Source organism: Streptomyces sp. NPDC088354 (assembly GCF_044753585.1).
GTDB lineage: Bacteria > Actinomycetota > Actinomycetes > Streptomycetales > Streptomycetaceae > Actinacidiphila.
Genome location: NZ_JBIVNJ010000005.1, coordinates 319,041 through 375,253, shown reverse-complemented (window position 1 = coordinate 375,253; position 56,213 = coordinate 319,041). Strand labels below are relative to the sequence as shown.

General features: G+C 73.4%; 53 protein-coding genes and 1 pseudogene (1 of these 54 only partly in view). 29 read left to right on the top strand and 25 right to left on the bottom strand.

Going from position 1 to position 56,213, the window contains the following annotated elements:
• Together ACIP98_RS11705 and ACIP98_RS11700 are read left to right on the top strand one after the other, a co-directional pair.
• A protein-coding gene (locus ACIP98_RS11705) for an aldehyde dehydrogenase (protein ID WP_319658927.1) crosses the window boundary here: on the top strand, positions 1–1,448 show its 3' portion. 4 nt of this gene lie to the left of the window's left edge; only the last 1,448 of its 1,452 coding nucleotides appear in the window; its start codon lies beyond the left edge, outside the window; it ends in the stop codon at positions 1,446–1,448.
• Positions 1,449–1,715: 267 nt separating this feature from the next.
• Positions 1,716–2,486, top strand: a complete 771-nt coding sequence (locus ACIP98_RS11700; RefSeq protein ID WP_319658928.1) for a hypothetical protein — start codon at positions 1,716–1,718, stop codon at positions 2,484–2,486.
• Positions 2,487–2,765: 279 nt separating this feature from the next.
• On the opposite strand, the gene ACIP98_RS11695 is transcribed toward ACIP98_RS11700, so the two are convergent.
• Together ACIP98_RS11695 and ACIP98_RS11690 are read right to left on the bottom strand one after the other, a co-directional pair.
• Entirely contained in the window at positions 2,766–3,707 is a 942-nt protein-coding gene (locus ACIP98_RS11695) for a polysaccharide deacetylase family protein (protein ID WP_401975217.1), read from the bottom strand.
• Positions 3,708–3,958: 251 nt separating this feature from the next.
• Entirely contained in the window at positions 3,959–4,777 is an 819-nt protein-coding gene (locus tag ACIP98_RS11690; RefSeq protein WP_319658930.1) for a GntR family transcriptional regulator, read from the bottom strand.
• 421 nt (positions 4,778–5,198) lie between these two features.
• Here ACIP98_RS11690 and ACIP98_RS11685 point away from each other — a divergent pair, with 421 nt between their 5' ends.
• Positions 5,199–6,236 (top strand): DUF2637 domain-containing protein, encoded by a 1,038-nt coding sequence (locus ACIP98_RS11685; protein ID WP_319658931.1) that lies wholly within the window; start codon positions 5,199–5,201, stop codon positions 6,234–6,236.
• A 93-nt stretch (positions 6,237–6,329) separates the two neighbouring features.
• Here the strand turns inward: ACIP98_RS11685 and ACIP98_RS11680 are convergent, their stop codons facing one another.
• On the bottom strand, positions 6,330–6,782 hold the full coding sequence (locus ACIP98_RS11680; protein ID WP_319658932.1) for an ATP-binding protein: 453 nt from the start codon (positions 6,780–6,782) through the stop codon (positions 6,330–6,332).
• A gap of 138 nt (positions 6,783–6,920) precedes the next feature.
• Between ACIP98_RS11680 and ACIP98_RS11675 the strand changes: the two genes are divergently transcribed.
• A complete protein-coding gene (locus ACIP98_RS11675; protein ID WP_401975215.1) occupies positions 6,921–7,604 on the top strand; it encodes a GntR family transcriptional regulator in 684 nt (227 codons plus the stop codon).
• A gap of 2 nt (positions 7,605–7,606) precedes the next feature.
• Positions 7,607–8,095: an OsmC family protein gene (locus tag ACIP98_RS11670; RefSeq protein ID WP_401975214.1), complete on the top strand. Its 489-nt coding sequence runs from the start codon at positions 7,607–7,609 to the stop codon at positions 8,093–8,095.
• Between the two features lie 36 nt (positions 8,096–8,131).
• On the opposite strand, the gene ACIP98_RS11665 is transcribed toward ACIP98_RS11670, so the two are convergent.
• Complete coding sequence (locus ACIP98_RS11665; RefSeq protein WP_319658934.1) at positions 8,132–9,550, bottom strand: glycoside hydrolase family 47 protein; 1,419 nt, start codon at positions 9,548–9,550, stop codon at positions 8,132–8,134.
• Positions 9,551–9,641: 91 nt separating this feature from the next.
• Between ACIP98_RS11665 and ACIP98_RS11660 the strand changes: the two genes are divergently transcribed.
• On the top strand, positions 9,642–12,812 hold the full coding sequence (locus ACIP98_RS11660; protein ID WP_401975211.1) for an alpha-mannosidase: 3,171 nt from the start codon (positions 9,642–9,644) through the stop codon (positions 12,810–12,812).
• Here ACIP98_RS11660 and ACIP98_RS11655 read toward each other — a convergent pair.
• Positions 12,770–14,182: a protein phosphatase 2C domain-containing protein gene (locus ACIP98_RS11655; RefSeq protein ID WP_401975209.1), complete on the bottom strand. Its 1,413-nt coding sequence runs from the start codon at positions 14,180–14,182 to the stop codon at positions 12,770–12,772. The genes ACIP98_RS11660 and ACIP98_RS11655 overlap by 43 nt on opposite strands.
• Positions 14,183–14,439: 257 nt before the next feature.
• Here ACIP98_RS11655 and ACIP98_RS11650 point away from each other — a divergent pair, with 257 nt between their 5' ends.
• Positions 14,440–15,429 (top strand): helix-turn-helix domain-containing protein, encoded by a 990-nt coding sequence (locus tag ACIP98_RS11650; protein ID WP_319658937.1) that lies wholly within the window; start codon positions 14,440–14,442, stop codon positions 15,427–15,429.
• A 180-nt stretch (positions 15,430–15,609) separates the two neighbouring features.
• Here ACIP98_RS11650 and ACIP98_RS11645 read toward each other — a convergent pair whose 3' ends face one another.
• On the bottom strand, positions 15,610–15,834 hold the full coding sequence (locus tag ACIP98_RS11645) for a hypothetical protein (RefSeq protein WP_401975206.1): 225 nt from the start codon (positions 15,832–15,834) through the stop codon (positions 15,610–15,612).
• Between the two features lie 479 nt (positions 15,835–16,313).
• Between ACIP98_RS11645 and ACIP98_RS11640 the strand changes: the two genes are divergently transcribed.
• On the top strand, positions 16,314–17,156 hold the full coding sequence (locus tag ACIP98_RS11640; RefSeq protein WP_319658938.1) for a polysaccharide deacetylase family protein: 843 nt from the start codon (positions 16,314–16,316) through the stop codon (positions 17,154–17,156).
• Positions 17,157–17,226: 70 nt separating this feature from the next.
• Entirely contained in the window at positions 17,227–18,276 is a 1,050-nt protein-coding gene (locus tag ACIP98_RS11635; RefSeq protein ID WP_319658939.1) for a LacI family DNA-binding transcriptional regulator, read from the top strand.
• A 23-nt stretch (positions 18,277–18,299) separates the two neighbouring features.
• Here ACIP98_RS11635 and ACIP98_RS11630 read toward each other — a convergent pair whose 3' ends face one another.
• The 3 genes from ACIP98_RS11630 to ACIP98_RS11620 all read right to left on the bottom strand — a co-directional run bounded on the left by ACIP98_RS11630 (position 18,300) and on the right by ACIP98_RS11620 (position 20,313).
• Positions 18,300–18,689 carry a hypothetical protein gene (locus tag ACIP98_RS11630; protein ID WP_319659239.1) on the bottom strand — a complete coding sequence of 130 codons (390 nt, stop codon included), beginning with the start codon at positions 18,687–18,689 and terminating at the stop codon, positions 18,300–18,302.
• 67 nt (positions 18,690–18,756) lie between these two features.
• Positions 18,757–19,185, bottom strand: a complete 429-nt coding sequence (locus ACIP98_RS11625) for a roadblock/LC7 domain-containing protein (protein WP_319658940.1) — start codon at positions 19,183–19,185, stop codon at positions 18,757–18,759.
• A 66-nt stretch (positions 19,186–19,251) separates the two neighbouring features.
• Positions 19,252–20,313, bottom strand: coding sequence for a MarR family transcriptional regulator (locus tag ACIP98_RS11620; RefSeq protein WP_401975204.1), 1,062 nt, complete (start codon positions 20,311–20,313; stop codon positions 19,252–19,254).
• A 358-nt stretch (positions 20,314–20,671) separates the two neighbouring features.
• Here ACIP98_RS11620 and ACIP98_RS11615 point away from each other — a divergent pair, with 358 nt between their 5' ends.
• Complete coding sequence (locus ACIP98_RS11615; protein ID WP_319658942.1) at positions 20,672–20,800, top strand: hypothetical protein; 129 nt, start codon at positions 20,672–20,674, stop codon at positions 20,798–20,800.
• A gap of 71 nt (positions 20,801–20,871) precedes the next feature.
• Here ACIP98_RS11615 and rsgA read toward each other — a convergent pair whose 3' ends face one another.
• Positions 20,872–22,002, bottom strand: a complete 1,131-nt coding sequence (rsgA, locus tag ACIP98_RS11610; RefSeq protein WP_319658943.1) for a ribosome small subunit-dependent GTPase A — start codon at positions 22,000–22,002, stop codon at positions 20,872–20,874.
• A gap of 243 nt (positions 22,003–22,245) precedes the next feature.
• A complete protein-coding gene (locus ACIP98_RS11605; protein WP_401975201.1) occupies positions 22,246–23,322 on the bottom strand; it encodes a hypothetical protein in 1,077 nt (358 codons plus the stop codon).
• A 330-nt stretch (positions 23,323–23,652) separates the two neighbouring features.
• On the opposite strand from ACIP98_RS11605, the gene ACIP98_RS11600 reads away from it, so the two are divergent.
• The gene (locus ACIP98_RS11600; protein WP_319658945.1) at positions 23,653–24,048 is read left to right on the top strand and encodes a VOC family protein; all 396 of its coding nucleotides are present in this window, start codon (positions 23,653–23,655) and stop codon (positions 24,046–24,048) included.
• A 77-nt stretch (positions 24,049–24,125) separates the two neighbouring features.
• Here ACIP98_RS11600 and ACIP98_RS11595 read toward each other — a convergent pair whose 3' ends face one another.
• Both ACIP98_RS11595 and ACIP98_RS11590 read right to left on the bottom strand, forming a co-directional pair.
• Complete coding sequence (locus ACIP98_RS11595; RefSeq protein WP_401975198.1) at positions 24,126–24,806, bottom strand: helix-turn-helix domain-containing protein; 681 nt, start codon at positions 24,804–24,806, stop codon at positions 24,126–24,128.
• Positions 24,807–24,840: 34 nt separating this feature from the next.
• On the bottom strand, positions 24,841–25,998 hold the full coding sequence (locus ACIP98_RS11590) for a YihY/virulence factor BrkB family protein (RefSeq protein ID WP_401975196.1): 1,158 nt from the start codon (positions 25,996–25,998) through the stop codon (positions 24,841–24,843).
• Between the two features lie 18 nt (positions 25,999–26,016).
• Between ACIP98_RS11590 and ACIP98_RS11585 the strand changes: the two genes are divergently transcribed.
• The 15 genes from ACIP98_RS11585 to ACIP98_RS11515 all read left to right on the top strand — a co-directional run bounded on the left by ACIP98_RS11585 (position 26,017) and on the right by ACIP98_RS11515 (position 41,175).
• Positions 26,017–27,666, top strand: coding sequence for an acyl-CoA dehydrogenase family protein (locus tag ACIP98_RS11585; RefSeq protein WP_401975194.1), 1,650 nt, complete (start codon positions 26,017–26,019; stop codon positions 27,664–27,666).
• 357 nt (positions 27,667–28,023) lie between these two features.
• Positions 28,024–29,319, top strand: coding sequence for a GAF domain-containing protein (locus ACIP98_RS11580; protein WP_401975192.1), 1,296 nt, complete (start codon positions 28,024–28,026; stop codon positions 29,317–29,319).
• Between the two features lie 327 nt (positions 29,320–29,646).
• Positions 29,647–30,231 carry a GNAT family N-acetyltransferase gene (locus ACIP98_RS11575; RefSeq protein ID WP_319658950.1) on the top strand — a complete coding sequence of 195 codons (585 nt, stop codon included), beginning with the start codon at positions 29,647–29,649 and terminating at the stop codon, positions 30,229–30,231.
• A gap of 60 nt (positions 30,232–30,291) precedes the next feature.
• The gene (locus ACIP98_RS11570) at positions 30,292–31,329 is read left to right on the top strand and encodes a PfkB family carbohydrate kinase (RefSeq protein ID WP_401975189.1); all 1,038 of its coding nucleotides are present in this window, start codon (positions 30,292–30,294) and stop codon (positions 31,327–31,329) included.
• A gap of 114 nt (positions 31,330–31,443) precedes the next feature.
• Positions 31,444–31,527: a putative leader peptide gene (locus ACIP98_RS11565; RefSeq protein WP_384281964.1), complete on the top strand. Its 84-nt coding sequence runs from the start codon at positions 31,444–31,446 to the stop codon at positions 31,525–31,527.
• Between the two features lie 178 nt (positions 31,528–31,705).
• The gene (locus ACIP98_RS11560; protein WP_319658952.1) at positions 31,706–33,400 is read left to right on the top strand and encodes a nitrite/sulfite reductase; all 1,695 of its coding nucleotides are present in this window, start codon (positions 31,706–31,708) and stop codon (positions 33,398–33,400) included.
• On the top strand, positions 33,397–33,576 hold the full coding sequence (locus ACIP98_RS11555; RefSeq protein WP_319658953.1) for a hypothetical protein: 180 nt from the start codon (positions 33,397–33,399) through the stop codon (positions 33,574–33,576). Before ACIP98_RS11560 ends, ACIP98_RS11555 begins: the two co-directional genes overlap by 4 nt.
• Positions 33,573–34,280, top strand: a complete 708-nt coding sequence (locus ACIP98_RS11550; RefSeq protein ID WP_319658954.1) for a phosphoadenylyl-sulfate reductase — start codon at positions 33,573–33,575, stop codon at positions 34,278–34,280. Before ACIP98_RS11555 ends, ACIP98_RS11550 begins: the two co-directional genes overlap by 4 nt.
• Positions 34,281–34,315: 35 nt before the next feature.
• Entirely contained in the window at positions 34,316–34,861 is a 546-nt protein-coding gene (gene cysC, locus ACIP98_RS11545) for an adenylyl-sulfate kinase (RefSeq protein WP_319659240.1), read from the top strand.
• A gap of 115 nt (positions 34,862–34,976) precedes the next feature.
• Positions 34,977–35,912 (top strand): sulfate adenylyltransferase subunit CysD, encoded by a 936-nt coding sequence (cysD, locus tag ACIP98_RS11540; protein WP_319658955.1) that lies wholly within the window; start codon positions 34,977–34,979, stop codon positions 35,910–35,912.
• 2 nt (positions 35,913–35,914) lie between these two features.
• Positions 35,915–37,264, top strand: a complete 1,350-nt coding sequence (locus tag ACIP98_RS11535; RefSeq protein ID WP_319658956.1) for a GTP-binding protein — start codon at positions 35,915–35,917, stop codon at positions 37,262–37,264.
• A 233-nt stretch (positions 37,265–37,497) separates the two neighbouring features.
• Positions 37,498–38,640 (top strand): aliphatic sulfonate ABC transporter substrate-binding protein, encoded by a 1,143-nt coding sequence (locus ACIP98_RS11530; RefSeq protein WP_319658957.1) that lies wholly within the window; start codon positions 37,498–37,500, stop codon positions 38,638–38,640.
• A 37-nt stretch (positions 38,641–38,677) separates the two neighbouring features.
• Positions 38,678–39,472, top strand: coding sequence for an ABC transporter ATP-binding protein (locus ACIP98_RS11525; RefSeq protein ID WP_401975184.1), 795 nt, complete (start codon positions 38,678–38,680; stop codon positions 39,470–39,472).
• Positions 39,459–40,379 (top strand): ABC transporter permease, encoded by a 921-nt coding sequence (locus ACIP98_RS11520; RefSeq protein ID WP_401975182.1) that lies wholly within the window; start codon positions 39,459–39,461, stop codon positions 40,377–40,379. The genes ACIP98_RS11525 and ACIP98_RS11520 overlap by 14 nt, the downstream gene beginning before the upstream one ends.
• A 4-nt stretch (positions 40,380–40,383) precedes the next feature.
• Positions 40,384–41,175 carry a sirohydrochlorin chelatase gene (locus ACIP98_RS11515; RefSeq protein WP_401975179.1) on the top strand — a complete coding sequence of 264 codons (792 nt, stop codon included), beginning with the start codon at positions 40,384–40,386 and terminating at the stop codon, positions 41,173–41,175.
• Between the two features lie 635 nt (positions 41,176–41,810).
• Here ACIP98_RS11515 and ACIP98_RS11510 read toward each other — a convergent pair.
• The 3 genes from ACIP98_RS11510 to ACIP98_RS11500 are packed head-to-tail and all read right to left on the bottom strand — an operon-like array spanning position 41,811 to position 44,643.
• Positions 41,811–43,157 (bottom strand): glycosyltransferase family 39 protein, encoded by a 1,347-nt coding sequence (locus tag ACIP98_RS11510; RefSeq protein WP_401975176.1) that lies wholly within the window; start codon positions 43,155–43,157, stop codon positions 41,811–41,813.
• A 57-nt stretch (positions 43,158–43,214) separates the two neighbouring features.
• Positions 43,215–44,003 (bottom strand): class I SAM-dependent methyltransferase, encoded by a 789-nt coding sequence (locus ACIP98_RS11505; protein WP_319658962.1) that lies wholly within the window; start codon positions 44,001–44,003, stop codon positions 43,215–43,217.
• Positions 44,004–44,025: 22 nt separating this feature from the next.
• Positions 44,026–44,643, bottom strand: a complete 618-nt coding sequence (locus ACIP98_RS11500) for a helix-turn-helix domain-containing protein (protein WP_319659241.1) — start codon at positions 44,641–44,643, stop codon at positions 44,026–44,028.
• Between the two features lie 106 nt (positions 44,644–44,749).
• Here ACIP98_RS11500 and ACIP98_RS11495 point away from each other — a divergent pair, with 106 nt between their 5' ends.
• The 3 genes and pseudogenes from ACIP98_RS11495 (at position 44,750) to ACIP98_RS11485 (ending at position 48,993) form a co-directional block, all read left to right on the top strand.
• On the top strand, positions 44,750–45,961 hold the full coding sequence (locus ACIP98_RS11495) for a pyridoxal phosphate-dependent aminotransferase (RefSeq protein ID WP_401975174.1): 1,212 nt from the start codon (positions 44,750–44,752) through the stop codon (positions 45,959–45,961).
• Between the two features lie 323 nt (positions 45,962–46,284).
• Positions 46,285–48,515: pseudogene (locus ACIP98_RS11490) on the top strand (MMPL family transporter).
• 148 nt (positions 48,516–48,663) lie between these two features.
• A complete protein-coding gene (locus ACIP98_RS11485; RefSeq protein WP_401975171.1) occupies positions 48,664–48,993 on the top strand; it encodes a hypothetical protein in 330 nt (109 codons plus the stop codon).
• A 21-nt stretch (positions 48,994–49,014) separates the two neighbouring features.
• Here ACIP98_RS11485 and ACIP98_RS11480 read toward each other — a convergent pair whose 3' ends face one another.
• The 9 genes from ACIP98_RS11480 to ACIP98_RS11440 all read right to left on the bottom strand — a co-directional run bounded on the left by ACIP98_RS11480 (position 49,015) and on the right by ACIP98_RS11440 (position 56,055).
• Positions 49,015–49,200 carry a hypothetical protein gene (locus tag ACIP98_RS11480; protein ID WP_319658965.1) on the bottom strand — a complete coding sequence of 62 codons (186 nt, stop codon included), beginning with the start codon at positions 49,198–49,200 and terminating at the stop codon, positions 49,015–49,017.
• A 50-nt stretch (positions 49,201–49,250) separates the two neighbouring features.
• Positions 49,251–50,681: a carboxylesterase family protein gene (locus ACIP98_RS11475; RefSeq protein ID WP_319658966.1), complete on the bottom strand. Its 1,431-nt coding sequence runs from the start codon at positions 50,679–50,681 to the stop codon at positions 49,251–49,253.
• Positions 50,682–50,795: 114 nt separating this feature from the next.
• Positions 50,796–51,509, bottom strand: a complete 714-nt coding sequence (locus ACIP98_RS11470) for a VC0807 family protein (protein ID WP_401975168.1) — start codon at positions 51,507–51,509, stop codon at positions 50,796–50,798.
• A gap of 112 nt (positions 51,510–51,621) precedes the next feature.
• Entirely contained in the window at positions 51,622–52,005 is a 384-nt protein-coding gene (locus ACIP98_RS11465) for a tetratricopeptide repeat protein (RefSeq protein ID WP_319658968.1), read from the bottom strand.
• Positions 52,002–52,991 (bottom strand): pirin family protein, encoded by a 990-nt coding sequence (locus ACIP98_RS11460; RefSeq protein ID WP_401975165.1) that lies wholly within the window; start codon positions 52,989–52,991, stop codon positions 52,002–52,004. Before ACIP98_RS11460 ends, ACIP98_RS11465 begins: the two co-directional genes overlap by 4 nt.
• Before the next feature lie 144 nt (positions 52,992–53,135).
• A complete protein-coding gene (locus tag ACIP98_RS11455) occupies positions 53,136–53,459 on the bottom strand; it encodes a GNAT family N-acetyltransferase (protein ID WP_319658970.1) in 324 nt (107 codons plus the stop codon).
• A gap of 16 nt (positions 53,460–53,475) precedes the next feature.
• Entirely contained in the window at positions 53,476–54,108 is a 633-nt protein-coding gene (locus ACIP98_RS11450) for an FMN reductase (protein ID WP_401975162.1), read from the bottom strand.
• Complete coding sequence (locus ACIP98_RS11445; RefSeq protein WP_401975160.1) at positions 54,105–55,202, bottom strand: LLM class flavin-dependent oxidoreductase; 1,098 nt, start codon at positions 55,200–55,202, stop codon at positions 54,105–54,107. The genes ACIP98_RS11450 and ACIP98_RS11445 overlap by 4 nt, the downstream gene beginning before the upstream one ends.
• A 130-nt stretch (positions 55,203–55,332) precedes the next feature.
• Positions 55,333–56,055 (bottom strand): phosphate ABC transporter ATP-binding protein, encoded by a 723-nt coding sequence (locus ACIP98_RS11440; RefSeq protein ID WP_319659243.1) that lies wholly within the window; start codon positions 56,053–56,055, stop codon positions 55,333–55,335.
• Positions 56,056–56,213: the final 158 nt, after the last annotated feature.

The following is a 56,213-nucleotide window of genomic DNA, read 5'->3' as shown; positions in this document are numbered from 1 at the left end:
CCGTCCGAGACAAGCTCTACATCGGTGGTTCCTGGGTCGCGCCCAGCGACCCGGACCTGCTGCTCGACATCCTCTCCCCGCACGACCGGTCCCTGCTGGGCAGCGTGGCGCAGGCCGCGCCCGCCGATGTGGACGCGGCCGTCGCCGCGGCCCGGCAGGCCTTCGACCACGGACCCTGGCCGCACAGCACGCCCGAGGAACGGCAGGAGATCGTCCGGCGCTACGACGCCCTGCGCGCGGCGCGTGCCGACGAGGTCGCCGCGGCGATATCCGCCGAGAACGGCTCGGCGGGCTGGTTCACCAAGGCCGGCCAGCCGTTCCTGACCCGGCAGGTGGAGGCCTATCTGAAGGCGGCCGAGGAGTTCGGCTGGGAGGAGGTCGTCGAGCCGTCCGATCCGTCGGTGGCCTTCGACACCATCGTGCGGCGCGAGGCGATCGGCGTGGTCGCCGCCGTCATCCCGTGGAACTCGCCGTTCTCCGCCGCCACCGCCAAGCTGGTGCCTGCCCTGCTGGCCGGCAACACCGTCGTGCTGAAGGTCTCCCCGGAGAACTCGCTGAGCATGATGCTGCTGGCGGACCTGTGGCACGAGGCGGGGCTTCCCGAGGGCGTGCTCAGCGTCCTGCCCGCGGACCGCGCGACCAGCGAGTACCTCGTCTCGCACCCGGGCGTGGACAAGATCTCCTTCACCGGCTCGACGCGCGCCGGACGGCGTATCGCCTCGATCGCGGGTGAGCACCTCAAGCGGGTCGGCCTGGAACTGGGCGGCAAGTCGGCCGCGCTCGTCCTGGAGGACGCCGACCTGGCGGCCGCGGTGCGGGGCCTGCGTTTCGGTGCGATGGCCAACAACGGCGAGGCCTGCATCCTGCAGACCCGCATCCTGGCGCCGCGCAGCCGGTACGAGGAGGTCGTCGCCGCGGTGAAGGAGATGGTGGAGTCGCTGAAGGTCGGCGACCCGTCCGCCCCCGACACGTTCATCGGCCCGATGATCCGCCGCGACCAGCAGGAGCGGGTCATCGACTACATCAACGTCGGCATCGAGGAGGGCGCCCGCCTGGTCACCGGTGGCCCGCGGGTCCCCGAGGGCCTGGAGAAGGGCCACTACGTCACCCCGACCGTGTTCGCCGACGTCGACAACTCCATGCGCATCGCCCAGGAGGAGATCTTCGGCCCGGTCCTGTCCGTGATCGCCTACGACGACGAGGACGACGCCGTCCGGATCGCCAACGACTCCGAGTACGGCCTGTCCGGCGGCGTCTGGTCGGCGGACCCGGAGCGGGCCCTGGCCGTCGCCCGCCGGCTGCGGACCGGAACGGTCACCCTGAACGGCTCGCCGATGAGCTTCGACGGCCCGTTCGGCGGTTACAAGGCGAGTGGCGTGGGCCGCGAGTACGGCAAGGTCGGCCTGACCGGCTACGTCGAGCACAAATCGATCACCCGCAACCGTTAGGCGCACTCCCCCGCCCGGCGGGCCGGGGAGCCGGCCCGGACTGGCGGTGAACTCGCCTCCACTGCTGGTCAGTTGCGGACCGTGAGTCGCTGGGCGGCACCCGGCGGGCGATCCGGCCCGGTCCGCAGGGGCCGCAGGGAGCGCGTGCGGCGGGGCGCGCCGCGATCAAGCCGTGTCCGCCCTCTTGGCGCGGCACCCCGTGCCGTGCTGGACTTCGCCCAACGGGCTCGATGACGCGCTTCGGGAGGGCAAGTGGCGGACACCGCCATGTCGGACGCAGAGGTGGGACCGACGGCCGAAGGCGGCGGTGCGCCACCGGACGTGGCACGGCTGCGCGGCCGGGGCTGCTGGACGGAGGCCGCGGCGCTGCTGGCGCCGTACGCGGCCGAACGGCCGGAGGTCGCCACGCGGCGGGCGGCGCTGCTGATCGAGCGGTGCATGTACACCCTCGACGGCTGGGCGGAGGCCGAGGACGCGCTGCGCACGGCGGAGGCCCTGGCCCGGACGGACAACGAGCGCGGTGAGGCCTCCTGCGAACGGGGGAATCTGGCGTACCTGGTGACCCTCTTCGGCCCGCGGGACCGGGCCGACGAGGCGCGGGCCGCCCTGATGCGCAGTGCCGCGCTGCTGGAGCCCGGTGCGCCCGGACGGCCGCTGCTGGACTTCCGCCGGGGCCTGGTGGCCGAGAAGCTGGGCGACGACGCGACGGCGGCCCGGGCCTCCTACCTGCGCGCGCACGCCGGGGCCGAGGCGCACGGCGACGCGCTGCTGACCTCCTTCACCCGTGGCCACCTGGCGGGGCTGGCGGCCCGCGACGGCGACGTCACCGCTGCCCGGCACGGTTTCGCGGAGTCGTTGCGGCTGCGCGTCGAGACGGGGTACCTCATCGGGACGGCCCCGGCCCTCGCCGCCCTGGCGACCGTCGAGCCCGAGCCGGAGGCGGCCCGGCTGCGGGCCGAGGCCGCGCGGCTGTTCCGGCTGCTCGGCGGCGTACCCGTGTGGCTCGCGGAGACCCTGGACGCCGAAGGGGCCGCTTAGGAGCGGCGGCCCTGGCAGGGAGGACGGCCCGGGGGAGGTGTGCGCGGCGCTCGTCGCGCGCAGCCGCTCACCCCATCGGGTGATGAGCGATCACATCGCCGCAGGCGACGGCGCCGGCGGTCGGAAGAGAACGCCCGCGACCCCCGTGCCGGGGGTCGCGGGCGTCCGGCGGCCGGGCTCCAGGCTTCCATGCCGGCCGCGGCGCCTCGATTCAGCCGCGGCGGGCGCCGGCACGCGGGCCGCGGACCGCGCTTCGGGCTCGCGCGACGGGGCGGGCGCTCACTGCCCGGCGGGCGGAGCCTGGATGTAGTCCTCCAAGCGGGCCACGGTGAAACCCTGTTCGCGGATGTGGCGGAGCATGTTGGCGAACATGTGCGTCATGGTGACGCCCTTGAGTTCCGCGGGGCCGCGGAAATGCGCGAGGATGATGTCCCCAGGGCGCAGACGCTTGTCCGCGGTCTGATACTGCATTTGCTTGATCTGCATGGATTCACGCCACAGCACTATCGCCCCCGGACCGCACTGCCGCACCGCCGCGTTGAGGGAGTCCCCATACGCGCCGGCACCGTACGGCGGGCGGAACAGGAGGGGGGCCGAGCCGTACCGCTGAGCGAGGATCTCCTGGTTCCCGCATATCTCGGCGCGCTGCCGGGCGGGCGACAGCCGATTCATCTCCGGGTGGTGCAGGGTGTGGTTCTGGATATGGTTTCCCAGCCCCTGGAGCTGTGTGAAATACCCGTAGTCGCTCTTGATCGCGTCATTCGTGAGGAACATGGTGACGGGGACCTTCAGATCCTTCAGCATCCGCACGAACGCGGGACTCTTCTCCTGGCCGTCGTCGATCGTTATGAAGACGATCTTCTCCTTGGTCGGCACGTCGGAGATCACCGGGACCGGACCGTGCGCGGTGAGTCGGACCGGCTTGACGGCCGGCGGCCCCGGGGCCGGTGCCAGCGGTTTCAGCCCCCACTTCGCCCAGGCGTCCACCGCCGGCGCCGACGGGCTCGGGGAGAGGGGCGGCAGGGACCCGCTCATCGGCGAACCGGCCGCGTCGGGCCCGGAGGCGGGCGCTCGTACCCCCTGTCCGGCCGCCGCACCGCTGTCCTTCGCGCATCCGGTCAGGGCAGTGGTGATGACGAGTGCGCCGAGAGCCGCGCCGAGCAGCGAATTCCGTCGGCGCAGCACCCGCCCGCGCAATGGCCGGAGATATCCATGATTCATGCACGAACCGTATACGCACGCTATTTCCGCGGAACGGCGGGGGCGGCCCGTTCCCCGGGACCGCCCGAAAGCGGCGAAACGGGCGCCCAATGCGGTCCATTGGGCGGGCGTGAAAAGTTTATCGCGTTCCGGCCGGCCCGCCGAGAATTCCGCGCGGGACCACGGGAACAGGAACGGTTCCCGACAGGTTCCCCACATTCACCCGCCGTATGTGACGGGAACCACACGCCCCGAACGGGCGGGAGGCCTCTTCAGCCGCCGTAGTGGCCGCGGGCGAGGGCCTCGACCTCGGAGATGTCCCCACCGACGAGGGCCTCCAGGAGCGCGGCGTGTTCACCGGCGTCCGCGACGAGTTCGGCGCGGATGCCGCGAGGGCCGCCGCCGGCGCGTGCGTGGTCCTCGGCGACGGGCCACTGGGCACGGCGGTGCAGTTCCTCCGCCACGGCGACGAGCTGCCGGTTGCCGGAGACCTCCAGGAGCGCGCGGTGGAAGGCCCGGTCGGCCTCGGCGTAGGCGACGCGGTCGCCGAGCGCGGCGGCAGCGACGGTGGCCTCGGCCAGGGGCCGCAACTGCTCCCAGCGGGAGGGCGGCACGGTGCGGGCCAGCCGCAGCACGACGGGGACCTCCAGGAGCGCGCGCACCTCGGCGAGTTCGGCGCGGTCCCGGCGGCTGCGCTCGGCGACCCGGAAGCCCTTGTTGGGCAGGGCCTCGACGGCGCCTTCCCGGGCCAGCAGCTGCATGGCCTCGCGGACGGGTGTGGCCGAGACCCCGAATCGCTCGGCGAGCGCCGGGGCGGAGTACACGGCGCCCGGCCGCAGCTCGCCGGTCACCAGGGCGCCGCGCAGCGCCCGCAGGACCTGGTCGCGCACGGAGTGCCGCTCGGGCATCCGGCGCGGCCGGGGCAGCGCCTCGGCCCGGCCCGGTGCGGCGTCCCGACGGGACCCCGTCTCCTGGCGGGGCTCGGCATGCGGATGGGCACCCCGGACGAGTTCGTCGTGGCCGGGCGGCAGCCCTGGGGCCGCTGCGGCGGCCGCCTCGGGGCGCCGCGCGGCTCGGGGGGCGTACTCCACGGGGGGCTCCTTCGGACGGATCGGTGTGCGCCTGGCGCACTCCTACGTTCGGTGCGCGCCGCCCTCTATTGCACCACTCTCCACGACCTGCTTCGAGAAGGTACCTCCCGCCGTGCCCCCGGAAGCGAGGCAAGGCCGGTACCACCTCGTGTGGATCTTTTGTCCGGGCCGCCCGGCACGGCTTCCCGGACTCCGCCGCCGAGGGGCCCGGCGCCAGGTCGGCCCGGAACTTCGCTAGGTCAACTGCGCTAAGAACGCTCCTCAGTTCGAGTATTCTGTCGGTCTCTCCCCACGCCACCACTCCGTTGGCGTTCTCTTGTCCCGAAACCGCTTCACGCGCCCGAGGCGTTCGCCAGGATGTCGCGCGAACGCCGTCTCGCGGCCCGAGCGCGACGGTACTGCGACGCAAGGAATCGCACGTATGAGATTTACGGACATAACGCTTGACTGGACGCTCTCGGGCGCCGTGTGCGTGGCGGTCCTCGCCGCCGCGGCGGTGTTCCTGCGCAACCGCAAGGCCCGCAAGGAGGAGGCCGCCCAGGGCGACTCCTGGGAGCGTTCGGAGGAGCGGCGCCGCAAGAAGGAGGCCATGTACGGCACGGCCTCCTACGTCCTGCTCTTCGGCTGTGCCTCGGTTGCGGCGGCCCTGTCCTTCCACGGCCTGGTCGGCTTCGGCCAGCAGAATCTGGGCCTGTCCGGGGGCTGGGAGTACCTGGTGCCCTTCGGTCTCGACGGCGCCGCGATGTTCTGCTCCGTGCTCGCCGTCCGCGAGGCCAGCCACGGCGACGCGGCCCTCGGCTCGCGCATCCTGGTCTGGCTGTTCGCGGGCGCCGCGGCCTGGTTCAACTGGGTGCACGCCCCGCGCGGCGGCGGCCACGCCGGCGCCCCGGAGTTCTTCGCGGGCATGTCGCTCTCCGCGGCGGTGCTCTTCGACCGGGCCCTGAAGCAGACCCGTCGCGCGGCCCTGCGCGAGCAGGGCCTCATCCCGCGCCCGCTGCCGCAGATCCGCATGGTCCGCTGGCTGCGCGCCCCGCGCGAGACCTACGGCGCCTGGTCCCTGATGCTGCTCGAGAACGTCCGCACGCTGGACGAGGCCGTCGAGGAGGTCCGCGACGAGCGGGTCCGCAAGGACCAGGAGGCGATGCGCCGCCGCGAGCACGAACGGCTGGAGCGCGCGCGCATCAAGGCCATCAACCGGCAGCACCGCGTCTGGAACCGCGGCGGCAGCAAGTACGAACTGCCCGGCTCCAACCCCGCCGGCACCCAGGCCTCCGCGGAGCCTGCCATAGAACCGGAGAAGGCCGAACTGCCCTCGCGCTCCCGTCCCGCGCTGTCGCCCGTCCGTGAAGAGGCGCTGCGCACCACCATCGACCTCACCGCCGAGGACGACACCATGGCGCTGCCCAAGCTCGACTCCCTCGAGCGCAAGCTGGCGGATCTGGAGCGCCAGTACGGCTGATTCCCCCCGCACCTCCTCGCGTCACATCGCTGCCCCGGCCGGGTCTTCCCGGCCGGGGCAGCGGCGTTGCGGGGCGAGTGGATCGACGTTCCGTCAGGACGGCGAGGCCGCGTCCAGTTCGAACCACACGACCTTCCCGGAACCGTCCCCCTCGGCGTGAACGCCCCAGGCGTCGGCGAGGGACTGCACGAGCTGCAGGCCGCGTCCGGAGGTGCCGCGTGTCGAGGGCGCGCGCAGCCGGGGATGGCGGGAGGTGAAGTCGCGTACCTCCACGCGCAGTCGGTGCGCCGGGGCCGGTGCGAAGGTCGCGGTGAGGACGGCGCCCCGGTCGGTGTGCCGCAGGGCGTTGGTGACGAGTTCGGTGGTGAGCAGGACGGCGGTGTCGGCAAGGGCGGGGACGCCCCAGTCCCGTAAGGACTCGCGCAGCAGCCTGCGGACGTCCGCCACCGCCGGCAGGTCGGCGTGCTGGAGCGGACGGTGCAGGTGGTGCGCTTCGGTGGTGTCCCCGGCCTCCCGGTCGCTCGCCTGCGCAGGCTGACGTTCCATCGGCTCCGCTCCGGCAGCTCGCGCCCTTCCGGGGTCGAACATCTACGCGCAATGCATGCCCCGGCGCGGCCACTTCCAGTCATGGGCCGTGGACACTGCGCTCTTGTATCCATTGCATGCAATGGATACAGTGGCCGGGTGCAGCAGACGGACGCCGCCCATCGGCGGCTGCGGGAACTGATCCTGGACGGGGTGTACGCCCCCGGCCAGCGCCTGACCGAGCTGGAGACGGCCGCGGCGCTGGCGATGAGCCGTACACCGGTGCGCGAGGCGTTCCGCGCGCTGGTGGCGGACGGCCTGGTGCGTTCGGCGGGGCGCGGGGTGAGCGTGGTCGAACTGGGCCCGGAGGCGCTGCGCCACACCTACCAGGTACGCGGCGCCCTGGAGGCGCTCACCGCCGAACTGGCCGCCGGGCGGCAGCGGCGCGGGGAGGTGGCACCCGCCGAACTGACCGCGCTGGAACGCGTGGCGGCGCAGGCCGAGGAGGCCACGGCGGCAGGGCGCCTGGAGGAAGCGGTCCGGCACAACCGGCGCTTCCACAGCGGCATCGCCGCCCTGTCGGCGAACCCGGTGGCGGCCGGCACGCTGGACCGGCTGTGGGACCAGATCCAGGTCTCCACCCGTCTGTCCCTCGCCGCACCGGAGCGACCCGACCAGGTCGCCGACCAGCACCGCCGGCTGCTCGCCGCCGTCGTCGCGGGCCGCGAGGCGGAGGCGCACGCGGCCGCCCGTGAGCATGTGGCCGACACCTGCGCCGCCTCCGAGCGGGCCGGGGCGCCGGCGGACGACCGCACCGACGACCCACACGAGAGGACGCGTTAGCCGTGCCGGACATCAGCAAGCAGCACACCTACGCCATCGAGGTCGCCTGGAGCGGCAACCGCGGCTCGGGGACGAGCGCGTACCGCGCCTACGGCAGGGAGCACGAGGTCTCCGCGCCCGGCCTGCCGGTGCCGGTGATCCCCGGCAGCTCCGACCCCGCCTTCCGCGGCGACCCGGCCCGCTGGAACCCCGAACAGCTCCAGCTGGCCGCCCTGTCGCAGTGCCACATGCTCTCCTACCTGCATGTGTGCACGGTCGCGGGAGTGGTCGTCACCGCCTACACCGACCGCGCCGAGGCCACCTTGCGGGAAACCGGCGACGGCGGCGGCCACTTCACCGAGGCCGTGCTCCGGCCCCGCGTGGAGGTCGCCTCGGCCGCCATGGTGGACGCCGCCGTCGCGCTGCACGAGGACGCCCACCGGCTCTGCTTCATCGCCAGTTCCGTCAACTTCCCGGTCCGGCACGAGGCGGACGTGGCCGTCGCCGGCTGAGCCGGCCGGTCGGCACCGCCGGCGTCACGGGCACGGTCAGCGCAGCCCGCGCAGGACGTTGCCCTCCGTGGTGAGGTAGTTGGAGGCGTAGTCGAAGCGGCGCGCCCGGGCGAAGAGCAGGTAGTAGTACTTGGCGTTCTCGCTGAACCAGTACGCCGGGGTGAGGTCCGCCTGTTTCATCGGACGGGTCGTCACATCGGCGATGGCCGTGTACCCGTTGCGGACCTTGCAGTACTTCTTCTGCCGCTGGAACATGTCCGCCGCCCGGGCGCGGTAGCGCTCCTTCTTCGTGATGAGCCAGAGGAAGAGGCAGGAGTCGACGTACTCGGGACGCAGGGGGTAGGAGGCGTCGACGGCGCGCAGGGTGGTGTAGTCGATCATCTCCGGGGGCAGGCGGTGGGCGGCGATCACGGCCGCCCAGCTGTCGTGGTAGGCCTCCCCGTCGGCGATCCGGCCGCTCTGGGCGAGCAGTCCGGCGTAGAAGGCGGTGAGCTCCGACTGGTAGTGGCCGGTGGTGCGGCCGGTGGTCATGTCGGCCTGGCGGAACCAGAGCCGGCCGTCGCGCCGCTCGGCCAGGTGGCGGAAGACGCCGGCGGTGAGCGTGGTGTACCAGGTCCTCAGGTCCTGGTCGCGGTACAGCTGCCAGCCGTCCCACAGGTATTCGAAGAAGGAGTCGACAGGCGGGTCGAGGGTGGCGGTGGTGCCGGTCCACGCGCCGGTCTCGACGTTCAGCGCCGTGCCCACCAGGTCGATCCGCGAGCGGCGGTCGTAGACGGCGCGCAACGCCTTCTTGGCCGCGTCGTAGTAGCGCCGGTCGCCGGTGAGCCGGGACAGCTCGCCGAACTCGGTGATGCAGGTGCCGATCTCGGCGAGGTTGTTCTCCTTGCCGCGCACGGCGCCGGTGGAGAGGTTGACGTAGCGGTACGGGGCCCCGGTGGGCGACCGGGTGAAGGCGGGCAGCAGGCGGTCGGCGAGGTCCCGCGCCCGGTCGAGCAGGACCGGGTCCTTGGTGGCCAGGTGACCGGAGAGCAGGCCGCCCACCAGCCGGATGATCGTCTCGAAGACCTGGACAGGGGCGTCCTGGTCGAGCACGAGGTCGTTCTTGACCCAGGCGACGCCCGCGGCCAGGTCGTCGTCCAGTTCCATCAGGTAGAGCGTGTCCAGCGCCTCGATGATCGTCAGGCCGAGGGTGCTGCCGGGGATGAAGAAGTCCGAGCCGGTGCCGCTGATCGGGCGCAGCTCGTCCCGTCCCCAGGCGAGGCGCCGGTAGGCGTCCCAGGCGCTGCGGAACGCGGTGACGGCCTCCTGGGCGAGCCCCGCGTAGGGGTCGGGGGCGGCGGCAGCGGCCGTACCGGACAGGGGCAGCGACGAGGCCATGGTGACAGGGGCGAGAGCGGCGGCTGCTCCGAGCAGCCTGCGCCGAGAGAGTCCGCCGGGACGCGCGAGTTTTCTCATGCCCCGAAAACCCCGTCCGTCTTGCGGGCGTTACGGGACACCGCCGCATTGACGGGGAATCCATCCGGTGAGCCGACCCCGAGGAGTTGAGATGCACGACGACCGACTGCTGGTCGAGGGACGTCTGACCAGGGCGATGGGCCAGTTCATCCGGCCCGCGACCTATGCCGACCGGGTGCCGCTCGCCCTGACGGCGTGGCATGTGGACGGCGAGCCGGTGCCCGTCGGGGAGGCGCTCAAGGCGCTCTCGGACGGCGCCTTCGAGCCGTTCTCCCCGGGTACGCCCTGGGGGCCGCCCTGGTCGACCAGCTGGTTCCGGCTGGAGGGCGCCGTCCCGGCCGGGTGGGCGGGCCGCCGGGTGGAGGCGGTGATCGACCCCGGCTTCGGCGGCGACGGACCGGGCTTCGTGGCCGAGGGACTGGTGTACGACGCCGAGGGCGCGCCCGTGAAGGGTGTCCATCCGCTCAACCGCCATGTCCCGGTCGCCGCTCCCGCCAGGGGCGGCGAGCAGGTGCGGCTGCTGCTGGAGGCCGCCGCAAACCCGGCGGTGCTGCGCGACTGGCGGCCGACCCGGCTCGGCGACGTGCGCACGGCCGGCCGCGAGCCGCTGTACCGCTTCGACACCGCGGAGCTCGCCGTCCTGGACGAGGACGTCTGGCACCTGGTGCTGGACATCGAGGTCCTCGAGGGACTCATGCACGAACTGGACTTCCACGACCCCCGCAGGCACGAGATCCTGCGCTCCTTGGAGGACGCGCTCGACGCCCTCGACCTGCACGACGTCCCGGGCACCGCGGCCGCCGCCCGCGGGGAGCTGGCCGAGGCCCTCGCCCGGCCCGCGCACGCCAGCGCGCACCGGGTCTCCGCGACCGGCCACGCCCACATCGACTCGGCCTGGCTGTGGCCGCTGCGCGAGACCGTGCGCAAGGCGTCGCGCACCTTCGCCAACGTCACCGCGCTCGCGCGCGACTATCCCGAGCTGGTCTTCTCCTGCTCTCAGGCCCAGCAGTACGCATGGGTCAAGGAGCACCAGCCGGTGGTGTGGCAGCGCATCCAGCAGGCGGTGCGGGCGGGCAACTGGGCGCCGGTCGGCTCCATGTGGGTGGAGTCCGACGCCAACATGCCCGGCGGTGAGGCGCTGGCCCGGCAGCTCGTCCACGGCAAGCGCTTCTTCCTGGACGAACTGGGCGTGGAGACCGAGGAGATCTGGCTGCCCGACTCCTTCGGCTACACCGCCGCCTTCCCCCAGCTGGCACGGCTGGCAGGGGTGCGGTGGTTCCTCACCCAGAAGCTGTCCTGGAACCAGACGAACAAGATGCCGCACCACACCTTCTGGTGGGAGGGCATCGACGGCACCCGCGTGTTCACCCACTTCCCGCCCGTCGACACCTACAACTCGCAGCTCGACGGCCGCGAACTCGCCCACGCGGTACGCAATTTCGCGGAGAAGGGCCGGGCCACCCGGTCACTGGTGCCGTTCGGCTGGGGCGACGGCGGGGGCGGCCCCACCCGCGAGATGCTGGAGCGGGCACGCCGGCTGCGCTCCCTGGAGGGCTCGCCGCGAGTGGAGATCGAGAAGCCCGCCGCCTTCTTCGCCGCCGCCGAGGCCGAGTACGGGGACCGGGCGCCGGTCTGGTCCGGCGAGATGTACCTGGAGCTGCACCGCGCCACGTACACCACGCAGGCGAAGACCAAGCAGGGCAACCGGCGCAGCGAGCACCTGCTGCGGGAGGCCGAACTGTGGTGCACGGCGGCGGCCCTGCGCGACCCGGAGGGGTACGCGTATCCGTACGAGGACCTGGACCGGCTGTGGAAGACGGTGCTGCTCCACCAGTTCCACGACATCCTGCCGGGCAGCTCGATCGCCTGGGTGCACCGCGAGGCCCGGGACACCTACGCCGAGGTCCGCGAGGAACTGGAGTGGATCGTCGCGGGGGCGGTGGCCTCCCTCACCGGCGACCACGCGGAGGACGACCGCGGGCCGGGTGTCCTCAACGCCTCGCCGTACGCGCGCCGCGAGGTCGTGGCGCTCGCGGCGGAGGCGCTGGCGGCACTGCCGCCGGACACGCCCGCGCAGCCGCTGCCGGACGGCGGGGCGGCCGTGGCGGTCGCGGCACCCGCGCTCGGGGGCGCCGCCGTCGACGGACCCTCGATCGGCGAACCGGTCACCGCGGCGCGGGAGGACGGCCTGATCGTCCTGGACAACGGGCTGCTCCGCGTGCACGTCGACCGCGACGGATTGCTGTCCTCGGTGCACGACCTGACCGCGGGCCGCGAGGTGCTGGCCCCGGGCGCCCACGGCAACCTGCTGCAGCTGCATCCCGACCACCCCAACAAGTGGGACGCCTGGGACATCGACCGCCACTACCGCCGCAAGGTCACCGACCTGACGGACGCGGAGTCCGTCGACCTCGTCGAGCGGGGCCCGCTGCGCGCCGTGGTCCGGGTCGTACGGGCCTTCGGCGCCAGCCGGATCACCCAGGAGCTGCGCCTGACGGCCGGCAGCCGGCGGCTGGACGTCGTCACGGACGCCGACTGGCACGAGTCCGAGAAGGTGCTCAAGGCCGCCTTCCCGCTGGACGTGCTCGCCGACCGCTCCACCGCCGAGATCCAGTTCGGCCATGTGCACCGCCCCACCCACGCCAACACCGGCTGGGACGCGGCCCGTTTCGAGATCTGCGCCCACCGATGGCTGCACGTCGGCGAGCCCGGCTACGGGGTCGCGCTGCTCAACGACTCCACATACGGCCACGACGCGTCCCGCTCCGGCACGGACACGACGGTACGGCTGACGCTGCTGCGCGCCCCGCACAGCCCCGACCCGGAGACGGATCAGGGCTCCCACCGCTTCACCTACGCGCTGCTTCCCGGGGCGGCCGTCGGCGACGCGGTCGCCGAGGGGCTCGCCCTCAACCTGCCGCTGCGCCCCGCCGCGCAGGCGGAACCCGTCCGGCCGCCGCTGCGCGTCGGCCACCCCGGGATCACGGTGGAGTCGGTCAAGCTCGCCGACGACCGCTCGGGGGACGTGGTGGTGCGCCTGTACGAGTCCCGCGGCGGCCGGGCCTCGGGCACGCTCGTGCCCGGTTTCGCGCTCGCCGGGGCGCGCGTCACGGATCTGCTGGAGCGGCCGGAGCGGGACGCCCCGCGTGACGGGGACGGCGTCGCGGTGAGCCTGCGCCCCTTCCAGATCCTGACGCTGCGCCTGACGCCCGCGGCGCCTCAGGCGTCCCAGACGGCCACCACGGTGCGGTCGTCGGCGTAGCCCTTGACGCGGGTCCGGGCGTCGCCGAGGAAGGCCGGCAGCCCCGGCGGCTCGGCGGCGCCCCAGCGCTCCGCGAGGTGCGCGGCGAGCGCCGGCTCGCCGCGCAGCGGGTCGGCGAGGCCGCTGCTGCACAGCAGCAGCGTGTCGCCGGGGCGGGCGATCGAGGCCCGGAAGCGGAAGTCCACGGCCGGGCCGTCCTCGGGTTCGGCGGGCTCCCCCGACCGGAGCGGTTCCAGGTCCTGCCACTCACCGCCCCGGATGCGGAACAGCCCGCCGTCGCCGACGCCGAAGAACAGCCGGATGCGGCAGTCCGGGTCGACGGGCAGCAGCAGGCAGCGCAGGCCGGCGTCGTACTCGCCCGGGTCCAGGCCCAGTTCCTCGCCCTTGGCGCGCAGCCGGCCGCAGCAGCGGTCGGTCAGGCGCTGCAGCCCCGACTTGAGGGAGCCGCGCCGCGAGCCCCGGATGTCCTCCGCGAGGCGGGCGTGGCTGCGGCCCACGGCGGAGGCGATCCCGTGGCAGGCGTCGCGGGCGGCGCGGTGGGCGACGGCGGAGACGCGCGGGCCGGTGGCGACGGCGAACAGCAGCAGCGCGTCGTCCCCCGCCCCGAAGCGGGCGGTCAGCAGGGCGTCGCGGCGCGGCTCGCCCCGGTAGCGGGCGGAGTCGCCGCGCGTGACGGCCGTACGGACCGTCAGCACGCCGTACCGGGCGCCGTCCAGGACGGTGTCGGGGACCAGGTCGTCGAGAGCTCCGGGGTCCGCGAGCGGCCACGCGGTCGGCTCTGGCGCGTAGGTGGGCGGGCCGTCACCGAGGAACGCGGTGTCGGGGACCGTGACCGCACTGGTCGCGGACCCGCCGTCGCCCGGCGGGCCGGACGGGCCGGGTATGCGGACACCGGGTGCGGTACGGGCCTGCGGGACCCGGGCGTCGGGGGTCACGGGGGCGGTGGCCGCGGTCCTCCCGGTCTGCCCTGTCTGCCCTGTCTCCCCGGTCTCCCCGGTCGAGGGTTCGGCGGGCACCCAGCCAGGGGGCAGTCCCGGGGGCTCCGCCGCGCTCGGCTCCGGCGGGCTCTGGTACTGCCAGGGGCGCGGGACGTCACCCGCGGGCGGCGGCTCCTGGCGGCGCAGCCGCAGGGTGTCCGGCGGCCCGGGCTCGGGCTCCGTCCGGTCCCCGTCCGGACGGTCGGCTCCCGTGCCCGGCGGTCCCGGGTCCAGGTGCGGCTCACCGCCCAGCGCGCTGACCGCCGACGTGTAGCGGTCGTCGAGCGTGTCGTCCTGCTCACCGGCTCCGCCGGCCCCGGGATCGGTCCTGCCGTACAACTGCCGCCACCACTCGTCCTCTTGGCGGCGGCCGGTCTCCCCCTGCTGGCTCATGCCCCTATTGTCCACCGGGACGCGCACGGCGAAACAGACTTCGGGCACGCCGGCGGTCCGACGGGCGGCCGGCCCCCTCCTCGGGCCGCACGTCGGACGTTCCAGTGGGGACACCTTGCCAGGACAGGGGTTCGAGCAGGGATGATGTCCGGAGGCGGAATTACGCCATGGCTCATTCCCGCCATGCCCGCGTGTTGTCCGCGGCCGTTCCGGGATCCCCCCGCGAAGCTCCCGGAAGTCCGGGGAAAGGAGTGCCCGTGCTCGGTGCCATAGGGCTGGACGATGCCCAGGAGGCGGCCTACCGCGCCCTCGTGGGCCTGGGGGCCGCCGAGGTCGTCGACCTGTCGCACCGGCTCGGACGGCCCGACGAGGAGACCGTCGCACTTCTGAGGCGCCTGGAGCGGCACGGGCTGGTCGCGCAGTCCTCCGCCGGCTCCGGCCGCTGGGTGGCCGCACCGCCCAACGTCGCGCTCGGCGCCCTGCTGACCCAGCAACGGCACGGCCTGGAGCAGGCCGAGTTGGCCGCCGCCGTGCTCGCGCAGGAGTACCGGGCGGAGGCGGCCGAGCCGTCCGTGCACGATCTGGTGGAGGTCGTCACCGGCGCGAGCGCCGTGACGCACCGCTTCGCGCAGCTCCAACTGGGCGCGGAGAAGGAGGTGTGCGCCCTGGTCACGGGCAGCCCGATGGTCGTCAGCGGCATGGAGAACACCGCCGAGGAACGCGCCGTCGCACGCGGCGTCCGCTTCCGCGTGGTCGTCGAGCGGGAGGTCATCAGCGGCCCCAACGGCATCGTCGAGATCACCGCCGCCCTCAGCCGCGAGGAGGAGGTCCGCGTCGTGGACCGGGTCCCGACCAAACTCGTCGTCGCGGACCGCTCCCTGGCGATGGTCCCGCTCGGCCGCAACTCCGCGGGACCGGCCGTGCTGGTCGTGCACGGCAGCGGCCTCCTGGACTCGCTGATGGGCCTCTTCGAGAGCGTGTGGCGCGAGGCGCTGCCGATCCGCCTCGACCCCGACGGCGTGCCGGAAGAGGATTCGCCCGACGGTCCGGACGCGGTGGACCTGCGGATCCTCTCGCTCCTGCTCGCCGGGCTCACCGACGCCAGCGCGGCCAAGCAGCTCGACCTCGGCCTGCGCACGGTCCAGCGCCGCGTCAAGCGCCTGATGGAACTGGCCGACGTCACCACCCGCCTCCAACTGGGCTGGCACGCCTACGAACGCGGCTGGGTCGCCCGCACCCTCGACTGACGCGCCCCCGCGCGGCGACCGCACCTGCGACGCGCTGCCACCCGGCGGCCGGTTCGCCGCCTGCCCGCTCGACGCCGACGGCGAGCCGTACGGTCCGTCCCCTCCGGCCCCGCCCGAAGCCCCGGCTCCGGACCCGGACCCGGACCCGGACCACGCCGCCGGCCGGCGCCCCGTGCGGATTCAGGTGCCCGTGGCCCCCGCGGCCGACTGCACGTCGGCGGCGGACGAAAAGAGCAGGCGCCGACCGGCGCAACCCGAGATGTCGTCCCCTGCCCCGAACCACGCCACCCCGCCCGGCACGACGCGGCGCCGCCTGGCGGTCGCGTCGGCCACACCGCCGCCGGGCCGCGAGATCAGTCCCACCCAGCCCCGCTCCAGGACGGCTCCGCCCCGGACGCGCACCACACCGCGCCTCCGGACCCGCCTCCAGTCGAGACGGCGTCAGTGGTGCCGGAGGGCCGACGCCAACCGCCGTGCCCGCGGGGGACTCCTCAGCGGCAGGGCCCCGGACGGCACGCCGCGAGGCCGCATCCGACGGCCCTGGCCGCCCACGGCGACACGGGCCCCGGAGCCGGCTGACCCCGGCGGCCGGGTTCGCCGTCGCGCCTGCGACGTTGCGGTGCCCCGGAGGCATGCCCCTGCCCCAGGCCGGCCGGCCCCGGCCGGCCGCGGCATCCGCCCACCCCTCCGGCCGCCCGAGGCCCACTTCCCACCGCGGGCCCTGCAGACGGCGGCGTCCGCGCCGCGGGATGCGCGGCCCCGCGCTGAGCGTTGCCGTCTCCCGGCGGAATCGTCCGGGATCCGTAACAGAGGGATCCCGGAGCGCCCGCGCTCCGTCCTCCTTTGTGCACAGCGGTACGGAGAACTCAGGGAGCGGGGCGGACATGGTGTGGAGCGGTATACGGGGGACGAACGGGCGTCTGCTGGGGGCGGCCGTCGGCCTCGCGGCCGTGACGGCGGCGGTGTCGGCGTGGACCGCCCAGGCGGGGTCCACCGGTGACCGGGCGGCGGCGGCCGTGCCCCATGCGTCCACGAAGCCCTCCGCGACGGCCACGGCCACGCCCACACCCCGCCCCATACCGGGGCAGACCTCCGTGCCGGACGCGCAACTCCCGGCCCCGCTGGTCAACATGGACATCGCGCACGCCTCGGACAAGGGCCCCCGGGGCGTGAACATCACCATCGACGACGGCCCCGACCCCGCCTGGACCCCGCAGGTTCTCCAGGTGCTCGAGGACAACGGCGTGAAGGCGACCTTCTGCATGGTCGGCACGCAGGCGCAGGCGCACCCCGATCTGGTGAAGGCCGTGGTCGCCGCCGGGCACCGGCTGTGCGACCACTCCGTCACCCACGACACGACGATGAACACCAAGTCGCGGGCCTACCAGGCCAAGGAGATCCTGGACGCCGAGCGCATGATCACCGAGGCGTCGGGGGGCGTCAAGCCGCTCTACTACCGCGCCCCCGGCGGCGCCTTCACCCCGTACAGCCGTCAGCTCGCCGCGTCGCGCGGTATGCGTCCGCTGGGCTGGAACGTGGACTCCGAGGACTTCAAGCAGCCGGGCACGGCCGCCGTGGTGGGCACCGTCAAGAACGAGATCGCCAACGGCCCGACCGTGCTCTTCCACGACGCGGGCGGCGACCGCGGGCAGACCGTGGAGGCGCTGCGCCAGATCCTGCCGTGGCTGAAGCAGCAGGGGTACACCTTCGGCTTCCCCGTGCGCTGACGGTTCGTCAGCACGACCGTCACCCGCGCGGGCCGGGACTACGCTGTTGCCGTCCCGAGAGGAGCTCCCGTTGCCCGACCAGATCTCCACGCCCCGCCCCACACTGGAAGCCGTCGCCGAGCGGGCCGGTGTCTCCCGGGCCACGGTCTCACGGGTGGTGAACGGCGGGGACGGGGTGCGCGAGGTCCTGGTCGAGAAGGTCCGACGGGCCGTCGAGGAACTGGGGTACGTGCCCAACCAGGCCGCGCGTTCCCTGGTCACCCGGCGGACGGGGGCGGTCGCCGTGATCGTGGCCGAACCGGAGACCCGGGTCTTCGCGGACCCCTTCTTCGCCGAGCAGTTGCTCGGCATCAGCCGCGAGCTGGCCGTCCACGACTCGCAGCTCGTCCTGCTGCTGGTGGAGGGGACGGCCGACTACGACCGAGTCGGCCGCTATCTCTCGGGCGGTCACGTCGACGGCGCCCTGGTCTTCTCCCTGCACGCCGAGGACCCGCTGCCGGGGATCATCCGGCGGATCGGCCTGCCCACCGTCTTCGGCGGCCGTCCCGGCTGGCCCGGGGCGGACGGCGACCACGGGATCCTCTACGTCGACTCCGACAACCGGGGCGGCGCACGGGAGGCCGTGCGCCATCTGGTCTCCCTGGGACGCGAGCGCATCGCGACCATCACCGGACCGCTCGACCAGACCGCGTCCGTCGACCGGCTCGACGGTTACCGCGACGTCCTGCCGGACGCCGACCCGCGACTGGTCGCCGTGGGTGACTTCTCCGCGGGCGGCGGCGGACGGGCCATGGCCGAACTCCTGGAGCGCGCACCCGATCTGGACGCCGTGTTCGTCGCCTCCGACCTCATGGCCACCGGCGCGCTGCGCGTGCTGCGCGACCACGGCCGCCGGGTGCCGGAGGACGTGGCGGTCGTCGGCTTCGACGACATGGCCTCGGTGGCCGGGCCCGCCGATCCGCCGCTGACGACGGTCCGTCAGGAGATCGAGGAGATGGGGCGGCTGATGGTACGGCTGCTGCTGCGCGGTCTGGCCCGGCGTTCGGAGGAGGGCAGCGGCGGCCGTCCGCTGTCCTCGGTCGTCACGCCGACCCGGCTGGTACGGCGGGCCACCGCCTGACCCGCCGTACCCACCGGGCCTGGTCAGTACTCCCCCTGCTCCTTCATCACCCGGCGGGCCTGGGCGAAGAGCATGCCGACATTGACCGAGCGGCGGCAGACGACGACCGCGACGATGTCCTCGTGCGTGGTGTTGCGCAGGAACAGGTGGGTGAGGTTCTCGCTGTTGACGAGGATCTCCTGGAAGTAGTGCTGGTCGGTGGTGACTCCGCGACGCTCCTTGAAGACGTCCTCGATCATCACCACCGTGCGGCCCTGGAACAGGTCGAGGGTCGCGGCGGCCAGCAGGTCCAGTACCTCCGGGGGATGGCTGTCGACGGTGTCGACGGACAGCAGCATGCCGGTCGCCATGTCGACCACGCCGGCGGCGAGGCAATCGGGGACCTCCTGCCGCAGGTTCTTCACCAGCATCATGATCTGGTCGGCCATGTTCGCACTCGGGCGCTTTCCGGTGGTGCTCACAGCACTCCTTCTTCGGGGGTCATCCGAGGACTCCTTCGTGGTCGGGCACGGGCTCGACCACCGATGCGGGGCCCGGTTCGGGCTGGAGGAGGATCGACGCGATCCGCTCGATCGCGGTGCGGGCCTCCACGTGGAGCTGGGGGACGTTCATCCCCTCGTCGCCCACGACGATCAACAGGGCGGTGTCGTCGACCGCGTACACGGCGGTGTAGCCGCCGCTGCTGCAGGTCACGGTCCTGCGCAGGGAGCCGCGCAGGGCCGCGGACGCGATCCGCTGGGACAGGCCGAGGCTGGCGGCGGCCAGCGCGGCCAGGCCGTTGGGATCGATGGCGTCCTCGGTGTCCGCGGCGATCAGCAGACCGTCGACCGCCGCCACGACGGTGTCGGTGATACCGACCACCTGGTCCCGCAGAGCACGCATCTCGGCGACCAGGGCGTCATGATTCATGCACGTGCACCTCCTTGAATTCATTGCGGAATGGATGATGTGCCGTCACTGCCCCGTGAATCGACGTCAGGGGGAATCCGGCCGGCCCCGTCCCCGGGGCCGGAGAAATCCCTTCCAGCCCGAAGGCGGGCGGGAGGCCTCCAGTGCCTCGTGGATGCCGCTGGCCCCTGGAAGGCGACGCGGCAGCCCTTCCTCGGTGACGGTCATCGGCCCCGGAGCGGGACCGCGCGCGGCCGGGGGCCCCGGCGAGTACGGCGGCCGGGGCGGGTCGGGGTCGAGGTCGGGGTCGGGGTCGGAATCGGGGTCGGAATCGGGTTCAGGGGCAGGGCCGGGGAGCGGCACCGCTTCCGGGTCCGGGGCGGGCGCGGAGGACCTGGGGGCGGGCGCGGAGGGAGGCGCGGGCGCGGGCACGGTCTCCACCAGGCCCTCGGCGAGCATCCGGGAGACCTCGACGGTGACGGTCCAGACCCCGCGGCCCAGGTGGAAGGCGATGTCCCGGGGACTGCGGCGGCCGTTGGCGCACTCCAGGATGTCCCGCCGGGTGGCGGGCAGCGTCTCGTCGTCCCCGGAACCGGCCAGGGCGATCACCCGGTCGCGGTCCGGGGAGACCGGGCGGGGCAGGGAGGCCAGCGCCGCGATCCGCCGGCCCGCCTCGACCAGCAGTTCCTCGGGCTCGACGCCGCGTCCGACGGCCGGCGCGAGGGCGGGCACCGGATCGTCGGGCCGCGCCGGGTCGAGGACGCAGTTCTCCAGCCGGCCGGCCAGGACGGCGAAGACCGCGTCCTGCGCCGCCATCAGGTGGATCACCTGGAACTCCGCGTTGCCGAGCCGTCCGGCACCGGCGAACGCGACCCCGGGCCACGCTCCGGTGGCGGCCGCGTCGTGCGCGGCGCCCCACTCGGCCTCGTCGATGCGCCCGGAACGCAGCAGCAGCGTGCCCACCCCCGGGGAGCCGGGGCTCTCCACGGCGACGACCGCGCCGCCGAGCAGATGGAAGGCGCCGCCGGGGCTGCCCTGCACTCTCAGCACGCCGCTGGCCCTCTCGTCCCGGCACCTGGCCAGCGCGCGGCCGAGCAGATCGTGGGCGGCATTCCGGGTGGGCACGGAACCGGTCGGTGCCGAGGTCATCGCTCCCCTTGCTGCGCGCATACGGGCATTCCAACAGGCGCCGAAATGCCGTACGTGTGCACGATCAATCGCGCCTGGGGGTAATTCCTACCAGCGCCCGGCGGGACCCCTCGGGGATTCCCAGGAGATGGCCGCGGAAGAGTATTTGAGTATGTTCACTGCCCCTATCGTGCCCATCCGCGACCGTTCCTGTGGCATGTGCGCGAAGCGGCCCACCTCCGGACCCAAAGGTCAAGAGGCCCACGTCTTCTGTGAGTTGACCCGCATCGCGTGTGGGAGGGACCGGTCACGGGAAGGTCACGGGCAGACAGCGAAGGCAAAGGCGCGGTAAACGCGTCCCGAACGGGCTGGAGGAGCCATGGTCTACTCGATCGTCCTCGGCGTCGTGATCGTCGCGCTCGGCCTCGGCAGCATCGTCTACACCTTCTGGCACGAGGGCAGTCCGCTGACCCTGCGCCGCCGGCAGCGGCACAACGGCGCCGGATGACCACCGGCCCGGCCCCCAGGGGGAGCCGGGCCGGCACGTCGGCGCACCGCGCTCGGCGCGGCGCGGCGCGCTCAGTACACCTTGCGGTGCCCGCCGCCTCGCTTGCGTTCGTACATCTCCCGTCCCGCCGCGGAGCGCTGCTTCCATTCACGGCGCATCTCCGCGCGCATCCGGGCGTCGGTGCGGGAGGCGATCCACGCGTTCTCGCGCAGCAACTTGCGGTAGCTGTCCAGCCGTCGGTGCGCCAGGGAGCCGTCCTCCAGCGCGGCGAGGACCGCGCAGCCGGGCTCGGCGGTGTGCGAGCAGTCCTGGAAACGGCACCGCGCCGCCAGGTCCTCGATGTCGGAGAAGGCCTGGGTGAGCCCGGCGTCGGCGTCCCACAGCCCGACCCCGCGCAGCCCCGGGGTGTCGATGACCACCCCGCCGCCGGGCAGCGGCAGCAGGTCGCGGGTGGTCGTGGTGTGCCGCCCCTTGCCGTCGCTGTCACGGATGGCCTGCACTTCCTGGACCTCACGGCCCAGCAGCGCGTTGGTCAGCGTGGACTTGCCGGCGCCCGACTGCCCGAGCAGCACGGACGTGGCCCCGGCCAGCGCCTCGGCCATCTCCGCCACGCCGTCGCCGGTCGCGGCGCTCACAACGCGCACGTCCACGCCCGGCGCGGCGGACTTCGCGTCGGCCAGCAGATAGGTGGTGTCGGGGACCAGGTCGGCCTTGGTGAGGACGACCATCGGCTGGGCGCCGCTGGTCCACGCCAGCGACACGAAGCGCTCCAGCCGGCCGAGGTCCAGTTCCGCGGCGATGGACACCGCGATGACCGCGAAGTCGACGTTCGCGGCCAGGACCTGCCCCTCGGAACGCTTGGAGGAGGTGGAGCGGACGAAGGTGGTGCGGCGCGGCAGCAGGGCGCGTACCGCGGGCCCGGTGGCCGGCGTGAGGTCGACGGCGGCCCAGTCGCCGGTGCACGCGACCCGCATCGGGTCACGGGTGAAGACGTCCTCGGTGTCGGCGCGTACCGTCACGGTGCCGTGGGTACCGCCGGGGCCGTCGGGGACGACGACGTCGCACAGTCCGCGGTCGACGCGGACCACGCGGCCGGGGACGAGGCCCCGCTCCGCGTGGGACGCGAAGGCGGAGTCGAGCAGGGAGTCCCAGCCGTAGGCGACGAGCGCGGTGGACGGCTGCGGGACGGTTCCGTTCTTCAACGGGGAGAGCCCTTCGGGAGGGCGGTCGCGCGCGGCTGCGCCGTCAGGGCGTACGAGACGTCGGGACGGACGCGGTCAGCCGAGGACCGCCGAGGTGGGGTTGATGGTCTTCTGGATGCGGGCAGCGCCCGGCACAGTGACAGTCATCGCTCCAACACCTCCTCGATCGCTCGCGGTCCGACGGCGAAACCATAGCCCGGCCCCCCGAGGGGCGCGCAACTCGTTTTCCGCGGCTCCCGCTTCTCAGGCCGTCTCGGCGTAGCGCTCCCCCGCGTACGCCCGGAGGACCGGTACGACCGCCTCCGCGCCGCCGGGCAGACGGTCCAGCCGGACCAGGGCGTAGGCCTTGTGGCCGTCGACCAGGTAGCTGGGGTTGGAGCCCGGCCTCGTGCCCGGCAGCGGCCACACCACGAGCCAGGGCCGCTTGTCGGTGGTCGCCTCCGACGTGCCGACCGTGACAGCCGCGATCTCCGCCCAGGCGAAGTGCTGTTCGTCCTCGGTGACCTCGCGCATGCTGATCCCGGTGGGGCCGATCCGCAGCCGCAGCGGCTTGCGCCAGCGCCGGTACGAGCGGGCGGTGAGGAACCAGCAGCCGATGGCGCCCAGCGGCCCGAAAGCGCTGAAGGGCTCCGGGCCCACGGTGCGGCCGTGGACCAGTTCCCAGAACGAGTAGCTGAAGACGACGGCCGCCGCCGCCCAGACCAGGGCCCAGGTACCGGCCTGCCGCCCGTCGGCGAAGACCTGTTCCCCGCCCGGCACGCTCCGTTCGGGCCCCGACACGGTCACCGGGATCGGCGGGCGCACGGCGCGCGGCGCCGTCTCGAAGCGCGCACCGGCGTTCCCGGCGAGGGCGGTCGTCACCTCGGTGACACTCTGGTCCAGGTCCTCGCAGTCCACGAGGGTGTAGCGGATCCGGTTGTCCCATGTGCGGTCCGCCTTCCGGGGCAGCGTCACGCCCGGCGCGGTCCACAGCGTCAGCCGCGGCTTGGGGGGCGTCGTCTCCTCGCTGTGCTCGCCGGTGTTCGGGACGTGCCACAGGGCGACCGCCTCGATCTGCTCCCAGGCGAGCTCGGCGTCGTGCAGCGTGATCCCGAACCCGTCGATCCGCAGCCGGAACGGCCGCGCCGCCTTGCGCAGGTCCTGCCGGCCCCTGAAGACCGCCAGCAGCGACAGGAACATCAGGATCAGCGGTGCCGAAGCACCGCCGGCGCCGCCCAACGCGGCGACCAGCCAGGCCAGGGTGCCCGCCGTCACGACGGCCCCTCCCGCGACCCACCGCCGGCCGCGTCGTCGCAGCGTCCGCTCGACCGTGAATTCCACCGCTCCGTCCCCCCCTTGTCCTCTCCGCCCAGCACTCATGATGCGGCCCCGCCGACCCGGCTCCCAGCCCCTCGGACCCGCTGGTTGCCCAACCGTGACGCCCACGGGACACCGCCGCCCGCGGGCCGTACGTCCGCCTCCGGGCGTTCACCCGGGCGTCCCCGCCCGGTGGGTTTCCCGCCGGGGCCGGCCGTGCGGGCGCCTTCCCGGCGCATCGGCGCGCGCGCCGAGGATGCCGTGCGGCGGGTCCCCGGGGCCGTGGGGTACCCGGTGGCGTAGGCGTCCGATTCGTTCAAGACGAGGCGCTGGAGGGCTGCGTACGGTGGCGGCATGACCGTGCGAATGGGACTGATCGAGATCGTGGTGGCCGACATGGGGGCGTCGCTGGCGTTCTACCGGCGCCTGGGGCTGGAGATCGCCGAGGGGGTGGAGGGCGAACCGCACGTGGAGGCGGAGGTGCCCGGAGGCCTGCGGATCGCCTGGGACACCCAGGAGACGATCCGCTCCTTCGACCCGGAGTGGACGGCGCCTGGTGGCGGCGGGCACGGCATGGCGCTGGCGTTCGCGTGCGACGGCCCGGCGGAGGTGGACACGGTGTTCGCGGAGCTGACGGCCGCCGGGTACGAGGGGCACCTCAAGCCGTTCGACGCCGTGTGGGGGATGCGGTACGCGACCGTGCGCGACCCGGACGGCAACGCGGTGGACCTCTACGCGCCGCTGGCCTAGGGCTGGGCCCTGTCGTCACGTCGGCCCCCCCGGCTTTCGGCCCGGGGGAGCCGACGTGACGACAGAACACCTGAGGACTACCGCGTGAGCAGCCGGCCGAGCGGGACGCCGGTGAGGGCGCGGACGTCCCGGGCGAGGTGCGCCTGGTCCGCGTAGCCGGCGCGGCCGGCGAGCTCGGCGAACGGGAAGCCGTGGCGGGCCAGGCGCAGGGCGCGCTGGAGGCGCAGGATGCGGGCGAGGGTCTTGGGGCCGTAACCGAAGGCGTCCAGGCAGCGGCGGTGCAGTTGCCGCTCGCTGACGCCGAGGGCCGCGGCGACGTCGAGCACCCTGGCGCCGGCGGCGAGGCCCGCGGCCGTCTCGGGCGCGTAGGGGACCGGGGGCCGCGACGGACGGCCCAGCACCACCGCCTCCAGAGCCGTGCCGGGGTCGGTGGCCGCCGCCACGCGCTCGGTCAGGCGCCGCGCCTCCGCGCCCGGCCAGAGCGCGTCCAGCGGCACACGCCGGTCCCGCAGTTCGTGCGCCGGCGCGCCGAGTACGGCGGGCCCGACCCCGGGGGCGAAGCGCAGCCCGGCGTAGCGGGTGCCGGGCGGGCTCGCGGAGAGATGGGCGCGGGTGTCGGGCCCGGCGGCGAAGAGCCCGGCGTCCTCCCCCCAGATGAGGTCGATGCAGCCGTCGGGCAGCACCCGGGCCGCCCCGGCGTCCGCTGTCCTGGTCCACAGCACGGCGCCGGGGACGGCGGAGGCACGTTCCCGGTACATGCCACCAGGATGGCACCGCCCTGTGACAGCGTGCTCACTCCGCGGTCGGCGGCCCGCCCTTCCCGTGCGGGCGCCGGCCGCGCAGCCGGCCGCGGACGTCCTCGGGCGGCAGGAAGCCCGCCCAGCGTTCGGGGAATTCGGCGGGCGGGTCCACGGGGCCCACCTCGTCGTCGGGGCCGTCGTCGAAGGCGGCCCGGCGGGCGGCGGCCTCGGCGAGCCGGTCGGCGGCCTGGCGCTGGCGCACCCGGGCGTTCTTCTCCCGTGCCGCGGCGGTCTCGATGGACGGCCAGACCCGGTCGATCGCGGCGTTGACGGCCGCGCCGACCAGGACCGCGAAGGCCGAAACGAAGATCCACAGCAGGACGGCGACGGGCGCGGCCAGTGATCCGTAGATGGTCGGGCCCTCGACCGTGTGGGTGAGGTAGATGCGCAGCACGAAGCTGCCGAGGACCCACATCAGCAGGGCGACGGCGGCCCCGGGCATGTCCTCGTACCAGGGCGACCGCACCGGCACGGACACGTGGTAGAGCGTGGTGAGGAAGGTGATGGACAGCAGCAGCACCACGGGCCAGTACAGGATGCGGATGACCCACTCGCTCCACGGCAGGAACGCCACGACCGCGTCCGGGCCGACGACCATCAGCGGCATCACGACGGCGCCGATGACCAGGGCGACGACGTAGAGCAGCAGGGCCAGCAGGCGGGTCTTGACGATGCCCCGTATGCCCTCCAGCCCGTACATGATCGTGATGGTGTCCACGAAGACGTTCAGGGCCCGCGAGCCCGACCACAGAGCGATGACGAAGCCGATGGAGATCACGTCGGGCCGGCCGCCGCCGAACACGTCGTCGACCAGGGGGCGCATCAGCTGGTCGACGCCCTTGTCCGACAGGACGGTGGCCGCCGCGGTGAGGATGTTGCGCCGGATGTTGTCGATGGTGTCGGTGCCGATCACCTCGTCCACGTACCCGATGGCGCCGACGAGGCCGAGCAGAAGGGGCGGCAGGGACAGCAGCACGAAGAAGGCGGCCTCGGCGGCCAGGCCCGTGACGCGGTACTCCAAGCAGGAGTTGACCGTGTCCTTGAGCAGCAGCCAGCCGACCTTGCGCTTGGAGACGTTCCGGTAGAGGGACCGCGCCTGGAGAAGCCGGCCCTTCCGGGGCCGCTCGGGTGTTTCATCTGCTGCCTGCACGCGCCTACGGTAGCTGTCATGAGCGCCCCTACACACACCGTGACCAACCAGCCCCCGCCGCTGGTCGGGTATGACGTGTACGCCGCCGACGACGCCCTCGTGGAGGGGGTGGCCCGGCACGCCGCGCCCGAGCGCCGGCCGGAGATCGACCAGGAGCTGGGCGAGATCGGCCGGTCGGCCGGCTCGGTCCAGGCACAGTCGTGGGCGCAGGAGGCGAACACGCACTCCCCCGTGCTGCGCACCCACGACCGCTACGGCAACCGCCTCGACGAGGTGGACTTCCATCCCTCCTACCACCGGCTGCTGGGCCGGGCGGTCTCCTCGGGGCTGACCGACGCCTGGTCCCGCCCGGACGGCCACCTGCGGCGCGCGGCGGGCTTCCTCGTGTGGTCCCAGGTCGAGCAGGGCCACGGCTGCCCGGTCTCGATGACGCACGCGGCGGTGCCCGCCCTGCGGGCCGATCCGGCCCTGGCGGCGGAGTGGGAGCCGCGGCTGGGGTCGCGGGTCTACGATCCGCAGCTGGTGGCAGCGGGGCGGAAGCCGGGCGCGCTGTTCGGGATGGGCATGACCGAGAAGCAGGGCGGCTCGGACGTGCGCGCGAACACCACGCGGGCGGAGCCGCTCGCCGAGGAGGGCGCCTACCTGCTCACCGGGCACAAGTGGTTCTGCTCGGCGCCGATGTCGGACGGCTTCCTGGTGCTCGCCCAGGTGACCGGGTCCGCCGGCGACGGCGGCCTGACCTGCTTCCTGCTGCCCCGCGTCCTGCCGGACGGCACCCGCAACGTGTTCCGCATCCAGCGGCTGAAGGACAAGCTGGGCAACCGCTCCAACGCCTCGTCGGAGGTCGAGTTCGACGGCACCTGGGCGCGCCGGGTCGGCGAGGAGGGGCGGGGGGTGGCGACCATCATCGAGATGGTGGCGGCCACCCGGCTGGACTGCGCGATCGGCTCGGCGGCGGTGATGCGGCAGGCGGTGGCCCAGGCGGTCCACCACACCGCCCACCGCAGCGCCTTCGGCGGTCCGCTGATCGACAAGCCGCTGATGCGCAACGTCCTGGCGGACCTGGCGCTGGAGTCGGAGGCGGCGACGACGACCGTGCTGCGGCTGGCGGCCGCGTACGACGCGGACACCGAGCAGGAGCGGCACTTCCGGCGGCTGGCGGTGGCCGTGTCCAAGTTCTGGATCACCAAGCGCTGCCCCGTGGTGGCGGCCGAGGCGCTGGAGTGCCTGGGCGGCAACGGCTACGTGGAGGAGTCCGGCATGCCGCGGCTGTTCCGCGAGTCGCCGCTGAACTCGGTGTGGGAGGGCTCCGGCAACGTCCAGGCGCTGGACGTGCTGCGGGCGCTGCAGAGGGAGCCGCAGGCGCTCAACGCGTTCCTCGGGGAACTCGGGCTGGCGCGGGGCGCGGACCACCGGCTGGACGGGGCGATCAAGTCGCTGCTGACCGAACTCGCCGACCTGGAGGGCATCGAGGGGCGCGCGCGACGGGTCGTGGAGCGGATGGCGCTGGTGCTGCAGGGCTCCCTGCTGGTGCGTTTCGCGCCGGCGGAGGTCTCGGACGCCTTCTGCGCCTCCCGGCTCGGCGGCGACTGGGGGGCGACCTTCGGAACGCTTCCGCGCGGGCTGGACCTGGAGGCCGTGGTGGAGCGGGCGCGCCCGGTGGCGTGAAGCGCGGGCGCGGCGGCGGTCCCCCTGTTCCCGGTGGAAGGTCCGGGATCACGGGAGAAACGATCCGCCGCCGCGCCGCGCGGAAGGTGGTGCCGCGCCGACTCGGCACCACCCCCGGTCTCCAACCTCACCGTCGCACGGATGGTGTTCCGTACGAGTAGCGTGATGCGCCGTCACTGTCCGTCGGGGGCGTGCATATTCGCAACCGTTGCAGACCGTTGCAAGCTATTGGCCGGATATGCCGCCGGAACACCACCGACGGCGGCACCATATGCACAGGGTGTGGTCGCCGATGCACCGTCGCGATCACTGCCGGGCGCACAGCGCAGACCAGCGCACACGCACGCGGGGAGCACCATGAGCCAGGTTCCGTTCGACTCCCGGTCGTTGTCGGCACAGTCGGCCCAGGAGACGCGCCGGTCGGCGCGGATGCTGGGCGGGATGCGGGAGGCCGCACTGGGTGGTGGCGGGAAGGCCGCCGCGACGGTCCCCCGGCAGATCATCCAGGACTCCTGGCGGCGTGCCCTGGACCTCGGCGTCGACCCCGACAACGGCAGCCACAACGGGATGCTGACGGCGGACGAGATCGAGCAGCGCCGGCGCCGCACCCCGCTGGTCGAGGTGATGCCCGCGCTGCGCGACGGGCTGGTCTCGGTGGCCGACGAGGCCCGGCACATCATGGTCGTCACCGATCCCGAGGGCCGGGTGCTGTGGCGCGACGGCAGTGTCGCCGTCCGCAAGAGCGCGGACCGGCTGGGCTTCGCCGAGGGCGCCTCGTGGGCCGAGGACACGGTGGGCACCAACGCGATCGGCACCGCGCTGGTGGCCGGGCGCCCGGTGCAGGTGCACCAGGCCGAGCACTTCGTGCGGGAGCTGCACCAGTGGACCTGCGCGGCGGCGCCGCTGCACGACCCCCGCGACGGACGGCTGCTCGGCGCCGTCGACGTCAGCGGCCCGGCGGCCACCGTGCACCCGGCGATGCTGTCGCTGGTCACGGCGGTGACCAAGGTCGCCGAGGGCGAACTGCGCTCCCGGCACTGGGCGGCGGTCGACCGGCTGCGCTCGGTCGCGGCCCCGCTGCTGGCCCGGATGTCCGGCCGGGCGGCGGTCGTCGACCCCAACGGCTGGACGGCCGCCGTCACCGGCATGCCGGCGGTCGAGCGGATCACCCTGCCCGCCTCCCCGAGCGCCGGGCCCACCTGGGTGCCCTCGCTCGGCCTGTGCACCCTGGAACCGCTGCCCGGCGGCTGGCTGGTGCGGGTCCGCGACGAGGCGGAGGACCGGACACCGGCGGGCCGGGTGGTGCTGGACGTGAGCCGCCCGCGGACCTGGAGCATCACGGTCTCCGGCGGCGCGGGCGGCTGGTCGCAGGAGCTCAGCCCGCGCCATGCGGAGCTGCTGTTCGTCCTCGCCCTGCACCGGGCCGGGCGCAGCGCCGCCGAACTGGCGGGCGACCTGTTCGGCGACACCACCCGCACGGTCACCGTCCGCGCCGAGCTGTCCCGGCTGCGCCGTACGCTCTCCGGCGTCCTGGACCACCGGCCGTACCGTTTCGCCGACGGTGTCGAGGTCGAACTCCTGCGCCCGGCACACCCCGCCGACCTGCTGCCGCACTCGGCGGCCCCGGCGGTCCGCGCGGCGCGTTTCTCGTGACCGCGGGCGACCCGCCCACCCGGTGTGCCCCGGCACCACGGCTCGGCCCCCTGCGAACGCAGGCTCCGCTGCCCGCGGCCGCCGCGGGGTCGCGGCCCCGCGTACACGCCCCGGCGCCAAGGCCTCCAGGACCGCCGGCCCCGCCAGGTCACCGTCGGCCGGCCCCCTCGACCCCGCGGGTTCCCACGGCACGCTCCGCGTGAGCGCGAGGACTCGCGGCCCCGCTTCACCGGTCGTCCCTCCAGGAGTACGTACTCCTCCGCCCATGGTCCGCGTGACCGCGGGGCACCCCGCCGCCGGGGCCGCCGGCGTGGTTGGCTGGGCCCCATGAGCAACACCGTCACCGTGACCACCTGGTCGCTGGAACAGACCTCACCGGCCGATATGCGGCCGTCGGTGCCGGCCATGGAGCCCGATCCCGCGACCGCGGGGGTCAGGATCGTCCGGGCCGAGGTGCCGTCCCCGGAGTTCAGCCGCTTCCTCTACACCTCGGTCGGCGCCGACTGCGCGTGGACCGACCGGCTGCCCTGGACGTACGAGCAGTGGCGCGCCTGTCTGGACCGCCCCGGCGTGGAGACCTGGGTCGCCTGGGACCACGGAACGCCCGCCGGCTACATCGAGTTGGACGCGCAGGACGAGGCCCAGGTCGAGATCGCGTACTTCGGGCTGCTGCCCGCCTTCCGGGGGCGCCGGATCGGCGCGCAGCTGCTGTCGTTCGGCATCGCGCGGGCCTGGGATCTGGCCGAGCGGTGGCCGGACCGGACGCCGACCAAGCGGGTGTGGGTGCACACCTGCAGCCTGGACGGCCCGCACGCGCTGGCCAACTACGAGAAGCGCGGCTTCCGCATCTTCCGTACCGAGACGGGGGAAGAGGAGAAGAGGCCGATCGACGGTCCCTGGCCCGGGGCCTGACGGCGACCGCACCGCGCGGGCCGGGCGGTGCGGGGCGAGAACGCCGTGGAAGGGGAGGGCATGGACGTCGTCGGGGTCGGGGCGCTCAACCTGGACCTGATCACGGGAGCGTCCGCCGTGGGCGGAAGCCCGGTGCTGGCCCGGCTCGACGCGCACATGGGACTGCGTCCCCCGCTGGAGAGCGGTTCCGAGCGGCTGGTGGAGGAGCCCGCCGTCCGCGCCGCCCTGGAGTGCCTGCGCACGGAAGGGGTGCCGCTCACGCCCGAGCTCGGCGGCTCGGCCTTCAACGCGCTGCACGCCCTGGCCCGGCTGGGCCGTGGGCTGCGGCTGGGGTACGTGGGCGTCGCCGGCCGCAGCCCGCTGGACGCGGTCGATCCGCTCGCCCTCCTCGACCGGCTCGGCATCGACCGCTCCCTGGTGCTGGCGGACCCCGAGCGGCTGTGCGGCATCTGCCTGTCGGTGTACGACGAGGGAGAGCGCACGCTGCTCACCCACACCGGCGCCAACACGGGCATCGCCGGGCATGTGCGGCGGCACTTCGAGGAGATCGCCGGCACCCTGGCGCGGGCCCGGGTGGTGCACGTGACGTCCTTCCTGGACCCCGACGGAGGGGCGGCGCTGCGCGGGCTGCTGGCGGCGGTCCGGGAGCGCTCGCCGCGCACGGTCGTCACCTTCGACCCGGGCCACGCGTGGTCCACCGCGCCGAGCGACGACGTGCTGGCGATGGCCGCGGCGAGCGACTATCTGCTGCTCAACGGGCGCGAGTTCACCGATCTGGCGCCGCTGCTGCCCGGACTGCGCGGCACGGCGGTGGTGAAGTACCCGGACCGTGTGGAGGTGCGCCGGCCGGGTTCGGTGGAGCGCTACGCCCACCGTCCGCTGCCGGACGGCGAGATCGAGGACGCGACGGGAGCGGGCGACGTCTTCGCGGCCGGGGTGCTCGCGGCACTCGCCGCCGACCGCGCGCTGCTGGGCGCCGGGGTGCGGCTCGGCTCCGCACTGGCGGCCCACAAGCTGCGGCACATCGGCACCCGGGGGCACGACGGGTTCCGGGCGATCACGGGCGATTTCCTGCGGCATCCGAGCAGGGTGCGGTGATCTGTCCGGTCCGTCCGGTCGCGGACACCGCAGCCGTATCAGGATGTGGGATGATCGGGTCCAGATAGCGGATAACGGTGGACTCGCCCGAGATCCGCGTGACACGCTTTCGACATGTCTCGCACTGGAATCGCCTTGGTAGGTCGGCTGCACGTCGACCTCGGACGCATGTCCAGCGCCATCTGTCGGGCGTACTGAGCCCGCACGCCGTCCCGCCCCGGACTGACCCGGCCGTCCCCGACGTCGCGGACGTGCACCGGCCCCCGCACCTCGGACCGCCGCTGAGCGCGCCGTGTTTCCGCAGGCCGCAGGGGCCCTTCGCCGTACGATCCCATCCTGCCGAGCCTCCTCAGCCTGCCAGAAGGACTGCATCGCCATGGCTTCCACCCCCGACCAGCAGGGCGCCGCCGCACGCCGCAAGGTGAGCCGTCACCGTGGTGAGGGCCAGTGGGCGGTCGGCCACATGACACCGCTCAACGCCAACGAGCAGTTCAAGCGCGACGACGACGGTCTCAATGTGCGGACGCGCATTGAGACGATCTACCAGTACCGCGGTTTCGACGCGATCGACGGGGCCGACCTGCGCGGCCGCATGCGCTGGTGGGGGCTGTACACCCAGCGCAAGCCCGGGATCGACGGCGGCAAGACCGCGATCCTGGAGCCGGAGGAGCTGGACGACAAGTACTTCATGCTGCGGGTCCGCATCGACGGCGGCCGGCTCACCACCGAGCAGCTGCGCGTGATCGGCGAGGTCTCCCAGGAGTTCGCCCGCGGCACCGCCGACATCACCGACCGGCAGAACATCCAGCTGCACTGGATCCGCATCGAGGACGTGCCGGAGATCTGGCGCCGCCTGGAGGGTGTCGGGCTGTCCACCACCGAGGCCTGCGGCGACACCCCGCGCGTCATCCTCGGCTCGCCGGTGGCCGGCATCGCCGAGGACGAGATCATCGACGGCACCTGGGCCGTGGACGAGGCCCACCGCCGGATCATCGGCAACAAGGAGTTCTCGAACCTCCCCCGCAAGTTCAAGTCGGCGATCTCCGGCTCCCCGCTGCTGGACGTGGCCCACGAGATCAACGACGTCGCCTTCGTCGGCGTCGTCCACCCCGAGCACGGCCCGGGCTTCGACGTGTGGGTCGGCGGCGGCCTGTCGACCAACCCCAAGATCGGTGTCCGGCTGGGCGCGTGGGTGCCGCTGGAGGAGGTGCCGGACGTCTTCGAGGGGGTCATCTCGGTCTTCCGCGACTACGGGTACCGGCGGCTGCGCACCCGCGCCCGGCTGAAGTTCCTGGTCGCCGACTGGGGAGTGGAGAAGTTCCGGCAGGTGCTGGAGGACGAGTACCTGCTGCGCAAGCTGGTCGACGGCCCCGCCCCCGACCAGCCGGTCCAGCAGTGGCGCGACCACGTCGGGGTGCACCGTCAGCGGGACGGCCGCTTCTACGTCGGCTTCGCGCCCCGCGTCGGGCGGGTGGACGGCACCACGCTCAGCAAGATCGCGGAACTGGCGGAGGCGCACGGCTCGGGCCGGCTGCGGACCACCGTCGAGCAGAAGATGATCGTGCTCGACGTCGAGCAGGACCGCGTCGACTCCCTCGTCGCGGGCCTGGAGGCGCTGGACCTCCAGGTGAAGCCCTCGACTTTCCGGCGCGGCACGATGGCCTGCACCGGCATCGAGTTCTGCAAGCTGGCCATCGTCGAGACGAAGGCGCGCGGCGCCTCCCTCATCGACGAACTGGAGCGCAGGCTGCCGGACTTCGCCGAACCGATCACCATCAACGTCAACGGCTGCCCCAACGCCTGCGCCCGCATCCAGGTCGCCGACATCGGCCTGAAGGGCCAGCTGGTCCTGGACGGCGACGGCAACCAGGTCGAGGGCTTCCAGGTGCACCTGGGCGGCGCGCTGGGCCTGGAGGCCGGTTTCGGCCGCAAGGTCCGCGGCCTGAAGGTGACCTCGGACGAGCTGCCGGACTACGTGGAGCGGGTCCTGCGGCGCTTCCAGGCCGGACGCGAGGACGGCGAGCGGTTCGCCCAGTGGGTCACGCGCGCGTCGGAGGAGGACCTGTCGTGAGCGAGCGTGCCGCACCGTTCTACTGCCCGTACTGCGGCGACGAGGACCTGCACCCCGCGGAGCAGGGCCACGGTGCCTGGGAGTGCCGCGCCTGCAACCGCGCCTTCCAGCTGAAGTTCCTGGGTCTGCTGGCCCGCGGCCTGCAGACCGGACCCTCCGAAGGAGGCAGTTCGTGACCACCGCGCAGCAGCACTCCGCGGACGAGTACCGGCTCCTGGCCGAACGGGCGGGACGCGACCTGGAGGACGCCCCGGCCGCGGACATCCTGGGCTGGGCCGTCGACACCTTCGGGCCGCGCTTCTGCGTGACCTCCTCCATGGAGGACGCCGTCGTGGCGCACCTGGCCTCGCGGGTGGCGCCGGGTGTCGACGTGGTCTTCCTGGACACCGGCTACCACTTCCCGGAGACCATCGGCACCCGCGACGCCGTCGCCGCCGTGATGGACGTCAACGTGATCACCCTGACGCCCCGCCGGACCGTCGCCGAGCAGGACGCCGAGTACGGGCCGCGGCTGCACGACCGCGACCCCGACCTGTGCTGCGCGCTGCGGAAGGTCCAGCCGCTGGAGGAGGGGCTGACCGCGTACGACGCCTGGGCGACCGGACTGCGCCGCGACGAGTCCCCGACCCGGGCGAACACCCCCGTCGTCGGCTGGGACGCCCGGCGCGCGAAGGTCAAGGTCTCCCCCATCGCCCGGTGGACCCAGGCCGACGTGGACGCCTACGTCAGCGAGCAGGGCGTGCTCACCAATCCGCTGCTCATGGACGGCTACGCCTCGGTCGGCTGCGCCCCCTGCACCCGGCGGGTGCTGGAGGGCGAGGACGCGCGGGCCGGCCGCTGGGCAGGCCGCGGCAAGACCGAGTGCGGGCTGCACGGCTGATGACGACGACGGAACGGACCGACCGGGAGGGGCGGATGGGCGTCACGGACGCGGGGGCCACGGTGTGGCTCACGGGCCTGCCGAGCGCGGGCAAGACGACGATCGCCCGCGCGCTGGCGGACCGGCTGCGCGGCGACGGACACCGGGTGGAGGTGCTCGACGGCGACGAGATCCGCGCGTTCCTCTCCGCGGGGCTCGGCTTCAGCCGCGAGGACCGGCACACCAATGTGCAGCGCATCGGCTTCGTCGCCGAACTCCTGGCCTCCCAGGGGGTCAAGGTCCTGGTCCCGGTCATCGCGCCGTACGCCGACAGCCGCGAGGCGGTCCGCAAGCGGCACGACGCCCGGGGCACCACGTACCTGGAGGTGCACGTGGCCACGCCGCTGGACGTCTGCTCGGCGCGCGACGTGAAGGGCCTGTACGCCCGCCAGGCCGCGGGCGAGATATCGGGCCTGACCGGTGTCGACGACCCGTACGAGGCGCCCGCGACCCCCGACCTGCGCATCGAGACCCAGGACCACACCGTGGACGACTCGGCGGCGCTGCTCGTGGCGCTGCTGGTGGAGAGGGGACTGGCGTGAGTCCGGGGCACCGCCCAGCGGTGGCTGGGGAAGTACGCGCGGCCACCGGGCCGCAGCCGACCCACGACCCGCGCGTTCGCCGCGCGGGCGGAGAAGCTCACAAGGGGGACGCAGCGTGACAACCGTCGTCGCGATCGACGAGAGCACCGAGAACCCCTTCGCCCTGTCGCACCTGGACGCGCTGGAGTCGGAGGCGGTGCACATCTTCCGTGAGGTGGCGGGGGAGTTCGAGCGCCCGGTGATCCTCTTCTCGGGCGGCAAGGACTCGATCGTCATGCTCCACCTGGCGCTGAAGGCGTTCGCCCCCGCGGCGGTGCCCTTCTCGCTGCTGCACGTCGACACCGGGCACAACTTCCCCGAGGTGCTGGAGTACCGGGACCGCACGGTCGCCCGGCACGGGCTGCGGCTGCACGTCGCGTCCGTACAGGACTACATCGACGACGGGCGGCTGCGCGAGCGCCCCGACGGCACGCGCAACCCGCTGCAGACCGTGCCGTTGACCGAGGCCATCCAGGAGCACCGCTTCGACGCGGTCTTCGGCGGCGGGCGCCGGGACGAGGAGAAGGCCCGCGCCAAGGAGCGCGTCTTCTCGCTGCGCGACGAGTTCTCGCAGTGGGACCCGCGCCGCCAGCGCCCCGAACTGTGGCAGCTGTACAACGGCCGGCACGCCCCCGGCGAGCACGTGCGGGTCTTCCCGCTGTCCAACTGGACCGAGCTGGACGTCTGGCAGTACATCGCCCGCGAGGGCATCGAGCTGCCGGGGATCTACTACGCCCACGAGCGCGAGGTGTTCCGCCGCGCGGGGATGTGGCTGACCGCGGGCGGCTGGGGCGGGCCCAAGGACGGCGAGACGGTCGAGACGCGGCTGATCCGCTACCGCACGGTGGGCGACATGTCCTGCACCGGCGCGGTGGACTCCGACGCCGCCACCATCGACGCGGTGATCACCGAGATCGCCGCCTCCCGGCTCACCGAACGCGGGGCCACCCGGGCCGACGACAAGCTCTCCGAGGCCGCGATGGAAGACCGCAAGCGCGAGGGGTACTTCTAACGATGACCGCCGGCATCACCGCCGCCGAGCACCTCGCGGCCACCTCCCTGCTGCGCTTCGCCACCGCGGGTTCCGTGGACGACGGCAAGTCCACCCTGGTCGGACGGCTGCTGCACGACTCCAAATCGGTCCTCGCCGACCAGTTGGAGGCCGTGGAGCTCGCCTCCGCCCGCCGCGGCCAGGACGCGCCGGACCTGGCGCTGCTGACCGACGGCCTGCGCGCCGAACGCGAGCAGGGCATCACGATCGACGTGGCGTACCGCTACTTCGCCACGCCCCGGCGCCGGTTCATCCTGGCCGACACCCCCGGGCACGTGCAGTACACCCGCAACATGGTCACCGGCGCCTCGACCGCCGAACTGACCGTGGTCCTGGTGGACGCGCGCAACGGCGTGGTCGAGCAGACCCGCCGGCACGCGGCCGTCGCGGCCCTGCTGCGCGTCCCGCACGTCGTGCTGGCGGTCAACAAGATGGACCTGGTGGACTGGTCGGAACCCGTCTTCGCGGCCATCGCCGAGGAGTTCACCGCGTACGCCGCCTCGATCGGCGTGCCGGAGGTCACCGCCATCCCGATCTCGGCGCTGACCGGGGACAACGTGGTGACCGCCTCGGCCGCCATGGACTGGTACGGCGGCCCGACGGTGCTGGAGCACCTGGAGACCGTCCCGGTCGGCACCGACCCGAGCGCGCACCCGGCGCGCTTCCCGGTCCAGTACGTCATCCGGCCGCAGAGCGCCGAGCACCCCGACTACCGCGGCTACGCCGGGCAGATCTCCTCCGGTGTGCTGCGCGTCGGTGACCATGTCACGGTGCTGCCGTCCGGTCTGACCAGCACGATCACCGGCATCGACGCGCTGGGCACGGCGGTCGGCGTGGCGTGGGCGCCGCAGTCGGTGACGCTGCTGCTCGGCGACGACCTGGACATCTCCCGCGGCGACCTGATCGCGCCGAGCGCGGCCGCCCCGGCCACCACGCAGGACGTCGAGGCGACGGTGTGCCATCTGCACGAGCGCCCGCTGACCGTCGGGGCCCGCGTGCTGCTGAAGCACACCACGCGCACGGTGAAGGCGATCGTCAAGCGCCTCCCGTACAAGATCGACCTGACGCACGGACTGGAGCACCGCGACGAGCCCGCCGAGTTCGGAGTCAACGACATCGGCACCGTCGTCCTGCGCACCTCCGAGCCGCTGCCGCTGGACGCCTACGCGGACTCCCGGCTCACCGGCTCCTTCCTGCTGATCGACCCGGCGGACGGCATCACGCTGACCGCCGGCATGGCGGGCGAGGCCTTCGCCGCCCGCAACGCCACGGCCGCGAGTGACGCGGCCGGTGACGAGGGGTGGGACTTCTGATGACAGGCAAGAGCGGCTTCGACGCCTTCGCCGGATTCGCCAAGGAGGGCGGCCGTGTCGGCAGCGGCTGTCTGGGCAGCGGCACGGGCGGTGTGACGCGATGTGCGCGCTGACACCGACCGAGCACCGCACCACGGCCGCGCACGCGGCATGGCACCACCTGGAACCAGACAGCCACCACTCCGGCGCGCCCTAGAGAGCGCGACCCGGGGCCTTCGAGAGGACCACCTCCCGTGACTGCCGATCGCACCACCGCCCCGAGAACGGCCACCCGCCGCCGTGTCATCGCCGGCGCCGCCCTTGCGCCGCTGCTGGCCCTGGCCGCCTGCGGCTACGGCTCCGACAAGAAGGACGACACCTCCGACGCGGCCGCGAGCAGCGGCGCCAGCAGCAGCGTCGCCAGCAAGAAGCTCTCCGCGTCCACGGTGAAGATCGGCTACTTCGCGAACCTGACGCACGCCACGCCGCTGGTGGGGCTGAAGGAGGGCTTCTTCGCCCAGGAGCTCGGCTCCGGCACCACGATCAAGGAGTCGGTCTTCAACGCGGGCCCCGCCGAGATCGAGGCCCTCAACGCGGGTTCCATCGACATCGGCTGGATCGGCCCCTCCCCCGCCGTCAACGGCTGGACCAAGTCGGGCGGCAAGAGCCTGAAGATCATCTCGGGCTCGGCCTCCGGCGGCGTGAAGCTGGTCGTCAACCCCAAGAAGATCAAGAGCCTGAAGGACGTCAAGGGCAAGCGGATCGCCACCCCGCAGCTCGGCAACACCCAGGACGTCGCGCTGCTCAACTGGATATCCGAGCAGGGCTGGAAGGTCGACGCGACCAGCGGCAAGGGCGATGTCTCCGTCATCCGCACGGACAACAAGATCACCCCGGACGCCTACAAGTCCGGCTCCATCGACGGCGCCTGGGTCCCCGAGCCCACCGCGTCCAAGCTGGTCGCCGAGGGCGCCAAGGTGCTGCTGGACGAGAGCAGCCTGTGGAAGGACGGCAAGTTCGTCATCACAAACGTGATCGTCTCCCAGAAGTTCCTCACCGAGCACCCCGACGTCGTCGAGGCCGTGCTGCGCGGCTCGGTGAAGACCAACGCGTGGATCACCGCCAACCCCGACAAGGCCAAGGCCGACGCCAACGCCCAGTTGGAGAAGCTGTCCGGCAAGCCGCTGCCCGACGACGTCATCGACCCGGCGTGGAAGAGCATCCAGGTCACCGACGACCCGCTGGCGTCCACGCTGCAGACCGAGGCCGACCACGCCGTCACCGCCGGACTCCTGGAGAAGCCCGAGCTGAAGGGCATCTACGACCTCACGATCCTCAACAAGATCCTCACCGCCGAAGGAAAGACCGAGCTCGGCAACGCCGGTCTCGGCAGCTGACCCGTCCGCACGCCCAGCCCCCAGGAGGTGACGTTCCATGACCACCGCACTCAGCACCCAGCCCGCCGTGACGGACGAGGCGGCGCCCTACGCCGCCCGGCTCGCGCACGTCTCGAAGTCCTTCGGCCGCCCCGGCGCGCAGGCGCAGGTGCTGGACGACATCAGCATCGATGTCGCTCCCGGTGAGTTCGTCTGCCTCCTGGGGGCCTCCGGCTGCGGCAAGTCCACCCTGCTCAACCTGGTCGCCGGGCTCGACCTGCCGTCCGCCGGGGGCATCGAGACCCCCGGCGGGCGCCCCGCCCTGATGTTCCAGGAGCACGCGCTGTTCCCGTGGCTGACCGCGGGCAAGAACATCGAACTCGCCCTGCGCATGCGCGGCGTGCCGCGCGCCGGGCGGCGCCCGGAGGCCGAGCGGCTGCTGGAGCTGGTCCGTCTCGAGGGCGCCTACGGTAAGCGGGTGCACGAACTGTCCGGCGGCATGCGGCAGCGCGTCGCGCTCGCCCGCGCGCTGGCGCAGGACAGCCAACTGCTGCTGATGGACGAGCCGTTCGCGGCACTCGACGCCATCACCCGGGACGTCCTGCACGAGGAGCTCACCCGCATCTGGACGGAGACCTCGCTGTCCGTGCTCTTCGTGACCCACAACGTGCGGGAGGCGGTACGGCTCGCGCAGCGCGTCGTGCTGATGTCGTCGCGCCCCGGACGGATCGCCCGCGAGTGGCGGATCGACATCCCGCAGCCGCGGCGCATCGAGGACGCCGCCGTCGCCGAACTGTCCGTCGAGATCACCGAGCACCTGCGTGGGGAGATTCGCCGTCATGGCCAGCACTGAGACCAAGGCAGACAGCGGTCCCGCCGGTTCCGCGGGCTCCGCCGGTTCCGCGGCGGACCTGGCGGGCCTCGGGGCGGGCCTGGACGCACTGGAGACGCCCTCGGAGCCCCGGGTCCCGCTCGGCCGCCTGCTGCGCGAGAAGGCCCTGCCACCCGTGCTGGCCGTGGCCCTGGTACTGGTGGTCTGGCAGCTCGCCTACCACTTCGAGGTCAAGCCGCACTACCAGCTGCCCAGCCCGGCGGACGTCGGCCGCGCCCTGCGGGACAAGTGGCTGGACGGCACACTGCTCGGCTACGTGTGGACCAGCCTGTCGCGCGGCGCCCTCGGCTTCCTCGCCTCGGTCGTCATCGGCACGCCGCTGGGCCTGCTCGTGGCGCGGGTCCGGCCCGTGCGCGCGGCGATCGGACCGATCCTGTCCGGGCTCCAGTCGCTGCCGTCGGTGGCCTGGGTGCCCGCGGCCATCATCTGGTTCGGGCTGACCGACGCCACCATCTACTGCGTGGTGCTGCTCGGCGCGGTGCCCTCGATCGCCAACGGCCTGGTGGCGGGCGTCGACCAGATCCCGCCGCTGTTCCTGCGGGCGGGACGGACGATGGGCGCCAGCGGGCTGCACTCCGTACGGCACGTCCTGCTGCCCGCGGCCCTGCCCGGCTACCTCGCCGGCCTGAAGCAGGGCTGGGCCTTCTCCTGGCGCTCCCTGATGGCCGCCGAGCTCATCGCCACCTCGCCCGATCTCGGCATCGGCCTCGGCCAGTTGCTCGAACAGGGCCGCGAGCTGTCCGACATGCCCACCGTCCTGGCCGCGATCCTGCTCATCCTCGTCGTGGGCATCGGCATCGAACTGCTCGTGTTCGCCCCGCTGGAGCGGTCGGTACTGCGCAGCCGCGGCCTGTTCGCGCGGGGGTGACGCGATGAGCCCGTCCCCGGCAGCCCCCGTCCTGCTCGTCATCGCCCACGGCAGCCGCGACCCGCGGCACGCGGCGACCGTCCACGCGCTCACCGGACGGGTCCGAGCGGCCCGTCCGGGCCTGCGCGTCGAGACCGCCTTCCTCGACCACTGCGCACCCGGCGTGCCGCAGGTCCTGGAACGCCTCGCCGCGGACGGCGTGCGCGACGTGGTGGCACTGCCGCTGCTGCTGACCCGCGCCTTCCACGCCAAGGCCGACATCCCGGCCGCGTTGCGCGAGGCGACCGCCCGGCACCCGCGGCTGCGGGTGCACCAGGCCGGGGTGCTCGGGCCCTCGCCGCTGCTCGTCGGCGCGCTGGAGCGGCGGCTGTCCGAGGCCGGGGTCGGCCCCACCGACGCCGGCGACCCGGGCGACCGCGGCCGGACCGGGATCGTGCTGGCCTCTGCGGGCTCCTCGGACCCGGAGGCGATCGCGGTGATCGCGCGCATCGCGCGGGAGTGGCGGCGCACCGGCTGGCTGGCCGTGCGTCCCGCCTACGCCGCGACGCTGTCCGGGTCCCTGCCCAGCACCGCCGACGCGGTGCGCGCCCTGCGCGCCGAGGGCGTGCGGCACATCGCGGTCGCCCCCTACGTCATCGCCCCCGGCTTCCTCCCCGACCGCATCGCGCGCGGTGCGCGGGAAGCCGGCCCCGACGTCCTCGCCGACGTCCTGGGCGACGCCCCGGAGATGGCACGGCTCCTGCTGCGCCGCTTCGACGAGGCCCTGATGCCCCGCCTGGCGCTGGCGCTGGCCTGAGGGCACGCCGTGCCCCGCACCCCGGGGCCGGGCCGGGCCGCCGGGCCCGCCGCGCAGAGTCCCGGCCCATGCCGACGGAGTTCAGCGACGCCTTCCTCCACGAAGCCGAACGGCGCGCCGCCTGGGGTGCCGGACAACCCGAGGCGGCCCTGGGCGCCTTCCTGCCCGAGGGGCCGTGCACGGCGGACGTGCCCTCCTCCACCGGCATGGGCACCAGGAACCGCGCGTCGCGGTACCGGGCACGCACGACGCGCGGGAGCGCTCCTGGATGCGGGGCCGGCCCGGCCCGGGGCTGGGCGGTACCCCGGTGGTCTCCCTGCCGGGTCCCCCGATACCGGCGAGGCGGCGTGGGTTCCGGTGAACACGCCGGACGGCCCCGGTGTGCCGGTGCGGTCCGACTCGGACTGCGTCCCCGCGGGCCGCCGAACCCGGGAAGGCCACGGCGCGGCTGCCCACCGCTCCGACCGGCCGTCGCGTCGAAGGCCGGTGGCCCGGCACCCGTGGCCGCGTGGCAGGCCCGGTTGCCGGCCGAGTGGGTCACGGCGTGGAGAACGGCCGCGGCCGTTCGGCCGCTTCGGGTCTCTCCCTCCCCTGCCGAACGACCGCAGCGTCCGCGGGGATGAGCGGGCGCCGGCCTAGTAGAAGTGCCGCAGCGACGGCCAGAGGGTCGACCAGGGGGCGGCGGGGCCCGCGCACAGGACGATGGCGGCCTGCTGTTCCTCGTTGTCGAGGCCGTGGCCGTTGTCGACGGTGCCGACCCGGCGGCAGCCGGTGAAGTGGGCCTCGATGCCGTCGGCCTCCCGCTGGCGGACCAGCAGGATGGGCCCGTCGGCGGAGTCCGGGGGCGGGCCCCAGTCGTAGAAGCTCATGTGGCCGGAGTAGGGGGCGGGCAGGCCGCGGGAGGGGCCGTAGTGGGCGAGGGCGCCGGCCTCGCCGTAGTTCTGGGCCAGGAGGACCGCGCGGCCCCGGTCGCCCTCGGGGATGCGGGACCACGCCGCGGCGGTGGCGTCGGCCAGCCGGGGCCAGCCGATCTGCTCGCCCTGCTCGGGGTTGACGGCGTTCACGACGGAGACCGCGCCCGGCGGCAGCACGGGCAGCGACAGCAGGGCGGTCAGCGCGGCCGTCAGCGCGACCGGGACGATCGTGTCGCGGGGTCTGGCGGCGTAGCGCTCGCAGCCCGCGGCGAGCAGGACGACGAGCAGTGGAAGCGCGTAGTACGGCTTGCCGCCGCTCGCGAGCACGAGGACGCACAGGATCAGGTAGGCCGGGGCGAAGGCGCGGGCCCAGCGCAGTTCCGGGTCGCGCCACAGCCGCAGACCACCGGCGATCCAGACCGGGACGAACACCGGCGAGAGGTAGAGGAGTTGCTCCGGCACGAACAGCAGCCGGTTCTCGACGCCGTCGTCGGCGCTGATGCCGCCCGCGACGGTGAACTGCGGCCACCCGTGCCGGGCCTGCCACCACAGGTTGGGCAGGGCCAGCGCGAGCGCGGCGCCGACGCCGAGCCACCAGCGGCCGTCCCCGGTGCGCAGCAGCCGCAGGACGAACCAGCAGACGGCGAGCCAGGCGAGCACGTCGAAGGTGGCGGTGGAGACCATGTGGCCCACGGCGAGGACGAATCCGGAAACGGCCGTGAAGACCGCGGCGAGCACCTGCGCCCGCCGGCTCCCGCCCAGTTCGCGGCAGACTGCGGCGGCCAGGACGACGATCGCCGCGCACGCGGCGGTCGCCACCGCGCGCAGACCGGCCGGGCTGTCGCCGAAGACGGCGGTGGACAGCCGCGCGGCGAGCGGGGTCAGCGGCGGCTGGTCCACATAGCCCCAGGCGGGGTGGTCGCCGGCGACCAGGAAGTACAACTCGTCGCGGTGGAAGCCGTACCGCCCCGACAGGGCGGTCAGGACCGCCGCGAGCGCCACGGCCACCACCGCGACGGGTCGCGTGGCGAAGGCCGCCACCGCGGGCCGCTCGATCGTCAAGGTCATCCCCCACCCCCGGGACGACGATACCGGCGTGCCACGCCGGGATCCATGGGCCGCGCGTCAGCCGACGTCGAACCGGCTGAAGCGTGAACCACCCTTTACTGAAAGGCGGTTGAGGAATCCGGTGAGCACCCGGCGCCCCGGGGTGAGGCGGGCGCGGGCCTCGGGCGGCAGCTCCCACAGGGCCCGCGAGTCGCGCACCCGCACGCCCCAGTCGGCGAGCGCGCGCGGGTCGTCGCAGCTCCAGGCCACGTTGACGGAGCGCTCGCGGCGGGCGACGGCGGCGGAGACGGTGTCCATGAGCAGGACGGAACCGGGGAAACGCCTCGCGATCAGCCCGATCGCCGTTTGGACCTCCGCCTCGGTGAGGTAGACGAGCACGGCCTCGGAGACGAAGAGGTACGGGCCCGGGGCGGCCTCGACGGCTGCGGTCCAGCCCGGCTCGGTGACCGAGCCGGCCACCATGTGCCGTCGCCGGTTCTCCTCCAGCAACGCGCGGCGGAGCGCGATGACGTCGGGCAGGTCGATGTCGACCCACGTCGCGGTGCCGTTGTCCAGCCGCTCGTACCGGGTGCCGAGGCCGGCGCCGAGTTCGACGACCGTCCCCGCGGGATGCGCGTCGAGGAACTCGCGCACCCAGGCGTCGAGGATGACGCCGCGCAGCACCGCGCCGAGGAGCCCGGGGCCGCCCCCGATGCGGGAGAAGTCGTAGTCCAGGGCCTCCACCAGCTCCACGGCCTTGGGGTCGCGGGTCAGCGGCCGCCTCCTGGCCGTCTCGACCGCGCGGGCGTGCAGCGGGATGAGCAGGGTCTCCTGGACACGGCCGAGTTCCACGCGCTGACGTCCCATGCGGTCACCGTATCCCGCCGCGTCAGGCTCCGGCCCCCCGCAGGGCGTCCGCGAGGGGGCCCTCCCCGGTCACCTCGGCGGCACCGTCCCCCAGCGCGTCGGGCAGGGCGCGGGCGCCTGCCGGCAGGGCGAGGACCGCGTCGGGGCTCTTGGCGGGGCCGTCCGCGTACGACGGGGCCGGGCCACCCAGTTCGATGTGGAAGGCGCCCTCGTCGAGGCGGACCTCGACCACACCGCCGGGCAGGCCGGGCAGCGCGGCCAGCCGCCGCATCAGGGGCACGGCTGCCCAGTGCGCGCGGACGGCGTCGGTGGGGCGGGGCTCGCCCAGGTCGGCGGTGCCCCAGGCGGCGAGCGCGCCGAGCACGGACAGCAGATCCCGGCCGCGGGGGGTGAGTTCGTAGACGTACGCGGCGCCGGGGGGCGGCAGGCGGCGGCGGGTGACCAGCTGGTCGCGCTCCATCTCCTTCAGCCGGGAGGCCAGCACGTCGGTGCTGACGCCGGGCAGGTCGGCGTGGAGATCGGTGTACCGGCGGGGACCCGCCAGCAGCTCACGGACGATCAGGAGCGTCCAGCGCTCGCCGACCGTGTCGAGGGCACGGGCGACGGCGCAGTACTGGTCGTAACTTCGGCGCGGCATGATCCCAGTGTAGACAAAGAGTTGGACTTTCCAAGCTCACACTTGGTAAAACCAAGCAGTAGCCTGTGCCTGTGCAGCAGGGTGCGGGACCGGACCGGGAGGCCGTCGCATGGAGTACAAGCAGTCGAGCAAGCTGGCCGAGGTCTGCTACGAGATCCGCGGTCCGGTCATCGAGCACGCCAACGCGCTGGAGGAGGCCGGGCACAGCGTCCTGCGGCTCAACACCGGCAATCCGGCGCTGTTCGGCTTCGAGGCCCCCGAGGAGCTGCTCCAGGACATCATCCGCACCCTCCCGTCCTCGCACGGCTACAGCGACTCGCGCGGCATCCTCTCGGCCCGCCGGGCGGTCGCCCAGCACTACCAGGAACGCGGCCTCGCCGACGTGGGGGTGGATGACGTCTTCCTGGGCAACGGTGTCTCCGAGCTGGTGCAGATGGCCGTCCAGGCCCTGGTGGACGACGGTGACGAGGTGCTGATCCCGGCCCCCGACTTCCCGCTGTGGACGGCCGTCACCAATCTGGCGGGCGGCAAGGCGGTGCACTACGTCTGCGACGAGTCCGCCGACTGGTTCCCCGACCTCGGCGACATCGCCTCGAAGATCACCAGCCGCACCCGGGCGCTGGTGATCATCAACCCCAACAACCCCACGGGCGCGGTGTACCCGCGCGAGCTGCTGGAGGGCATGCTCGACCTGGCCCGCCGTCACCACCTCGTGGTCTTCGCCGACGAGGTCTACGACAAGATCCTCTACGACGACGCCGTGCACCACACGGCCGCGCTGCTCGCCCCCGACGTGCTGTGCCTGACCTTCAGCGGGCTGTCCAAGGCCTACCGCGTCGCCGGCTTCCGCTCCGGCTGGCTGGTCGTCACCGGCCCGCGCCAGCACGCCAAGAGCTACCTGGAGGGCCTGACGATGCTGGCCTCCATGCGGTTGTGCCCCAACGTCCCCGCCCAGCAGGCGATCCAGGCCGCCCTCGGAGGACGGCAGAGCATCAAGGACCTGGTGCTGCCCGGTGGCCGGCTGCACGAACAACGCGACAAGGCGTGGGAGAAACTCAACGAGATCCCCGGCGTCTCCTGCGTGAAGCCCAAGGGCGCGCTCTACGCCTTCCCGCGCCTGGACCCCAAGGTGCACCGCATCCACGACGACGAGAAGTTCGTGCTGGACCTGCTGCTGCGCGAGAAGATCCAGGTGGTCCAGGGCACCGGCTTCAGCTGGCCGCGCCCGGACCACTTCCGCATCCTCACCCTCCCCCGGGCCGACGACCTGGACGCGGCCATCAGCCGCATCGGCCGCTTCCTCGCGGGCTACCGCCAGTGATCCGGGCCCCCCGCGACGCGCGGACGTCCGGGGGGGCTGACCCCACCACCCGATCGGCCGGAACGCCCGTGAACAGGCGGCGGATGTAGGGGCCACCGAAGTCCCGGGCGGGGGTTTTCCCCACGTCGCGGGGAGGAGAAACCCGCCGCTGAGTCACCGGTCAGCCGGATGGGGCGGCGGCCGCGGGGCCCATAGCGTCGTTGCCGAGGCGGTGGTGAGGTGCCACCGCCCGGCTCCGAGGGGGTTTCGACACCGTGGCAAGCGCACACGGCCGCGCCCGTACCGCGGGTACGGCACACGGCAAGCAAGGCATCGCCGCCGCCATGGGCGGCTGGAGCGCCCGGCACCGGTGGACGGCGGTGGGCGGCTGGCTGCTCTTCGTCGTCCTCGCGCTGGCCATCGGTTCCATGGCCGGCCGCGTCGACGTGACCGACAGTGAGGAGGTGCCCGGCGAGTTCGGCCAGGCCGTACGGATCCTGGACGACGCGGGGCTGAGCAACGGTCCGGCGGGCGAGATGGTGCTCGTCCGGGGGACGGGCTCGGGCTCGGGCTCGGTCAAGGCGACCGACCCGGCCTTCCGCGCCACCGTCGACGACGTCATCGGCGCGGTGAAGGGCACCGGCGAGGTCACCTCGGTGCAGTCGCCGTACGACGTCAAGGCCGTCTCCGAGGACGGCCGTTCGGCCCTGGTGAAGTTCGACATGCGCGGCGACCCGGACACCGCGCCCGACCGTGTGCAGCCGGTGATCGACGCCGTGCGGGGCGCGCAGGAGCGGCACGCCGGCTTCGCCGTCGAGCAGTTCGGCGAGGCCAGCTCGCAGAAGGTGTTCGACGAGGCCTTCGGCAGCGACTTCCAGCGGGCCGAGTACTCGGCCCTCCCGGTCGCGCTCGGCATCCTGCTGATCGCTTCGGCGCCCTGGTGGCCGCGCTGCTGCCGGTCGCGCTCGCCATGACGGCCTTCCTGGCGACCTCCGGCCTGGTCGCGGTCGTGAGCCACACGGTGCACATGAGCGACACCGCTAACTCCGTGATGCTGCTGGTCGGTCTGGCGGTCGGCGTCGACTACTGCCTGTTCTACCTGCGCCGTGAACGCGAGGAGCGCGAGGCCGGGCACGACCAGCAGACCGCGCTGCGCATCGCAGCCGCAACCAGTGGACGGGCGATCCTCGTCTCCGGCGTGACCGTGATCGTGGCGATGGCGGGCCTTCTGTTCACCGGCATCGGCGACTTCAAGGCCATGGGCCTGGCCACGATGATGGTGGTGGCCGTCGCGATGTTCGGTTCGGTCACCGTGCTCCCGGCGCTGCTGTCCCTACTGGGCGAGCGGGTCGAGAAGGGCCGGGTGCCCTTCCTGCGCCGGCGCGGCCGGGCCCGCAGTGGCGAGTCCCGCTTCTGGGGCACCGTGCTCGGCGGCGTGCTGCGCCGCCCCGCCGTGTCCGCCGCGGTCGCCGGCGGAGCTTTGATCGCTCTCGCACTGCCCGCGGTCGGCCTGAACACCGCCAACCTGACCCTCAGCCAGGAGCTGGGCGACAAGCTGCCGGTCGTCCGCGCCTACGAGGACATCAGTGCGGCGTTCCCCGGCGGTCCCGAACCGGCGCAGGTCGTCGTCAAGGCCTCCGACATCTCCGCACCCGAGGTGCGCCGGGCCATCGACGCCTTCTCCCATGAGGCGGTGGCCAAGGGCGCCAGCCCCGGCCCGATCGAGACCGAGACGCACCCGAAGGCGAATGTCGCCGTCCTCAAGGTGCCGCTGACCGGCGGTACGGACGAGAACAAGGCGGAGGCCTCACTGCGGATCCTGCGGGACCAGGTGCGCCCCGACACCCTCGGCAAGGTCGCCGGCGTCACCGCGCCGATGGCAGGGTCGACGGCCGCCTCGATGGACTTCACCGACAAGATCGGGGACGCCGTGCCGCCGGTGTTCGCCTTCGTCGTGGCCTTCGCCTTCCTCCTGATGCTGCTCTCCTTCCGGTCCCTGACCATCGCCCTGACCTCGATCGTGCTCAACCTGCTCTCGGTGGGCGCCGCCTACGGCATCCTCACCGTGGTCTTCCAGCACGGCTGGGGAGCGGGCCTGGTGGGCGCCGAGGGCGTCGGCGCGATCGTGGCCTGGCTGCCGCTGTTCCTGTTCGTGATCCTCTTCGGGCTGAGCATGGACTACCACGTGTTCGTGGTCTCCCGGATCCGCGAGGCCCGCATGCGCGGTCTGAGCACCCAGGGCGCGATCCGGCACGGAATCACCACCACGGCGGGAGTGGTGACCAGTGCGGCACTCATCATGGTCGCGGTGTTCGCGATCTTCGGAACGCTGTCCATGCAGAGCATGAAGCAGATGGGCGTGGGCCTCGCCGCCGCGGTGCTGATCGACGCCACCGTCATCCGCGGAATCCTGCTCCCCGCGGTGATGGCGCTGCTCGGCGAGCGCAACTGGTACTTCCCCTCGTGGCTGCGGTGGCTGCCGGACATGACCCACGACGAGACGGCGATCGCCCCGGCGCCGGTCCGCCCGGACGGTGTGCCGGTCCCGGCCGAACCCACGGGCGTGGGCCGCTGACCCTCCGTTCACCGCAGGCCCCCTGGCCCGGCCCCCGCGTTGCGGGGCCGGGCCGGCTGTCAGCGCCGCGCGCCATCATGGCGCCGTGGACACACGGACACGCATCGACACCTGGTGACGGCTCCTGGACGACCCCCGCACCTGCTGGGTGCTCTTCGAGCACGGCACGTACGCGGTGCTGACGCGGCCCTCGGCGGACGCCCTGGCCGGCCAGGCCGCCCCGGTCCCGCGGGAGTTCGGGCCGGTGCACGTCGGCAGCCGGGCGGCGGACTTCTCGGTGATCGACGTGGGCGAGGCGGACCGCTGGGTGGTGACGGGGGATCATCCGGACGTCCTGATCCATGTCGCGCCGGACGAGCACGGCGGGGCCGCCGGCACGCCCGACGTCGCCGTCGGCCTCCACGGCCGCTCGAAGCGCCATCAGGACGGGGCCGGACTGCCCCTCGCCCATGGGGAGGACGCCCGCGCCGGCGGCTGAGTCCGCGCGCCGGTCAGCGGGTCAGCCGGACAGCGGGGGACGCGCGCGTATCGGCTCCCGCCCCTCCCCCGCCCTGGGGCCGGCCACCGGACCGGCGGGCGCCGGAGCGTGGAAGGGATCGAGGACCGGCGCGGGGCCGCGGACCGGGGCGGGAGCGGTCAGGTCGGGATCGGAGAAGAGCGCTGGCTCGTCGTGTGAGGTCGACATGTCCAGCAGACTATCCGGTGTTCGAATATCTGTGCGATCCCCCAAAAGAGTTATCGAGGCGCGGGCCCGAACCGCATGACGTCCGGCCCCGGCCCGGACCCCGCCCCGGACCCCGACCCCGCTCCTTGCTCCGGCCCGGCGCCTCCCGGGATCCACGGCCGCCACGGCTCCAGCCCCGGCCCGTTGGGGCTGCCCGTCGCCGTGAAGGCGGCGAGCGCCCCGCCGAAGGCTCGCCCGAGGGCGCGGTCGGCCGCGTCCACCCGGCCGAGCATCGGCGCGTCGCGGAAGGCGTCGAAGGTACCGAAGAGGAACGGCAGTTCCGCACAGTGCGTGGCGCCCAGGGGAACGCCACCCACGTCCGCCTCCCCGGGCGGCCGCCGGGTGAAGCGGTACACGTACGCGGGGGCCCCGTCGCGGGCGCAGCGGCCCGCGATCTCGGTGGTGCCCGCATGGAAGAGCTGCTCGGCGACGACGTCCAGAGGCTGATCGAAGGACGTGACGGCCAGGAAGGCGGTCATCTCGTCCTGCGTACCGCCCAGCAGGACGTCCGTGCCTCTCAGGGCACCGCCGGCCACCGCCTCCCGCCATCCGGTCGCGGTGAGCGCACCGCCGCGCACCGGATAGGTCGGCGGCGCCGTGCCGCCCGGCCGGGCGCGTTCCACGACGAGCCGCCCGTAGGCCTCCAGCAGGCGTTCGACGGGCAGACCGCGCAGGGCGCCGGCCCCCGGGACACCGAGCAGGCGCAGGTAGTGCGCGGCGGCGTCGGCGGCCTCCGCCGGCTCCTGCGGGTCCAGCCCCCACGGACCGCTCTCCCCGATCACCCGCCGGACGAGCCCGCGCGTCCCCGGGTCGAGCGCGAGGGCGAGCGCGGAGTACGCGCCCGCGGACTGGCCGCCGACGGTGATGGCCGCGGGGTCGCCGCCGAAGGCCGCGACGGAATCCCGCACCCAGCGCAGCGCGGCGGCCTGGTCCCGGCTGCCGATGTTGTCGGCGCCGAGCTCCGGCAGTTGCAGATAACCCAGCGGCCCGAGGCGGTGGTTGATGGTGACGACGACGATTCCGCCGAGTTCCGCCAGCCGCCTGCCGTCGTAGAGGTCCCAGCCGCCGGAGCCGGTGGTGTAGCCGCCGCCGTGGATCCACAGGAGCACCGGGCGGGGCGGCGCCCCGCCGTCGAGGGCGCCCTCGGGCACCCACACGTTGAGGGTGAGGCACCCGGCCTCGTCGCCGCGCGGCTCCCGCGGGCCCAGGATCGCCTCCAGGCGGCTGTGCCCCTGCGGGGCCTCGGGACCGGAGCGCGCCGCGTCCCGCACGCCGTTCCAGCCCGGGTGCGGGCGCGGGGAGGAGAACCGCAGGTCGCCCACCGGCGACGCGGCGTACGGGATCCCGCGGAAGGCCGCCACTCCGCCCTCCTCGGTCACCCCGCGCACGGAGCCGCGCTCCGTGACCACCACCGGCCGCCGGTGTTCGTGCCTGGTATCCATGACTGCTGGTCTACCGTGCCCTCATGGCGGGCGCGCGCCGGAGACCCCGCGGCGCGCCCGGAGGCCCGCGAGGACGCCCGGACCGCCGAACACCCACGGGTCCGCGGGGCGCGGTCAGACCGCCCCGGACCCGGCCGGGGCAGCCGGCTCGCCTTCCGCCCCCGCCCTCGAGGCGTCCGCCGCCTGCCGCGCGCGCTCCTGTCCACGGGCCGCCGAGCGGCGGCCGTAGAGGATCGTCCAGGCCACGAGGACGCCGGTGACGGCGTACGAGAGCACCGAGTTGACCGTCACCATGGTGGCGGTGGACAGCCGGTACGACAGGCCGACGCGGGCCAGGGCCTCCAGGACGTAACTCACCCCCCAGACGACGGTCATGGTGCGCATCACGTGCCGGAAGCCCGCGTACTGCCAGAGGCCGTCGAAGCGCTCGGCGCCCTCCTTGGTGCCGTCGGTGCCGAATCTGCGGCCGAACCAGAACATCAGCGGCCGCGGCGCGAGCAGGCTGGCCAGGCAGACCACGCCGAACAGCCCCGTCACGGCCGAGTCCTTGACCAGGAGCAGCCGGGTCGAGTGCGGCCCGACGACGGTGACCAGCACGGTGATGGCCAGGAAGATCAGGGTCATGATCGCGAACTCGTCCACCTTGTGCCGCCAGGCCAGCGAGACGGCGGTCTCCAGCACCGGCCAGACGCCGGAGACCAGCAGGGCCGGGAACTCGTCCCAGCCGGCGCCGGTGAGCAGGTTGTAGGTCACGACAGGCAGGACGATGTTGCACAGGATGGTGAGCGCCCAGCCGAGCGCGGACGACACCCGTGAGTGTCCGGACATGGTTTCCCCCCGTTGCAGACCGATGTCCGGGGGAACATATGTGCCGCGCCACCGTCCGGGCCAGGGCTTTACCCGGCCTTGGGAACAGTGGCGCGGCGCTGCCGGGGTGGTGTCAGCCCTCCGGCGGCAGCTCGCCGGAGAAGGCCGCGGCCATCCGCAGCCAGGGGGTGGCCTCGTCGGCGCGCCCCTGCCGCTGGAGGGTACGGCCGAGCATCAGGTGCGCGTAGTGCTCGACGGGGTCGCGGTCGATCACCGCCCGCAACTGCTCCTCGGCGCGGCCGAGCTGGGCGGAGTGGTAGTAGGCGCGGGCCAGCAGCAGGCGCGGCGCGACCTGCTCCGGGACCTCGTCGACGACGTCCGTCAGCAGCCGGGCGGCCTCCGTGTACTCCTTGGCCTCGAAGAAGAGCCCGGCGCGCTCCCAGCGCTCCGCCGTGGTCTCCCCGGCGGCCTCGAAGGGCTCGGCGGCCTCGTACAACTCGGAACGGGTGGGGGTCACGTGAGCTCCTCTCCGGGTGCGGTGTGCGGCATGCGGCTCGCCTGCTCGAAGCCGAGCCGGCCCTTGTCGAAGTCCTCGATGGCCTGCAGGACCTCGGCCTTGGTGTTCATCACGAACGGCCCGAAGTGCGCGACCGGTTCGCGGATCGGGCGCCCGCCGAGGACGAGGACGTCCAGGTCGGGGGTGCGGCTGTCGGGTTGGGCGGTGGCCTCCAGCGTCAGGGTGTCGCCCGCCCCGAAGACCGCGAGCTGGTGCGTGTCCAGCGGGCGCCGCTCGGCGCCGGCCGTGCCGCGCCCCGACAGCGCGTACGCCAGGGCGTTGAAGTCCGGCCGCCAGGGCAGGACCAGCCGGGCGCCGGGGCTCAGGGTCGCGTGCACCAGGGTGATCGGGGTGAAGGTGCTCCCCGGCCCGCGGTGTCCGGCGACGTCGCCGGCGATGACGCGTACCAGCGCGCCGCCGTCCGGGGACGACAGCAGCGCGGCCTCGGGTCCGTCGATGCTCTGGTAGCGCGGCGGGTTCCACTTGTGGGCGCGCGGCAGGTTGACCCACAGCTGGACACCGTGGAACAGCCCGCCGGAGACGACCAGTTCCTCCGGCGGCGTCTCGATGTGGAGGATGCCGCTGCCTGCCGTCATCCACTGCGTGGCGCCGTCGGTGATGGTGCCCCCGCCGCCGTGCGAGTCCTGGTGCTCCATGCGGCCGTCGATCATGTAGGTGACGGTCTCGAAGCCGCGGTGCGGGTGCCAGGCGGTGCCCTTGGGCTCGCCCGGGGCGTACTCGACCTCGCCCATCTGGTCCATGTGGACGAACGGGTCGAGCAGTCGCGGGGAGACCTCGGCGAAGGCCCGGTGCACCGGGAAGCCCTCGCCCTCGTAACCGCGCGGGGCGGTGGTCACGGTGCGTACGGGGCGCTGCTCGGAGCCCACCGGGTCGGGCTCGGTGACGCGGGGCAGGAGCAGCGTGTTCTCCACGGTCACGGCGGGCATGGGACGCTCCTCGCTCGTAGGAACTCTTCCGGGGTCCGGGCCGGAGCCCCGTCGGGTGGTTTAACCTTCAACCACTCGGATTCATTCCGGCCCCTCCGCCCGCCGTCCGCCCGCCCGCCGTCCCGCCGGGCCGGGGGCCGGGACTCAGAAGCCGAAGCGCGCGCGCTGACCCTCGGGCACCAGCTCCACGTACTCCGGGTGCTTGCCGATCCAGCCCCGGATGAAGGGGCAGTAGGGCAGGACGTCCAGCTCCCGGTCGCGCGCCGTGTCCAGCGCGGCGCGGGCGAGGACCCCGCCCAGGCCCCGGCCGCCGAAGCGGGGGTCCACCTCGGTGTGGATGAACGCGATCTCCTTGCCGTACAGGTGGTACTCGGCGAAGCCGGCGCGCTCCTCCTGGCCCCCCTCGTCCACGGCGTCGAAGATCTCGAAGCGCGACATGTCCGGGTTCTCGGTGACGCGTGCTGCCATGGTGCGGCCCCTCTTCCTACTCGGGCCGCAGGGCGGCCAGTTGCTGCTCGAACGGGACGACCGTATCGGCCGGCGGCCGGGGCGCGGGCGGCCGCGCCACCAGCAGCCCGGCCAGCTCGCCCGCGGCGCGCGCGATGCGGGTCGGCAGGGTGTCGGTCAGCGGGTCGCCGCTGCCGCCCCAGTCCTCCGAGGCGGCGTAGACCGCGGTCGGCACGACCACCGCGCGCAGGTACGCGAAGAGCGGCCGCAGGGCGTGCTCCAGCGCCAGCGAGTGCCGGGCGGTGCCTCCGGTGGCGGCGATCAGCACGGGCTTGTCGGTGAGCGCGTCCGGGTCGATCACGTCGAAGAAGGACTTGAACAGCCCGCTGTACGAGGCGCTGAACACCGGCGTGACGGCGATGAGCCCGTCGGCCTCCGTGACCGCGGCGACCGCCTCCGCCAGGGTGCGCCCGGCGAAGCCGGTGACCAGGTTGTTGGCGATGTCCACGGCCAGGTCGCGCAGTTCGACCACCCGCACCTCGACCGGACGGCCGTCGTCGGCGGCGGACTGCCGCACGGCCTCGGCGAGCCGGTCGCCGAGCAGCCGTGTGGAGGACGGGACGCTCAGCCCGGCCGAGACGACCACGAGCTTGACCGGTTCACGATTCACCGCACGACCTCCGTCCGCTGCGCGTCGCGGCGGGCGACCAGCGACGCATGGTCCGGCGCGTCCGGCACACCGGCCGGGCGGCCCTTGGCGAACTCCTCGCGCAGCACCGGCACGACCTGCTCGCCGAGCATGTCGAGCTGCTCCAGGACCGTCTTCAGCGGCAGTCCCGCGTGGTCCATGAGGAACAGCTGGCGCTGGTAGTCGCCGGCGTACTCCCGGAAGGACAGCGTCTTCTCGATCACCTGCTGCGGCGAACCCACGGTCAGCGGGGTCTGCTCGGTGAACTCCTCCAGCGACGGCCCGTGGCCGTACACCGGGGCGTTGTCGAAGTACGGGCGGAACTCGCGCACGGCGTCCTGCGAGTTCTTGCGCATGAACACCTGCCCGCCGAGCCCGACGATCGCCTGCTCCGGCGTGCCGTGCCCGTAGTGCGCGAAGCGTGCGCGGTAGAGCTCGACCATCCGCTTGGTGTGGTCGGACGGCCAGAAGATGTTGTTGTGGAAGAAGCCGTCACCGTAGTACGCGGCCTGCTCGGCGATCTCCGGCGAGCGGATGGAGCCGTGCCAGACGAACGGCGGGACACCGTCCAGCGGCCGCGGCGTGGAGGTGAAGCCCTGCAACGGGGTGCGGAAGCGGCCCTCCCAGTCCACCACGTCCTCGCGCCACAGCTGGTGCAGCAGCGCGTAGTTCTCCACCGCGAGCGGGATGCCCTGCCGGATGTCCTGACCGAACCAGGGATAGACCGGACCGGTGTTGCCGCGTCCCATCATCACGTCGACGCGGCCGCCCGCAAGGTGCTGGAGCATCGCGAAGTCCTCGGCGATCTTCACCGGGTCGTTCGTGGTGATCAGCGTCGTGGAGGTGGACAGGATCAGCTTCTCGGTGCGGGCCGCGATCCAGCCCAGCATCGTCGTCGGCGAGGACGGCACGAAGGGCGGGTTGTGGTGCTCGCCGGTCGCGAAGACGTCCAGCCCCACTTCCTCGGCCTTGAGCGCGATCGCGGTCATCGCCTTGATCCGCTCGTGCTCGCTCGGCGTCCTGCCCGTCGTGGGGTCGGGGGTGACGTCACCCACTGTGAAGATCCCGAACTGCACCGGCCTCGCCCTCCTTCATCGCCTGTAGCTTGTTGACTATTCAACCACCTCCTCGAACGAGAACACCCACCCCCCTATTCCGCCGGTACCGCGTGTACCGCGTGCGATGCCGCGGACACGGTGGGCCCGGTCAGCCGAAGCGGCCCGCCACGTAGTCGGCGGTGCGCTGGTCGGAGGGGTTGCCGAAGATCTCCTCGGTGGCACCGTGCTCGACGATCCGGCCGGGCGTGCCCTGCTCGGCGAGGAAGAACGCGCACTGCGCGGAGACACGGGCGGCCTGCTGCATGTTGTGCGTCACGATGACGACGGTCACCTCGCCGGCCAGCTCCATGATCGTCTCCTCGACCCGCCGGGTCGAGGTGGGGTCCAGGGCGGAGCACGGCTCGTCCATGAGCAGCACCCGCGGGCGGACCGCGAGCGAGCGGGCGATGCACAGCCGCTGCTGCTGGCCGCCGGACAGGGCGCCACCGGGCTTGCGCAGCCGGTCGCGGACCTCCTTCCACAGGCCGGCGCGGCTCAGGCACTCCTCGACCAGCTCGTCCTTCTCCCGGCGCGTGGCCCGGGTGCCGGTGAGCTTCAGCCCCGCCACGACGTTGTCGTAGATGGACATCGCCGGGAACGGGTTCGGCTTCTGGAAGACCATGCCGATCCGGCGGCGCGCGTCGGTGAGGCGGCGGCCGGGCGAGTAGATGTCCTCGCCCTCGAACAGCACCTCGCCGGACAGGGCGGCGGACGGGATCATCTCGTGCATCCGGTTGAGCGTGCGCAGGAACGTCGACTTGCCGCAGCCGGAGGGGCCGATGAGGGCGGTCACCTCGCCGGCCGGCATGGTCAGCGAGACCCGCTCCAGCACCTTGTGGTCGCCGAACCAGGCGGAGACGGCGCGCGCCTCGAGCTCGGCCGGGGACGGAGCGGCGCCCGCGGGTGCCGCGGACGCCGCCGCTGCCGCTGCCGCACCGGTCACGGCGGGCAGGACGGCGGTGTCGGCGGCACTGGCGGCGTCGGCGGGCG

Excerpts from the sequence above, each read along its gene's own strand:
- ACIP98_RS11655 (WP_401975209.1), bottom strand. The coding sequence starts at position 14,182 with ATGAGCCAGCAGGGGGAGACCGGCCGCCGCCAAGAGGACGAGTGGTGG.
- cysC (WP_319659240.1), top strand. The coding sequence starts at position 34,316 with ATGGGCGTCACGGACGCGGGGGCCACGGTGTGGCTCACGGGCCTGCCG.
- ACIP98_RS11620 (WP_401975204.1), bottom strand. The coding sequence starts at position 20,313 with ATGACCTCGGCACCGACCGGTTCCGTGCCCACCCGGAATGCCGCCCAC.
- ACIP98_RS11525 (WP_401975184.1), top strand. The coding sequence starts at position 38,678 with ATGACCACCGCACTCAGCACCCAGCCCGCCGTGACGGACGAGGCGGCG.
- ACIP98_RS11475 (WP_319658966.1), bottom strand. The coding sequence starts at position 50,681 with ATGGATACCAGGCACGAACACCGGCGGCCGGTGGTGGTCACGGAGCGC.
- ACIP98_RS11575 (WP_319658950.1), top strand. The coding sequence starts at position 29,647 with ATGAGCAACACCGTCACCGTGACCACCTGGTCGCTGGAACAGACCTCA.
- ACIP98_RS11560 (WP_319658952.1), top strand. The coding sequence starts at position 31,706 with ATGGCTTCCACCCCCGACCAGCAGGGCGCCGCCGCACGCCGCAAGGTG.
- ACIP98_RS11640 (WP_319658938.1), top strand. The coding sequence starts at position 16,314 with ATGGTGTGGAGCGGTATACGGGGGACGAACGGGCGTCTGCTGGGGGCG.
- ACIP98_RS11455 (WP_319658970.1), bottom strand. The coding sequence starts at position 53,459 with ATGGCAGCACGCGTCACCGAGAACCCGGACATGTCGCGCTTCGAGATC.
- ACIP98_RS11700 (WP_319658928.1), top strand. The coding sequence starts at position 1,716 with ATGTCGGACGCAGAGGTGGGACCGACGGCCGAAGGCGGCGGTGCGCCA.
- ACIP98_RS11495 (WP_401975174.1), top strand. The coding sequence starts at position 44,750 with ATGGAGTACAAGCAGTCGAGCAAGCTGGCCGAGGTCTGCTACGAGATC.
- ACIP98_RS11615 (WP_319658942.1), top strand. The coding sequence starts at position 20,672 with ATGGTCTACTCGATCGTCCTCGGCGTCGTGATCGTCGCGCTCGGCCTC.
- ACIP98_RS11515 (WP_401975179.1), top strand. The coding sequence starts at position 40,384 with ATGAGCCCGTCCCCGGCAGCCCCCGTCCTGCTCGTCATCGCCCACGGC.
- ACIP98_RS11665 (WP_319658934.1), bottom strand. The coding sequence starts at position 9,550 with ATGAGAAAACTCGCGCGTCCCGGCGGACTCTCTCGGCGCAGGCTGCTC.
- ACIP98_RS11630 (WP_319659239.1), bottom strand. The coding sequence starts at position 18,689 with ATGATGCTGGTGAAGAACCTGCGGCAGGAGGTCCCCGATTGCCTCGCC.
- ACIP98_RS11680 (WP_319658932.1), bottom strand. The coding sequence starts at position 6,782 with ATGGAACGTCAGCCTGCGCAGGCGAGCGACCGGGAGGCCGGGGACACC.
- ACIP98_RS11460 (WP_401975165.1), bottom strand. The coding sequence starts at position 52,991 with ATGCCCGCCGTGACCGTGGAGAACACGCTGCTCCTGCCCCGCGTCACC.
- ACIP98_RS11695 (WP_401975217.1), bottom strand. The coding sequence starts at position 3,707 with ATGAATCATGGATATCTCCGGCCATTGCGCGGGCGGGTGCTGCGCCGA.
- ACIP98_RS11570 (WP_401975189.1), top strand. The coding sequence starts at position 30,292 with ATGGACGTCGTCGGGGTCGGGGCGCTCAACCTGGACCTGATCACGGGA.
- ACIP98_RS11565 (WP_384281964.1), top strand. The coding sequence starts at position 31,444 with ATGTCTCGCACTGGAATCGCCTTGGTAGGTCGGCTGCACGTCGACCTC.
- ACIP98_RS11595 (WP_401975198.1), bottom strand. The coding sequence starts at position 24,806 with ATGTACCGGGAACGTGCCTCCGCCGTCCCCGGCGCCGTGCTGTGGACC.
- ACIP98_RS11535 (WP_319658956.1), top strand. The coding sequence starts at position 35,915 with ATGACCGCCGGCATCACCGCCGCCGAGCACCTCGCGGCCACCTCCCTG.
- ACIP98_RS11480 (WP_319658965.1), bottom strand. The coding sequence starts at position 49,200 with ATGTCGACCTCACACGACGAGCCAGCGCTCTTCTCCGATCCCGACCTG.
- ACIP98_RS11520 (WP_401975182.1), top strand. The coding sequence starts at position 39,459 with ATGGCCAGCACTGAGACCAAGGCAGACAGCGGTCCCGCCGGTTCCGCG.
- ACIP98_RS11470 (WP_401975168.1), bottom strand. The coding sequence starts at position 51,509 with ATGTCCGGACACTCACGGGTGTCGTCCGCGCTCGGCTGGGCGCTCACC.
- ACIP98_RS11660 (WP_401975211.1), top strand. The coding sequence starts at position 9,642 with ATGCACGACGACCGACTGCTGGTCGAGGGACGTCTGACCAGGGCGATG.
- ACIP98_RS11600 (WP_319658945.1), top strand. The coding sequence starts at position 23,653 with ATGACCGTGCGAATGGGACTGATCGAGATCGTGGTGGCCGACATGGGG.
- ACIP98_RS11585 (WP_401975194.1), top strand. The coding sequence starts at position 26,017 with ATGAGCGCCCCTACACACACCGTGACCAACCAGCCCCCGCCGCTGGTC.
- ACIP98_RS11510 (WP_401975176.1), bottom strand. The coding sequence starts at position 43,157 with ATGACCTTGACGATCGAGCGGCCCGCGGTGGCGGCCTTCGCCACGCGA.
- ACIP98_RS11625 (WP_319658940.1), bottom strand. The coding sequence starts at position 19,185 with ATGAATCATGACGCCCTGGTCGCCGAGATGCGTGCTCTGCGGGACCAG.
- ACIP98_RS11685 (WP_319658931.1), top strand. The coding sequence starts at position 5,199 with ATGAGATTTACGGACATAACGCTTGACTGGACGCTCTCGGGCGCCGTG.
- ACIP98_RS11505 (WP_319658962.1), bottom strand. The coding sequence starts at position 44,003 with ATGGGACGTCAGCGCGTGGAACTCGGCCGTGTCCAGGAGACCCTGCTC.
- ACIP98_RS11580 (WP_401975192.1), top strand. The coding sequence starts at position 28,024 with ATGAGCCAGGTTCCGTTCGACTCCCGGTCGTTGTCGGCACAGTCGGCC.